The sequence below is a fragment of the Sphingobacterium sp. UBA2480 genome, from assembly GCF_002341965.1.
Taxonomy (GTDB): Bacteria; Bacteroidota; Bacteroidia; order Sphingobacteriales; family Sphingobacteriaceae; genus Sphingobacterium; species Sphingobacterium multivorum.
Genome location: NZ_DDPA01000001.1, coordinates 1 through 57,671, shown reverse-complemented (window position 1 = coordinate 57,671; position 57,671 = coordinate 1). Strand labels below are relative to the sequence as shown.

Here is a 57,671-nt window from a genome sequence, read left to right as displayed (position 1 = left end):
TAAGATTTCCACACGGCAAAGGCTGCCACCACAAGACACAGTATCGCAAAGACAATTGCGTATAGCCTGATCTGTTTGAAGCTGTTTTCTATATTTCTTAGCGTTCTGAATTCCATAATCAATTGCTTTTTTGTCCACCACTTTTATTATCAAGTAATTCTCCGCCAATATTCCCCACGACCGCTCCAGCCGCTGCTGCCCCGACATTTCCTGTACGCATTGCCGCTTGACTAACGTTGCGGGTAAAATTGCCTGCTCCGCCGGCCTGAATGATCCAGCTGGTAACGGTAGGAACAGTGAAGTATCCTACAATTCCGATAATCATAAAAATCAGGTAAACGCTATTCTCAGGATCAGGGACAAATGAAGGATCACTTAATAGCTCTATGTCCCGTTGCACACTCATGGCATTGATTTTTGCCAGCATAGCGCTAAATAGATCAGCGACTGGAAGCCACAGATAAACACTGATATATCTGCTGAGCCACTGGGTAAGCGTACTCTGAAATCCGTCCCATACAGATATGGCAAATGCAATCGGTCCTAGTATCGAAAGAACTATTAAAAAAAAAGTCCGTATAGTATCCACGACCAGTGCCGCAGCCTGAAAAAGAAGTTCGAGGATTTCCCTTAGTTCTTTTTTAATTTCCTGTTTGATATTGTAGACTGCTTGATCACGGTACATACTGACCATCGTTGCTATATCATCAAATGACCAGCCCAGATCATCGAGCTTTTTGTCAAACTCCTCATCGGAGACCAGATATGCGGTAGCCGGGTTTCTCAGCATTGCTTCCTTTTCAAGAATATCTTTCTGCTGCTGCAGGGTATTGAGATCCAGAACCTGCCCTTCCAGCATGGAATGAGTTCCTTTAACGATCGGACTCAGCACACCATTGATAGTACCTAATACAATTGTCGGAAAGAACATAATACATAGGCCGATCGCAAAAGGTCTTAGTAAAGGAAAGACATCAATAGGCTCTGCCCGGCTTAAAGCTTGCCATACTTTTAAAGCCACATAAAATAATGCTCCCAATCCGGCAACCCCTTTTGCTACTACGGCCATCGTTTCAGACAAGGGCATCATCTCATCGTAGAGACCCCGTAAAATCTCATGTAAGTTGTTAAATTCCATAAGGCTAAGAATTAATTACCAATATTTTTGATTAGCGGTTCCATAAAGATCCATGACACGCTTGGTATCATTCTGCTTTCTAGCACGAAGAATACTGACAGAAATATTTTTATTGGTATAATATCTTACAAGGCTGTGATATTCTTTAACTTCTTTATATACGCGGTCAATAATCTCCATACGCTCCTTGTCATTCAGTGAAAGACTGCTTGAACTCACAATTTGCTTAAGTTCTTTCAGCAGTTCCGTACTCTCGTTTAGAAGCGCGGAATAACCATTTCCTATCGCAACCAGCTCGGCGGCAGAAAAATTCTTATCATTAAGCATTTTTCCGAAATTGTTAACGTATAGGTTGCTTACATCCCCGACCAGTAGCACAGTCTGCTGAACTTTTCTTGCATCTTTAACCAGGTTATTGACAGCTTTAAGCTTGTCGTAATACTCCTTGCCCTGTTCATACACTTTCTTGACTTCATTGAAGTTTTTGACCACATTGCTTACTGTACTTGATGTCTGTACTATTTCATTGGCTGAGTTCAAAATCCCTGAAGCCAGATTGGTTGGATCAGTAACTACCCATTGCGCATTTGCCTTTTGTGTGATGACAAGTGATAATGTCATCAGCACGGTCATTAATAAATTTTTCATTCTTTAAAATTTTAGGATTATTTAATTTTTTGAATTGTCGGTGGGCGAAAGCCCTTTGATTTTACGAAGCGAAATCTTTTTGATGGCTGCCTCCACGTCCCCGCCCATTTCATGGGCTAGATCCATCACTTCCATTTTCTCCGATTCCTCTGTAGTATATGTCAAGTATTCCTGCTGGCTGACTTCTGTGGCGTAAACTGCGGAGTGTGTTCCTCCCAGACCAATCCATACCTCTTTATATTTTCTTGAAGGATCATTATCCTGATTTATTGAAAGTATCTGTGATTTCTCCCGTTCAGTCAGTCCGAGCATTTTTTGGATGTCGTCAAATTTGTTGGCGTATTTCCGCTGGTCGAGTAAAATCTTGCAGTCACTATTATTGATGATAGTTTCCTTTACAATCGGAGATTGTATAATATCGTCCACCTCTTGGGTGACTACAATTGCTTCACCGAAAAACTTTCTTACCGTCTTAAAAAGATACTTTATGTACTCTGCCATTCCTTCTTTCGCTATGGCCTTCCACGCCTCTTCTATCAAAATCATCTTACGGATACCTTTTAACCGGCGCATCTTATTGATAAATACCTCCATGATGATAATCGTTACCACCGGAAACAGGATTTTGTGGTCCTTTATCGCATCAATTTCAAATACGATAAATCGTTTGTTCAGAAGATCAAGCTCCTTATTGGAATTAAGTAAATAGTCATATTCTCCGCCTTTATAATATGGTTCCAGCACATTTAAAAAGTTAGCCAGATCAAAATCTTTTTCCCTCACCTCCTTCGCTTGTAGCACCTTTTTATAATCAATTTTGACGTATTCATAGAATCCATTGAAGCAAGGGGTTTCGCTATTATTTTTGATCCGTTCGATATATCCGGAAACAGCGTTCGACAAGGCTACTTCTTCACTCCGTCTTGGAGCTTCATCATCTCGCTTCCATAATGTCATGATCAAAGTCTTTATGCTTTCTCGCTTTTCAATATCAAACACATTATCATCCGTGAAGAAGGGATTGAATGAAATCGGGTTGTCTTCCGTGTATGTGAAATAGACACCGTCTTTGTCTTTTGTCTTACCTTTTATCAGTTCGCATAATCCCTGGTATGAATTACCAGTATCTACCAATAGTACATGAGTACCTTGCTCATAATACTGTCTCACCATATGATTGGTGAAGAATGATTTTCCACTTCCATTTTTTGGGTGGGCTGGCGGGCTATTCAGTTAAGAATAACCCGCCAACCCCCAGATGGGCCTAGAATGAAACGGTTTCTATTCGTGATAATCCCCTTTTTCATCGGCAAATCACTGAGGTCTACGTGTACCGGTTTCCCTGTCAGCCTATCTGCAAGCTTAATCCCAAATGGCGACAGCGAATCCTGATAATTTGTCTCTTGGGTAAAAAAACATAATGCTGGTTCGATGAAGGTATAAAAGGATTCTTCGGCGGGGAAATCACCCGCATTGCCAGGAATACCCGCCCAAAATAAAGTAGCAGCATCGACCGTATTATGGCGGGGCTTGCATTCCATCAGCGCAAGCGCACTTCCGACATCATTTTTCAGGTTTCGAAGTTCCTCGCGGTCCTCACTCCATGCAAATACATTATAATGTGCCCTGATCGATGGTGAACCGTGAGAATGTGCTTCATTAAGATAACGTTCGATCCATTCCTTGTTTATCTGGTTTGCCCGGCTATAGCGAGCCAGTGAGTGCATATTCCTGGCTGACTTCTCAAATTTCTTCAGGTTTTCTGAACTGTTATCAATAAACAGATACTGATTGTAGATATGGTCACAGCTGAGCATCAGTCCAACAGGGCTTGCAAAGGACAGCATGCAGTCACTTCGATCTGTGGAAAGCCTGTCATAACGGCTACAGTCAGAAACGGTTCCGGGAAGATCATCCGTATTTGATAAGGTGTGGAGGACCATTTTTTTGCTACCGATCCTAAGTTCTTCCGCTCCTAATGCTATATCCTGCAAAACAGGATTATTCTCGCGGGACAGCGTAAAATACTGTTCCAGAATTCCTGTCTGACCATCAGTCCCCAAAATTTCGCCTTCACCGATCTGATCCATTGTTATATGACCACTGTCATTAATAATCCGCTGGAATTGGCTGACCGATTCCAGAAAACGTCGCATTCCTTCTTTATCCCGTATTTCCTTAGGCACAAGATTACCCTTGCACAAACTACTGAAATTGCTCTGCGACTGCATCCGCGACTTTGTCGTTTTTGTCAGAAAAACGTAGCAGTAGTGGTTTAAGAAGGGACGTTCATTAAAGTGGAGCTGGAAGGAACGTGACAAAAAACTGTGTTCATTTTTTTCTAGGTCCGGTTGATATTGCTCTTTCAGGTACCAGTCCTGCTTGTGCAGGATACTATAATCTGGTAAAGTTTTGATCGCTTTACACCACGAAGAATGAATAGATTCATACACATCCGTGCCTACCGTGAAAATTTCAGGTAGCCGTACCCGGAAACAAACCGTAAGATCTCCTTCTTTCGATATGATGCAATTGTTCTCAATTGCAAGAAGGGGAAAACGGCTTTCTAAAGTTGTGGTCTTAGAAATATTTCTCATGATATCGTTTAAGAATTAGCGTTAAAATTTTGATTATTCTCACCTCTAGCTGTTGGAGAATTTAGGTAAGACTGCACAGGTTTACGGGTGATGATATACTGTGGGTGCTTTCTTTTCGCACCATGCTTCATCAGTCCATGTTCACCGTACCGGTTGTTCAGGCTGAAAGTTTTCCAAACGATCACCGATGCAGATATGCAGCCCACCGAAAGGCAGAGATACATATTTACGTTGGCCATGTACAGCACCATTACGAGGATCAGCACCAATAATAATCCTCCGGCAAATCCGAAGAGATATTGCGCTTTCAACCCCTTAAATTCAACTGTACAGCCGATTCCCTTATTGATGTTAAAGGTTTTCATGTTCTTAAGATTTAAAATTTAGGGTTCCTTGCACAATCGCTAGGTCATAGTTGGCGGTAAGTACTTCAATCTTTTTCTTTGCCACTTTTCCCGAATGTTTATCGACCAGCACCTCTTTCTGCATTTGTACAGTGTGCCAGTCAAAATCCCGGCTGAATCTGTTAAGGATATCACTCGGATAACTGCTCAAAAGAAATTTTCCCTTTGCATGTGATAGGCACAAAAGCAGAGATTCAAAATCATCTTTACTGTACCCATCGTAATGACCGCAGTCGCTATTAAAATAAGGCGGATCACAATAGTGAAATGCCTTTTCGTGATCTCGCGAATTGATAATTCTAATGGCATCCGTATTTTCGATCTGGACATTCTGCAGACGTATTGCATATTGCTCGGAAAATGAAGTGCGCTTATTGCTCATTCTTCTGGAAGAGGTCTGATCACGAACATCATATCCCCACGAATCACCGATCTTTGCACTAAAAGACTGATTACATAACACCCATACTGCCCAGGCACGTTGTAACCTATCAAAGAGATGAGGATTGTTATAGATCACCAGAGCATCGCTATGAAGCGATCTGCTGTGAAGTGTAATCCGTATCATTTTTTCCAGCTCTACAAACTGATTTTGGACAATCTCATAGAAGTTGATCAACTCACGGTTGCAATCGTTGATCACCTCAACCTCAGACTTGGGTTTCGACCAGAATATTGCGCCGCCACCAACAAATGGTTCCACATAAGTGTAATGTGGTGGTATTAGAGGAATAATGATCCTTGCCAGCTGCTGCTTTCCGCCATAGTATGTCAGTGGCGTAACCATCTTACTTTTTGCCATAATTGAAAAGATTTAATAGCATCAGCCTAAAGGAAAAATGATCGTAAGATAGTTGCTGCGACGATCAAGAATATACATGCCCCAAACCAGCTGGCCGCTGTCTTTGAGGTATCAGGATCCCCCGAACTGAATTTGTTGTACACCTTCACTCCACCGATGAGCCCGACCACTGCACCGATCGCATAGATCAGTTTGGTCGCGGGATCAAAGTAACTTGTGACCATCTGTGTCGCCTCTTGAATGCCCGCTGCACCATTTCCCTGTGCAAATACCTCATTGCTGGCAAGTGAAATCAACAGCAACCCAAGCAAAATTTTTTGTTTTGATTTTTTCATGTTTCATTACATTTTAAGTTTGTAATACCCGTTTCTACGGGCTTGGAAACAAAGGTGTTCGAGATTAGATCAGATTTGGGGGCAGGTGGTATTAGACGTACTAAGTTTGCCGTTGATGTCCTAATCGGACTTAGGAAAACAAAAAAAAACCGCCAGACTGGAAAAGTCTGGCGGTCGTACTACTATGTGCTACAATTTCCGTCCCTTCTTATTTTCTTTATTTTCATTTCTTTTTTTTACTGCATCCTTGATGGGCTGTTTGAGTTTATTTTCGGAAATAATTTGATCGATTCCTGACTTATTCCATGGGATCACGTCGGCCTTAAAGTCAAGCCGAAGACCCGTTTCTTTTAAGCCTTCTATTTCCCCCCACCCCCATTTTCGATTCCACCCTACCGGATCAAGGGTCTTCACAAATGGTATTTCAACAAATAATAGGTCTTTTGGATATTCTACAACTTTATCCCATTCGATCTTCCCTATTTCATGTGTTCGTGGGTTATACGGAAATGCATATGTATTTTTTTCGTCAACATACCAGTCCTCCAGCTCATCAAAACTTATCCCCATCGTCGAAAAATCATCCTTGGGCCGTAAAAGATCTATCCGGGCATCTGCATAAAAGATATGGCCACCAATTTCAATTGTTGGAAGTTCTCCATTTTTAATTCGTCTTGTTAATGCCTTCTGATCGACCATAAGCTCAAAATCGCTCAGTAAGAGGATTTCCTCAACAGCTTTATTATATTTCTCAGCCATCTGCTTAGGGGCCAGTGTAACAAATTGCGGAGGAATTATGGTTAAATCCTGTCTGCTTGTCTTGTCGAAATGATCAAAGCGGTATCCTGCTTCCCCCAGATCTATAATATCCTCCAATGTGTAGCGGTTTTCTGGATTAGCCCTTTCTCGAAATTCGAATTTCTCCACATCAACGATAAACTCAATTCCGTAATCTGGATCTGTATAGATCGGTAGTTCTTTTCCCATAACTCAGCATTTTATTATTTTTTATTAATGTAATTGCTGAGCTAAAGTCTGCCGTAACACAAAATATTTAGTTAATTATAGAAGACTGAGGTACTATTTTTCCGTGGTTTTCCTATCAAATATCAAAAATATCTACATTCAAAATTTTGGCTGCTTCCCTTTCTGGGGATTCTCAATTGTTGATTTTTCATTTTTCGGGAATTTTTTCGCCTCTATTTTACCTTGCGAATGGTACAGTTCAAGATATTGATTTATCGAAAGAGCATTACTCAATACTGAGCTATTGGATATAATATTAGGATTATCCGCAAGAATATCAATATACTTCATTGCTTCATTTATACCTTGCTCAATATTGTTAATAGACTGTTTAGAAGAAGGGATGATTACCTGCGCATTTTCGGGCTTGTTGTTTTTTTCAAAGATTACAGTCAGGTTTTTATCAAGATGGCGACTTTCATTACTACTTGCAATAATATAATTCCGGTATTCTTTTAGCGTAAAATCAGGATCATTTTCTGAGATCAGGATCAAGGTCTTCAGTTCTGGATTTTTAACAGTAAAATCACTGTTTAGCAAAGCGTTTCCATTGATCTGCTGTTGTGACGGTTCGGCAATATGAAACATTTTAAGATCCTGATAATATAGTTCAAGATCTGTAAGGAAATGAAAATTATTGATAACTGCAATTGGATCTAAGTTTGTAAGGTCCGGAATTTTATATTCTATTAAATTTTCGACCGTTTGATCTCGAAGCAGATCGACGATACGGCCGTCATTCATATTGCAGTCTAAGTAATAGCAACTTTCATCATCAATAAAATAATCATACCGATACTCCGCTAGGTTTATTCTATCTATAGCACCATTTACTGGTCGAAGTGAATTAGCTATAGCATCTATTTCATAAACTATACCCGCAATATCAATTTTTACGCGTTCACCAGATATCCTTCGTCTGAGGACATCCTGATCCACGATGATGTCAAAATCAGTTTTATTTTTAATGTCATCCACGCTACAGCCGTATTTCCGCATCATACCTTCCGGATCAATCTCAGCAATTCGTGGAACGCTTACTTTTACTGTTGAGTGAGCAAATTCTTCCTTACTTCTTTCGGATTCGTTAAATATATCATCTGCGGGTCCCAAACGTCTTTCCGTAGGAGTATTTTTATTGATTTTACTGTAAAAAAATTCGTAATGCGTAAGATGGTCAAGCATTTCGTTGAAAAACAGGAGATTATTTGGATCATTTTTTTCAATTAAAACTAAATTATCAATATTAAATTGAAATATAGTATCACATATTTCCATTTCAGGTAGGTTCACTTCCATAATTTCAATAATATATATCAATATCTCTTTACATCCCCCTACCCTTTTTCCGGGATTTAATTAGGGACTGCGCATCTTTATTTTCCATCCTTTTCAAAGCGACCTCAGATAAGATCTGGCCCACAACTTCTTTTATTGGCATCGGAACAGAAACTGACCTATCTTGCTCAATATCTTTTTTATTCGTCACTTCTGATAACCAATCAATATAATTTCTGGCATCTTCGATATTAACAGGTTCCATTTTCCTGTAGCCTATACTTTTTGAATCATCAAGTCCGATGTAAAATCCATAGTCGGGAAAATCAAGCTTATCATAAACAATGATAATATTGTCAATTGATTTTTGTGAAACATTATTTTTATGACTGGCTATTATCTGACCTTTGTATTCTTCAATTATATAATCAGGATCATCCTTTGCTATCATTGTTGCTTTATTTATTGTTACTAATTAGTGCCTTTCAAATTCAGCATCAAATAAAGTCCCCGATATCGAAATTGTCCAGTGCAGTATTCTGGTCCTCTTTCGGAATAAAAATATGTTTTTCCGATAACGACTTGTCCAAAAGTCTGGCAATCTTCTGAGAAGCTCCATCAATAGACAGTTGCATCATAGCAAGAAATTCTGTTCCCTCAATTTTTTGGATGATGTTCCTAGTTTCCTCTTCTTGCGCTGCATCCAGACTGTCCTTCTGCAACAGGTTCCCAACTTTTGTCAGTTCATTTAAGGAAACTGCCTGTCCAAACCGATCATCATCCGGTGGAATATCATCGGAATCGTTAGAGTCTTCTATATTAAACTTAGAGGCACTTTCTTCTTCCTGGTCATTTTCGATTGAATCGTTGTTACCCTCATCCACCTTATTTACTAACATTTGCTCAATCAGCTTTTTCCTGTTGGCAAGCCAGACGGGTGCTTTTTCCTTTTCAGGAATTGCTACCCTACCGATGACATGCGGTTCAGCTTCCTGCTCAACCTTTCGATATATTTTCCGCTGAGGTTTCATAAACCTAACCTTGTCAAGCAACAATAGTATAATCACGACAATTAGGCAAAACAATATTAAAATCTGCATTAAACCCTCCATGATCTTAGAAAAGGGGTTTTGATTTGTCGTTAAATTCCTTCACCAGGATTTCCGCAAATAGCGCGAAATGATGCCTCAATATGTTATCAAGCAACGCATATAAAGGTATTTTATCCTCACCTATTACATTCGCAATTCTCGATAATCTGGTGTGATGCTCACCGCTAACATAGATGCTCTTATCTCCACGCTTATCCATGAAGCTATCTGATAGGAATAGTGATTCATATTTCACATTTTCATACGCTATCTGCTGATGGAGCTTTACGGTAACTTCAAACTGATTTTTTTGCTTTTTCATCTTATAAAATGGGTTTAAATTTTTTATTGAAATACTCAGTAATCTCATCTCCATATTCTCGGAAATGATTTTCCAATATATTGTCTATATATGAATACAGCGTTACTTTATCCTCCCTGGTCAACTGCACTATTCGCAATAGCCGCTCATGATATTCTGATCGGATATAGACAACCTTGCCACTTCTGCCACTGGGAAAGCGGTTTACAAGAAATAACTCTTCGTAATCCATCTTTTTGCCAGCTCTTGTCCTGGATTTCTCAACTTTAGCCGGTGAATCTGTATTTTTGTCCATACCCTTATCCGAATTTGTCGCAGGCAAAGGTTCATCACCAGACATGATGTTCATCAAGTACTCCTCATCTATGATGGGTTTCTCAAACTCTTTACGATCTTTCTTTATTGCCATCCTACATATGAATTACCTTTAGAAACTCTATAACGAATTGGTCCACACGTGTGGCTTTTAAAATTTGCACATCAGCAGGTAGCAGGGTCGATTTAAACACATAATTACCTGTATCATCAATTTCTTTACGAAAGCGTTTACTGTCCATGATCCGCGTCTGCATAATACGTAGCGACAGCTCCTCTATTACGCTTTGGTATAATTCGTAAAGACCTGTCTTTTCCCTGCCATCAACCTGATTCCAGAATAAGTATAAAGATTGTTCAATGGCATTTATATTCTTTGCTGGGAGTTTTAGAAAGACCTCACTGAATGCGAGTGTGCTCTCCACAACAAGCCGGTCAGCAGTAATAGGTGAAAAAATAAAATTCATTCCTTTTAAAGCACCGATGACTCCGTGTGTATTGACGGTGCCCGGGAGATCAAAAAAAATAATATCCGGCTTAACAGAACTTGTCTCACAATATTCAAAGGCTTTTTCAAGTGCATTTTCCGCCTTACATTTTATGATCGGATATGCTTTCTTATTGATCGTATGGAATTGTTTAACCGCCAGTTTTTTATGAAAATCGCTTTCCATAATGGTACGCTTATCTCTTTCACGTATACCGATAAGGCTATGTTGCGGAAAATCGCAATCCAGTACTAGAATATTATATCCGAGACGGTAATGCAGAGCGCTGGCGAGAAGAATTGTCATCGTCGATTTACCGACTCCGCCTTTCTGTGCATAAATGCTTACCTTTAATGTTTCCTTCTTTTTTTCCATATTATATTATTTTATAGCTTCTTAATTTTAAATCTGTATCACAGTGCAATTAACTAAGTTTACGGATGCACCGTAAGATATTTGTATGGTCAGCTTTACTTGTTTACGAAAAGCATTACATAAAGCCTTATATCTTATTTGTAAATCATATGTACTTCTTAAAATTTAGCAACCTGGTAAATAGACCTACAATATTTATCACTTCATACTTTACCCCTTATATGCTTTTACGCTTTTATAGTTTTATGCTTTTACATTTTTAAAACCTAACCCTTTTATATTTTTACAATTAATTGCTTTGCAAAAGGGTAAATTAGCCATAGTCCTTACCCAAATGCTCTATGCAAAAGAACACAAGTGTTTGGGCTGTAAAGCACAAGCTTTACAACCGTTCCTCTTTTTACCTATTGATTCCGAATGTTATTCGGAATTTTTACTTTATAGTATTCTTTCTCATGTCTCTTCCCAAGAAGAGAGCAAGTTGTGTTTTGAGTGCCTCAAAACTCGTTTTGTGCCCCAAAACTACTTGCTCTGCCGAGGGCTGGGCAATCCTCCGAAGTCGGATTTACCTTTAAAATGTTTTAGCTGATTTCTATGAATTTTTAGGAAAATAAAGGCTTTCAGTAGCTAGCCAATAAAACAATACTTGACTTTATAGTAAGTTCTGAAAAAAAAGGATATGACAACAAATGGTAAAGGAGGTCGAAAACCTAAACTTGAAAGAGCGACTCATAGATACGTTTTTAGACTTACGGATAACGAAAATGTAAAATTTCTTAGCCTATTTGAGCAGTCGGGACTTGACAATAGAGCGAAGTTTATCGTATCCGTACTTTTTGAAAGAAGGATAAATTCAATTATTGTAGATCAAGGGGCTATCGATTATTGCACTAAATTATCGCAATTTTTTGCACAGTTCCGTGCAATTGGAGTCAATTACAATCAGATCGTAAAGATCCTGCACACTAATTTTAGCGATAAAAAAACCGTTCATTATCTCGGAAGGCTTGAACAGCAGACCAGAGATCTGGCCGGGATCTGCCGCGAAGTTTTACTGCTCAGCAAAAAGTTTGAAGCTGAATATCTCATTAAAAAAGAAAAACCATGATTGCAAAAATAGGTCGTGGCTCAAATATATATGGTGCTTTAAATTATAACCTCTCCAAGGTTCATCAAAATGCTGGTACAATTTTACACCTCAACAATATGTTCGAAACTCCCAGTGGCGAATATACGACTCCACAGCTACTATCTTCATTCATGGCCAATTTAGCTGCAAATAAAAAAACAGAAAAGACAGCAATCCATATCTCGCTAAATCCTGATCCAATTGATATCATATCAGATGAAAATTATGTCAGAATTGCAAAGGAATATATGCGAAAAATGGGCTATGGTGATCAACCTTATGTTGTATTTAGGCATAATGATATCGACCGCAGCCACATCCATATTGTTTCAACAACAGTGGACAGAAATGGAATCAAAATATCCGACGTTTTTGAAAAGAAAAGATCAATGGAAATCTGTCGCAATATTGAAAAAAAGTATAATTTAGCACGTGCCGACGAAAAGAAAAGTTTTACTGAAAGTCTTACTTTCCAACCAGTAGATCATACTAAAGGTAATATTAAAAGCCAACTTGCGGCTGTTGTAAGATACCTGCCTAACTACTATTATTTTCAAAGCCTTGGCACTTATAATGCATTGCTATCGCTATTTAATATCGTCGTCGAATCCACGAAAAAGGAATATAGTGGTGCAGTTAAGGAAGGTTTAATATATTTCGCATTGGATAAAAATGGGGAAAAGGTGACCAATCCCTTCAAAGCGTCCCTTTTCGGGAAACAAGCGGGGCTCATAGCACTTCAAACACATTTTATAAAAAGTAAAGAACTTGCTGCAGAAACTAAAGAAAAAAGCAAAAATATCATTGCGCAAGCCATTAATATAGCCCGAAGTGAAAAGGACTTTAAAGAGTATTTAATAGACCACGGAATCAATGTAGTGATCCGAAGAAATGATCAAGGCAGATTATATGGAATTAGCTTTATAGATCATAATTCGCGCAACGTATTCAATGGCTCTCATCTTGGCAAGGGATTTTCGGCAAATTCATTCAATGCGCTGTTTTCAAGTAGCCAAAGTCCTAAGGTAGCAGAATATATAGAAGATTCACAAAAAAAAGACACTTCAACGCAATCAAGATCAGCAAACCATTCGCTCCATCCACTATTCGACTTTATGATAAATAACGGATCTGTATTTAGTGATTGGGGACTACTTGATCAGCTTCTACTTCATGGGATGACAGAAGATCCAGAAGAATATCTATTTGAGTTTAACATGAAAAAAAAGAGAAAGCGCAAAAGATAAGGAGTAGCATCAAAAATAATCCTTAAAATATGTTGAACGACCTTGGGGATCCTACTCTATAAAAGAGTCAAAGCAGTATATTTCTACTATGCTAAAAAAAAGGAAGTCCAAAATTCGGACTTCCTTAATATCTCTATGAAATACTTTTCCTATAAAAAGGAATAGCAAGCAATTGAAAACATATTACACAAAGAACAAACCTTCGGCTTGGAAGCCATTTGGTCGTACAGTCGGCAATTTTTCTAATTCAGCTTTTTCGCCCCTTCTTACATAGTCCCTAATGATGGAATCACCACCTGAACCTTGAATATATTTACCTGTTGCTCTTTCAACCCATCCATGAACTACTACGCCAACAAATTTTTTGTATTCTGTTTTATTTGCAAGCGGGCTGGTATCTCGAAAGTTTTCTCGAGCATTACCTGTAAGATTAGCTTGAGGATGCCTAGAGTGATCATATTTCCACCAAACTGCTAACGATATTTCTCCAAAACTTATCTCCCTCCATATCACGACGCTTTGAAATCCGAACAAATCAACAAAAATGTACCCTTCATCTTCCTTCTTATTTTTGTCAAACTGCAAAAGATCTTTATTTTGTTTGAGAAGTTCATTTAATCCTGCTATCAATAGATTCCGATAGGGATTCTTTGGCTTTAAGGTTAACTCCTTTATCTCAGTCATCGCATAAACCAAAGAAGGTACATCAGATTTATTTAATAAATTCTGAAAATGTTTCCAGCTATGAAATCCGTTTTGTTTTGAGGCAAGTTCCAAAGCCTCATGATGAGAAATATTCTGATTTTTTTTAATAGATTTTGCGATACGCTTAATATAATCAGCAGTATGCCCATTAACTTTTTTTTCCATGTTTTAACAATATATCTTGCATAGAAATGATGTCACCTGTCAGCCAAAACCCCTTACAAGAAATTTGTTAAAGTGGTATATAAAGTTAGATACAGTGCTAAAATAGCTTCGCTATGACAAGTGGCAAGCTTCTGTAAAGCTCCAAACAAATATAGCAAAATATTTTGGTATTATTTTTCCTTTCAGAGCTATTACGAAGAACTGACATCAGAGCCTATACCTAAGAGCAACCTGACGCCAGATATCTTCGGCTAAATCCTGATCTTCACCATGTTCAAAATTCCATTTGCCGTTTTCCTTTCTTAGTCTCTGCACCAGTCCATCCAAGAGTATCTGAAATTCTGTCATATTCTTAGTCAAATCTTTCTTCAATAATACGACCTGAAAATCACAATTTTTAAAGGTGATTCTGAATACCTGTTTATTAAATTGTTCTTCAAATTGTCCTATAGTATCAAACATAATCCACTTCCGTAATTCAGCCTAATTATAGGAATTTTATCGCAGATAAAAAATTTAATGGGCAGCCTAAATCTTACAAAATTTCAAAGGGATTGGAAGATTTAGGCAAATGTATACCATCTACTGCATTAGCAGAAAAATTGTTCGTCAGGACTAATATCTATGGTGAAACTTTTCACATATGCAAGAAGACGATCTAAGAGGCCTCGCAAAAATTATGGCTTTCATGCGAGCTGTAAGCATTCTCCTAGTTTTGATGAATTTCTACTGGTTCTGTTACTCCTTTTTCTTTGAACAGGGATGGACGCTGGAAATTGTCGAGCGAATCCTCAAAAATTTCCAGAGAACCTCTGGTTTATTTACTAATTCAACATATAGCAAATTATTTGCCCTAATCTTATTGGCACTGAGCTGTTTGGGAACTAAGGGCGTCAAAAACGAAAAAATTAAGTGGAAAAATATCAATACATGTCTATTTGCTGGATCAATACTATACTTACTCAATTTCCCCCTTCTTGAAATATCAGGCATTCTATATATGCTTTCTACATCTGCAGGCTTTATCCTGCTTATGGTTGCTGGATTATGGATGAGTAGGCTGCTTAAAAACAAATTGATGGATGATCCTTTCAATAATGAAAACGAAAGCTTCATGCAGGAGACAAAGCTTTTAGAAAACGAGTTTTCCGTTAACCTGCCGACAAAATTTTATTATCGTGGAAAATGGAATGACGGATGGATATCGGTGGTCAACGTCTTTCGCGCATCTATCGTACTAGGTACTCCTGGAAGTGGTAAGAGCTACGCAATCGTAAATAATTACATAAAGCAGCACATTGAAAAAGGTTTTGCCATGTACATTTACGATTTCAAGTTTGATGACCTTTCTCAAATAGCGTACAACCATCTCCTGAAGCACAGTGACAAGTACGACGTAAAACCCAAATTCTATGTGATCAACTTTGATAATCCACGCAAAAGCCATCGCTGCAATCCCTTAAATCCTAAATTCATGACCGACATTTCTGATGCGTACGAAGCATCTTATACCATCATGCTAAACCTCAATAAAACGTGGATTCAGAAACAAGGGGATTTTTTTGTCGAGTCACCAATCATCCTGCTAGCTGCGATCATCTGGTTTTTGAAGATCTATGATAATGGTAAATACTGTACTTTTCCGCATGCAATTGAACTACTTAATAAAAAATATGCTGATATTTTTACAATACTGACAAGTTATTCTGAGCTTGAAAACTACCTTAGTCCCTTTCTTGATGCTTGGGAAGGCGGAGCACAAGATCAACTACAAGGCCAAATTGCCTCCGCTAAAATCCCGCTATCAAGAATGATCTCTCCGCAGCTCTACTGGGTTATGTCCGGGGATGATTTTTCATTGGACATAAATAATCCGAAGGAACCCAAAATCCTATGTGTAGGAAACAATCCCGATAGGCAAAACATTTATTCCGCAGCATTGGGTTTATACAATTCCCGAATTGTGAAAATGATCAATAAGAAAGGAAAACTTAAAAGTTCCGTTATTATTGACGAGCTTCCCACAATTTATTTCCGTGGATTAGATAATCTGATTGCAACAGCCCGAAGCAATAAAGTGGCTGTCTGTCTTGGTTTTCAGGATTTCTCTCAATTGATCCGGGATTATGGTGATAAGGAAGCAAAAGTAATACTCAATACGGTCGGAAATATATTCTCAGGTCAGGTCGTGGGTGAAACCGCCAAAACACTTTCAGAAAGGTTTGGAAAGATTGTCCAAAAACGTCAATCGATATCTATCAACAGAAATGATACCAGTACATCTATATCAACACAATTAGACAGTCTGATTCCAGCATCTAAAATATCTACTCTTTCCCAGGGAATGTTTGTGGGAGCAGTTGCTGACAATTTTGGTGAGAAAATAGAGCAAAAAATATTTCATGCCCAAATCGTAGTAGATACGGAAAAGGTGGCCTTAGAAAGTAAAAACTATAAGCCTATTCCAGAGATCCGTTCTTTTATTTCAGAAACTGGCGAGGACAGAATGGACAAAGAAATTGATCAAAATTATCGCCAGGTCAAACTTGATGTTTCAAAAATTATTGCAACTGAACTTTCGAGAATTGAGAACGACCCGGAATTAGCCCACCTTGTTAGAAAAACTTAGCATTTTGTTTTGTAAACATTTAACAATTTCAAACCAATAAATGTGCTTCCCGTAGTTTTAAACTACGACATAATAAAAACTTATTTATTGAATCATTTTTATCCTTCGAAAAAGAATTTTCAGTATATTTCTGTCAATAAAAAGCCTTTGTTAATGCCTTACAAGTATTCGGATGAGCAGCGAATAGAATGGTTAAGAAGCCTACATCCAAAATTTGATCAACAGAATTGGCACGACGACGTCGTAGCCCATTTCAGCCATATCAAAAACTTTCATTTTTTCAGATCTGCAGGAACGTTTACGGAAAAAATAGATCCCCGTCAGATTTGTGGGATTGATTATTCCTATGGTTACAACTGTATTATGCACAAACCGAAAGATTGGCGATATTATTGGTTACAATTTTTCACTGATTTGCGCAGGTTAGATCGTGTCATTGACAATTTTCCAACCAAAGAAAAGGTTATTGACCATATCCACAACGCAAAAGAAGCTAAAACTGTAGTTCAATATGGCGATCGTTACTTTACTATAGGTGGTCAACATCGCTTATGCCTTGCAAAATTTTTGGAGGTCGCTGAAATTGAGGTAGATGTAATAAAATATGTTTTTGATCGAGTTCATTTCGTTAGTGAAATGCGTTTTCAAAGAACTATTCCTTTTTTGCAGGAATTAGGCTTACTACCACTTGATTATTATACAGATATTAATTACGATTTTTTTATCATAGAATTCGCAGGCCAGTACGTGTCCATAAAAAAAAGGTATGCAAATTATATATTGAAAAGATATACGACCTTAAAAAAGATACCATTGAAAGGATTTATAAATTATATAAAAGCTATGGACGCGAATTATTATGACAAGACGAGGATTGATGAAGATGTTAAGCTTTATGTCTTGGATGCCTACTTGTTGAAGCATATTAAAGCACGTAAAAAATTGTTGCATCTAAATCCAAAAAACTAACTAACTGATATTGTTATTATGCTTCAAAAAACACATAAAATTAGTTTCCATTTTTATGATACCGGTGGCGGTGACGCCATTCACATAAGATTTTTAGGAGAAGATTCGAACTGGCACAATATACTTATTGACGGTGGATACGCCCGTGAATATAAAAATGCTTTTGCTCCACTTATCAAAGAAATTTTAGCAGCTGATGAAGTCGTTGACCATTGGATAATCAGCCATATAGACAGAGATCACATCGGTGCAGTTTTGGGTTTCCTACAAGATAGAACCATAAAAGATAAGCCCAATGCTGTTAAGAGATTTATATTTAACAGTACCACCGAACCTATCCAAATACCCAGTGAGAAAATTTCAGTCCGTGATGGCATTACTTTAAGAGAATATATCAAAAAGAGCTACATTCAAAGCGAACCATCTATAAATACAAAAACAAAATCTATTCAGGTTCAGGGACTGCAGTTGACGATACTTTCGCCTACGCCTGAAAAACAAAAAAAAGCGGAAGATTTATGGACCGAGGAAGAGCGGACAATGAAAGTTGGCAGAAAAGCTTCACAGTCAGATCATGCGAAAACTATCGCTGAATTGAAAGATATTCCGTTTCATCAAGATAAAGATGAAGTCAACGGCAGTTCGATTGCTATTCTTGCTGAATTTGGCGACATTAAAGCCTTACTTCTAGCAGACAGCCACCCATCAGATATTGAAGATAGTCTTTCTGTCTTACGGTATAGTTCAACAAATCCCATTCCTCTCTCCTTTATGCAGTTATCTCATCACGGAAGCAAAGCAAATACGAGCATTGGATTACTAGAAATGGTCAACACAGAGAATTTTGTTGTAACTGGTAATGGAATCCACAATCGACATCCAGACAAGGAAGCATTGGTAAGACTGCTGGAACATGGAAAGAAAAATGAAATAAAAATTAAAATTCATTATTCCTGTGACACAAAGGAATTGAGGGATCTATTTAAAATTGATGCAGAGGTCGAATCGTGCTACGAATTTGAAACCACCTATAAAGAGATTGGTCCCGAAAACGAACTATTTTTATTTGAAGAAATCACTGACGATATATGAATCTAAATTTACCCCAGCTTTCCACCATCAGAATTCAATGCAATGAAGACATTGGGACCGCAGTTATATACTTTCCAGATGCTGATACTGATTATGTATATATTTTAACCGCTAAACATTGCTTAGTTGGGGAAGATTTTGACAAAACATATTCTAAAGAAGGCATACTACTGGATCAAATTTTCAATAATGAGTCTTTGACCTATCATTCATATGTTCTTTCAGATACTGCAGTCGTGATAACCTCTGTAAGTAATGAAGAAGATTTGGCCCTAATTATTGTACCTGCGAATGATATAGTAGCGCTAACCGGAAAGAGGTTTTTCAGTCAGGTTATTGATGCGGGCGATACTATCGAGGAATATAAAGTTAGGGGATTCGCAAATTTTAATGATCAAAAAGATGACCAGCCATTTTCGCTTAAATTTCTTGAAAATAAAAAGAATAATCCGAATATTTTTACATTGCATCATGAAGGATCACTAGATACTTTTTATCAACAGGCCATGTCAAATGTAGCTGGTCTTTCAGGATCAGGAGCATATGCCGATCTGTTCGGAAATCTTTATTTTGTAGGAATAATTCATACTTACGTAGATGGAAATACATTTATAGCAACGAAGGTTTTAGCTTATAATAACCTCATTGATCCTAACAAATTCAAACTCATAGAAGAATTGAAACCCGAAACTAATCCTGAAATATTGGATAGTTATGGGAAAATGGATAAAAATAGAGAAATAATTAATTTGAGAACTAGGGAGACAGTTGGTTCATTCACTGTTCATCGTGACACATCCCTTTTGAATCGTGCTATTAAAGAAAATAATCTTGTCGTTATCCATGGAAAGCCCGGTGTAGGAAAATCAGCTCTGGCGAAAGCCGTCGTGAAAGAATTAAAATCCGAAGGTGATTATACTGTCGTTACGCTTACTCCAGAAAATCTCTATTGTAATACCTTAGATGAAGCGATGAAGAGTGCCGGATATAATGCGACAATCCAACAAATTGTCGGTAGTCCTTTATCCGCACGAAATGTTTTGATTTGGATTGAAAGTTTTGAAAAACTAATAGAATCCGAATTTTCCGGGGCATTTAATGAATTGCTCCAAATTATGAAATCAAATTCGCGCATTATTCTTTTAATAACAGTTAGGGAATATTTATTACAGAGGTTTCGCATTCATTTTTATTTTGAGCTTCCAAAAAATAATACATATTTAGAAGTCAATGATTTTACTGATGGAGAGATACAACTAGTTCAGGATGCCATCCCCCAACTAAAAACATTACTTGAAAACCCAAAAATCAAACATTTACTTCATAACCCCTATTATCTTGACAAGGCGGTTCGTATTATTCCTTTCTTAGAAAGTGAGCAACAATTAGATGAAATAAAATTTAAGAAGTTGATGTGGCAGCACATAGTAGAGAATGGAAATATAGGCAGAGGAGCTGTTTTTTACGAAATTTGTGTAAAAAGATCACGAGAAATGCGCCTCTTTACCGACTTTTCAGGGAGCGAAGACACGATTTCTCAACTTTTGAGGGACAATATTTTACAACAGAACGATATCGGAATAAATCCTGAATATAGTCCCTCACACGATATTTTAGAAGATTGGGCGCTGATAAGATTTATTTCAGAGCAAAAAAAGCTGATGCCAGACAGTAGAACTTTCTTAGAATCCATGGAAAATAACCCTGCAATGAAAAGAGCATTTCGGTTGTGGATGGAAGAATTCTACCTTACTGAGCCGGTCCGATCGGTAAGTTTCGTTCATGAACTTTTGCAAGATAGCTTATTGTCGCAATCATGGAAAGACGAACTTTTAGTTGTATCACTCCGTTCCAAGAATGCTGCAATACTTTTAGATGCACTAAAAGATAATCTTCTTAACAACGAAGGGAGATTCCTTAAACACATAATGTTTTTACTCCAGATCGGATGTAAACGAATCGACCCAGCCAAGCAAAGTTTAGATCAGTTATTGCCAACAGGTTCCGGATGGGACTATATTATTGACTTTATTTGGGATAATTATGCTACAATTTCATCGTTCAAAATCGATAGCCAATACATAGCGCTTATTGAAGCTTGGGCGAAACAACTACCTGACTTCAATCCTCAAATAATCCCACCATGCTCCAAAAGTGTTGCCAACTTTTTGGAAGACTTCGTTCATCGAGTTCAGAAAGCATTTATTGGAGCAGTAAAATATGATTCAATGAGCTCGGTATTAGAGCCCTATGTAAAAATAATCTTTCAACTGACATCTTCGGCCCCTTCGTTAGTTGAAAACTTAATACAGGCTGCTAAAAACCCACATGTTGGAAATGATCGATGGAATAATATCCAATTTTTAAATCAAATTCGAAAATATTTTACGGAAGGCGTCATGGCTGACCAAATATGCCGTTTTTTCCCAGATGATGTATTGGAGATTGCGATGGATGATTGGTTAAATAAAGAAGAAGATAGAAGACCACCTTATACTCCTATCCATTTTCGTAGGTCTGATGCAAGGGATTTCGGTTTGAGCCGACGATTCAATACCGAACATGGTTTTCCAAGTGCCTATCACACATTTTTTTATTGGATGTTTCTATATCATCCGGAGAAAGCATTAGATTTCATTATCACTTTTTTGAATGCTGCGTTTGAAAAAAATCAGAGCGCTTTAAAATCGCAAGGTGAGGATATTGAAGAAATTGCAGTAGGCTTCCACGACGGCACTTCAAAGACTTATTATGGGAACTATGACTATTGGTGTATGTATCGGAGTAAAAGAGCTGAAAACCGGTACATCGCCTCCTTGTTAATGGCGCTTGAAGCTGGACTTTTAGACTTAATTGGAAAAGCCACAGATCAACAACTTAGAGGATACCTCCAAAGAATTATCAAAGAATCTAACAATGTTGCTTTTTTGAGTATTGCTATAAGTGTAATTCAAGCGCATCCCGAACTTCTCGATGAAAATTCAGTTTGTCTTTTAGGCGTACCGATTTTTTTCTGGTGGGAATCAAGCAGATGGTTGTCAGAATTACATACAAATGAAGTATTCAATGATGATGAATACGAGAAGGATGAAAGAATCAAGTCCAATTCAAAAGTTCACCGGCGAAAATACTATCAGGGCCTCGTAGGTTTTGTTTTTGATTATATGTTTATCTATCGGACGCAAAATGATCTATTATATAAGGAAATTGATAAAATGTGGGAACAGGCTCCAGCTGAGGAATTTCAATGGAGAAAGTTTCTATTTGATATGGATGCCCGTAAATACCAGTATATACCCGTTGAATATAACGGTAAAAAAATGCTCCAGATTCAACCAGGCTATGATGAGGAAGTTCGAAAAAATGTAACAGAAACTAATGATCTTAGTCAAGCGCCGACTGTTACTGTTCTTTGGGCGAAAGATGCTTATGATAACAATTCTAGTAATGATCACAATTACGAAAAGTGGCGAGAAGGATATGATTATATTCAACAATCAAAGGGTCACTTTGATTTTATGACTTCAAAAACATTAATGGCATCACTTGGTCTACGTGATTTTTTTAATGAAATGGACGACGAGCAATTATTATGGTGCCGGCACACTATCCTGGACTTTGCAGAAAAAAAACTGGGTGGCCAAGAATCTATAGACATGTATTTAGATGTTTTTGGTAAGCAAGCGGCTCTTACAGGTCTTTCATTTAATATAAATCATAAAACAGACGAGGCCACTAAATTGAAAATAAAAGAATTAATTTTTCGATTGCTTATAAGTGGATTGGACGAACAGGAACGAATTGCGCTTCAAGTTGGAATAGCACATCACCTCGTAAAAGATGATCCTGATTTTGTATTAAATTGCTGGTATGGCCTGTTAGCTTTCATAGAATACAAAAAAGAACTTAATTCTATTGAACAACGCCGCAGGGACGCTATGTGGATGTATGGTGAGGAAGCAGAAAATGAGAGTAAAGATATCGTAAAAGAGGAGGAATTTGTGGATCATTTAACCACAGTGGTTCTTGATGGCAGTATTGAAAAACCTGCAAAACTATCATTCACTCTTGATATGCCCACTCACTGGCTTCTTGATGATGCTCTACGCATCATACCTTGGACTACGACAGTTGCGGAACAACATAACATGGTACAAGAAGTTCTTAAACTTCACGTGGAATTTTTAGGTGACAAGAAATCTTGGAGCAAGTCTGATTTTTTTGACAGTAGACATGCATTCACGTTCTTTTATCCAAGATTTTTACTTTCACAATCCGTTGAAATTTCAAAGCCTCTTTTTAAGAAATTATTGGATCTTACCATAACTGAAGATAAAAAGCTAAACACCATTGATGTAACAGATTATTTATATCGGCTTGTCAAAGAATTTATCCGGTCTGTTGCAAATGGCTTACCTAAAGATAATTTTTGGGCACTATGGGATGTTTTACGAGAGTGGACACTAGAGAATGAAACGACTGTTTACATACCGCTGTTTTTTATGGATCTTGATTGGACTGCGGAATCGGAAAATTGGCTTGTGCTTGAAGGAAAAAGCCTTTATTATAAGGAGATTATTACTAAATATGGATTTAACAAAATAAACGAGTGCATCAAATTTTTGAGTGGTGTAGCCTTTCACCAGTTTATGCCGGAATCTTTAAGTTGGGTGGCCTTGATGCTTAAAAGCCAAAATGCTTACGAAGTGAATAGAAAGCTATTGGAAAACTTCGCTGAAAAAGCTTTTTATAAATATGGAAACGACATAAAAACTAACAAAGAATTGCTGGCTGATTATCTATTTATCCTCGATTTCCTAATTGCTATTATTTCCCCAAAAGCATACATGTTGAAAGATGAATTAATACAGTACAAATAAAATATGAAAATAGAAATCATTGTAAAAAATATCAAAGACGCCATAAATGTTTTACTTGAAAAAGAAACTGGTAATCTAGCAAGAGGTCTTAATGAACTTAACATTTCTACTCATCTGGCCTTTTATTTAAAGCCTTTTTTTCCTCAGTTCGACGTTGATCCCGAATATAATGGGGACATAGATAAGCCAAATGATAGGAAGGCGCTGGATATAGCTAAAAATCGCATGATGGAAATAGGTTTTAAACCAAATGATAATGATAATTACAAAATTAGCCCTGACATCATTATTCATAGAAGGCAGACAAACGACCATAACTTAGTTGTAATCGAAGTAAAAAAGGACAGCCATACAAAAAAACATAAAGAATTTGACCTCATTAAACTTGAACACCTAACCATTGATTTTCTTGGCAATCATTACAATTACAAATTAGGCGTAGCAATAATTTTTGGAACTAAAAAAAATACGGGCAAATACGAAATTCGTTTTTTCCAAAACGGCAGGGAATTACAGGAAGAAAACTTAGTCTAGTACTTATAGTCTATGTATTTTAGAAGTTGCATCGCTGAATAGTCTATTCTCATAATGTATTCGTCTTCTCCGCCATAGTCTCTCAGAAATCTTTCAGAGAAACCGTATCCGCCATTAGCCTTTGCTTTTTTTAATACATCGCTAAGGGGGTAAAAGGTATTTCTGTATTTCCCTTTATTAATTTCCAATGATGGCAGACAATCTTTTGTATCGCATATAATCCAATAGCCTTTTCGCTCACCGAATCTTACAGCCGAATATGCCGTATTTGTAAAGCTCGCAATGTATTCTGCTTTAGATTTACGGGGAATGCTTCTGATCAATATAGGTTTGGTCTTAGGAATGAAATTTCTTAATACAATATCCCATACATCATAATATGCCTTAAACTTTTCACTACGATCAGTAGTGATCCATTTATAGATAAAAGTTGTTGTATCAGCTGAAGGTTCAGAATCTTTCTCAAAAATATCGATTAGGTTTTGAGCTATTTCTTGCTTTTTGGCTGTTGTTAGGCGATAATAATCTTTCATGATCACTTTACTTTTTTTTTAAACAGAAAATTAATTGTTGTGTTTAATGTAACGCTTTAAAGCGCTCTGATATGCTAGAGAATCAATAATTCTGTCATTCTGGAGATTTTCTGTATACATCTTTACAAGATCTTCGGCGGCATTATCATATTTTTTACCAGTAAGACTTCCAAGAAAAACAAAAAGAAAATTCTGGCCAAAATATGAATAATCTGAAGATGGATATATTCCCCCTAAGCCTTGTTGTTTTTTATTATTTGATTCTAATGCGGGGATTAAATTCGCAAAATATTTATCAAAGAGTGTTTGTAATTGTTTTTCATTTTCAATTGAAAAAGCAGGATATAGATCTTCAAAAAGCTGATATCTAATATTAATAAACTCTCTTCTGAATAGTGGATTCTCATCTTTTACAATATCAAGCCTGGCATCAGTAATCGTTTTCCAATCAGAATATCTATCAAGCCGAACTTTATCAATATTTGCCCTTTCCGCAGCCCTAAGCCTTTCAATACCATAATAAGCGACAATGAGTGTTATTGTTGCGGCAAATAATCCGTTATACTTAGCGAATTGATTAATGTAAAAATTAATACCATCTGGTGAAAATTCGAAATGATTTCGGATGAGCATTTTTTGTATTGAAAAAAAGGCGATACTGGATAGCACAAACATACACACGGCAACAATTATAATTATAACCCTAAATATGGATCCTATGTTTAAAATCGATTTTACTCTATGAAATAAACGTTGATTGATACTTTTCATAATAATGGCCTCTAGTACTTTATACTAATTCCAATATAAGAAAAAATAGCCAATGCATGCGGTGTTGCCTTACTTATCGGAATTGAATTGATCTAAATAATAAATTACCACGATAATTTTGTTAATAGGCTATTAAATTGCGGAACAGCCTACAAAGACTATTCTATTCATTTTCAGTACATAAAAATTGTAAAAGTGTTGCCGAAAGAAACTTACAACAAAAGTGTTGGCTCTCCTCCTATAATTTAAAGGCACAGGAATTATTGAGTTTTATTTCAGCTTCTGCTTTAATATGTTTACCGCTATCACTATCATCTTTTACCTCCAATGATGACTGTATTTTTCTTTCAACAGCGGCGAGTTCAGTTTTCAAAGCTGCAAGCACTTTTTCTTTGTTCCAACTGCCATTCACGATATCACTCAGTACGATTTGGTCAGCTGTCAGTTGATTTACCTTCTTATTCTCTTCTTCAATAAGTCCAGGAAGTTTTTGAAGGGCACTGAGAAAATTTAAGCTTGCCCGCTCAGCGTCGCTCGCCATAATACCATTATTATGCGTATACTTAATATTTCCTTCACCGCAAACAAAGAACCTGTTATCTCTTTGAATAGGGCTAGATTCATCTTTCTGTGTCATTTCCGTTTTTACAAGCAGTCTAAAGCCATACAAAGAGCCTATCTCTTCGTAATCACCGCCGGTCCTTGAAGCCGCTGCAAGTTTGGCCAGCTTTGCACCAATTTCTTTAACATCTGGATCCCGGCGCAAGCCATCTAAGACGATCGGGTTCAAAACTTTTCCGTCTTGCGATTTTTGGACACGATTTCGATAGTTTTCCCAGTCTGCATTTAACCTTGCTAACCGGGACTTTCTCCCTTCAAGTTCTTCTTGCAGACTTTCCAATTTTGAACTGGAACTCCACTTTGATCGTAAGAAAGCATGTTTCTCACTTTCAAGAACAGAAATTTTCTTTTCGACTTTCGCTTTTTCCAATAGATCGGTATTACCTGATAATAAAGCCACATACTCTGAAAAATTCATACCCGAAACTTCATCCATTCCACCTTCATCAAGTATCCGTACTGCGATGGTATTACTCTTTAACTGTCCGATAAAACGCTGCTTATTTGCTAGTGTATTAAATTTGTACGCATCCAATGATTTTTCTACAGCATAAATAAAAACATCGACCTTATTGTCAGCAAAAAATTTAGCAATCTCATTGCCTTTTCGAACAGCGCGACCGTCCCGCTGCTCCAGATCCGAAGGCCGCCATGGAATATCCAGATGATGCACAGCTACTGCCCTCTTTTGGGCATTTACCCCCGTTCCGAGCATTTCTGTCGATCCAAAGAGGACCCTAATTTTCCCTTCATTGGTCGCTTTGATGAGTTCTTTACGCTGATCCTCCGTTTTTGCTTCCTGAATAAAGCGGATCTCCTCTGCCGGTATCCCATGATCTTCGACAAGTTTTCGCTTAATCTCGCTGTATATGTTCCACTCGCCCGGTTTAAAAGTGCCGAGGTCTGAAAAAACAAATTGAGTGCCTTTTTGCGCATTGAAATTTTTATAATATTTTGCAATATTTGCTGCACAAACAGAAGCTTTGTTTCCCGGATCGTCTGTATATCGCGAAGATATAAGCCGCATATCAAGGGACATTTTCCTTGCAAAATCTGTCGCGATCAACATCTTGGCTTTCTGCTCTGTCGGCGTTAGCGGAGCTCTACCAAGTAACTCAGCATTGCCACTCTTCGCAAACTCCATCAACTTTTTAATGAAAATTTCCTGATCCGGGGTAGGCGGTATATTGTAGAGGATCTCATTTTTTATCGGCCTATCAATTCCGATATCAGCCGCAGTACGGTAATCGGTGATTTCAGTGTAAAATTGGGACAGTTCAGGCACTTTTATAAAATGTCTGAACCGCTCCTTCTGAACGATATTATTGGCAACAGAGAATTCATAATCTATCGATTTACGGGCATAAATAGCAGCCCATGCATCAAAGCAATTAATCCCCTGTCTTTCCAGTGCTTTTGGTCTTAAAAATTTAAAAAGGCAGTATAACTCTGTAAGTGAATTTGAAATAGTGGTTCCAGAAAGAAAAGTTGCACCAAGATCTTTCGCATTCCTTTCCTGAATTGTACGGATGGCAAAAAGTAGGTTGAGAGCCTTTTGGCTGCCTTGTACATTGCCCAATCCAGCTACGCGCTCATGACGGGTATTGAACATGAGATTTTTGAATTTATGGCTCTCATCAACAAAAATATGATCAATACCCATCATTTTAAAGTCGACGACATCATCCTTTCGGTTTTCGATATCATGCTCCAGTGTCTTAAGCTTCACAGCTAAGTTTTTCTTCCGGATTTCTACACCTTTCATCATTGCGCCAGATACATCTTTCCCCTGACTGCGCAGTGCGTCAAGATTTTGCTCCACAGACATCAGTTCCGCTTGAAGTATCTCTTTCTGCAATTCTGTTGATTGGGGGATCATTCCAAACTGGTCATGTGTGAGGATAATGCAATCCCAATCATTGTTCTTGATATCGCCAAAAATCTTAAGTCTTTTCTGGGGTGTGAAGTCCTTTTTACCGGGGTATAATATCTTTGCGAAAGGATAAGCTTTTCGATAGGTTTCTGCAATTTCGTGAACATTGGCCTTTAGCGCTATGATCATTGGCTTGTGAACTAGCCCCAACCTTTTCATTTCCTGCGCTCCTGCACACATAATAAGTGTCTTGCCTCCCCCAACTTCATGATCACAGATACCGCCATTATTACTTTTAAGCATGTAAATAGCATCTTTCTGACTTTGATACAGATCCTCTATTCCTACTGCCCTGCGGTCAAGCCCTGGAAATGTTTGATGGCTACCATCATAATACGGTCTGACATGACAATTAAAAAGCTCGTTATATCTTCCGGTAAGTTCCCTTTTAAAATTATCGTCCTGCTGATAAAGCCAATCCGTAAATTCATGGCGGATCTCATCAATTTTGCCATTGGCCATCTGGATAGCATCCATATCCTTAACCTTGATGGCAGTCCCATCCGCTAAGTACTCAGTTTTGGTGATATCCGGAGTGGTATTAACAAGAGCATGCCGCAGCAGGTTCAAACCATCAAATGTCCGGTTCTCAGATTTAATAGCGTATTTTTCTGAGATCCTAATATTGCTGGATTTTGCATTTACAGAAAAATCATCACTGCTCTCTGAATAGTAAATCCGTACATCGGTATCAAAGAGATGGCTTGCGAAACGGTTATAAATTTCTGTGCCGATCCACCGCTCCCCAAGGTTAAAATCTAGCTCCTCAAATTTAATCGGTTCAGGAATGACTTTTTCAAGCGCTTCCAGACTCTGCCGGGCCTCCATGTCTTCCGGATGTGTAGCAAGGTAATTATTCAGTTGTGTCGCTTTTAAAACAACATTTCCAGCAAGAAATTTCTGAGATACTTCCAATTCACCAGATAACGGATTGAAGAAAATTTGGCCCTGCAGATCTTTCCGTAATTCGTTTTCGGAAAGGCCACTCACCTGAATCATAAAAGCAAGATCTACGGAGCCCGTTTGATTAAGTGAAGCCGACAGAGCCTCTGAAGCGCTGCTAACAGCAACTTCTGCCGTGGAGAAACTAACTGGATGTGTAAAAATATCTGCCTTATGGATGACACCACCAACCACCCGCTCAAGAAAAGGAACTTCATTTCCGGAAGAGTCCATTTTAATGAATCTAATATTTTCGGCTGTATTTAAATTTCCATACCGTCCAGTAAACTCATCATACGTCCTATTTAAAAGCTGTCGCCCCTCTTTATTCTCCGCTCTACTTTTAGCTTCAATTTCATATAACGAATGGTAGCTATCCCTTAGGTTGATATAGCTCTGGATTCGCTCCTGATCCTTTTTGGATAATTCAAGTGGATGAAAAATATAGGTCCCATCACGACGGTTAAATTTTAGTTTCCCGACACTACTACCCGAAACAACTATCGTATCTTCACGGTAAAATGCCTTCACTTCACCGTCAAAGGCTCTGACCTCATTTTTTAACACCGAATCATCAGGTAGTTCATGGAATAACGATGCTAACGCTATAGTTTTTCTTCTATTTGCTGATACAGTTTTTTTTAGCAAACTTTCTTGCTGATCAGATCTACTAGCCCGTCGATGTTTATCATGACTTGTATTGACTTCATCTGCATCAAAAAAGGAAAGCTGCTGAAAATTTGTGACCTTACTTTGGCTTGTGCTTCTCCTACCTTTTTTTGCCTTTTTAACCAATAAGTCATCAATAACCTGATCGGAAAAAAGGCTTAGTTGGGTCACTGTTACAGAATTACTAGCATCAGGTTTTACGCTTTTTGGAGTATTTAGAATTCGTTCTGATGTCAATTTATTACCACCCTCTTTCATGCTGTGTTCATCATAAAGCTCGCGGTTGAAATACTGCCGGAAAGCCTCTGAAAGTCTTAGATGAACATCTTTTGAAATCCCAACAATTCCACCATCATGCACATGCAACATTGTCGGCTTACCGTATTGATCAGTATCCAGAAAAGAACGCGTAGCGATAAGGTGGTTTGGATTATAAAATAAGAGGTTGCTGTTTTCTGTAGTCTCTATAAAATCTCTTGCAAGCATAGATAAGGAATGGGGCTGTGTATTTTTTTGCAGAACAATGAGGTCTGTGCCCACAGATGTGCCACTTTCTTCAAATAAATTATTTGGTAACCGTAGCGCAGCCACCAGACTGTGCTCCCGCATCAATGCTTCACGGATCGGATAGTTGGAAGGACTGTTCAGAACCCCTTGCGAAGTTATAAATGCTAGCAGCCCTCCTTCGCGAAGTTTATCCGAAGCTTTTAAAAAGAAATAATTATGGACGCTCTGCGCGGCAAATTTCCGGGCCTTATCTGTACCCCTTGAATAAGTTAGATCAAATATTGAAGTGGTTCCGAACGGAATATTACCAATAACAAGATCATATCCTGTATCTCCTTCGCCAATATTCTCAAAGCTGTCTATTCTGATATCAGCATCGGAACCATACAGATTTTTCAGGATTTTCCCTGTTATTAAGTCCTGTTCATAAGCACAAATATTTACATGATCCAGTTCTCTAAAGGGTTCAATAAAAGCTCCTACACCGGCCGATGGCTCAAGCATGCTACCAATATCTATTCCCGTTTCCAGTATTGCCTTTGCTATGCTGCCGGTAATCTCTTTCGGTGTGTAAAATGCATCTAGGATAGAACCCTTAATTTTTGCCACATAGTCGGCATACTTACTTTGATCTTCTGTATTTTCTCTGATGAGCGTAAATAATTCCTGCGTCATCGCAAAATAAGGCCGATCAGAAACCTTCCAGCCATTGATGTCATCCGGTAATGAGACGGGATTTAAGATAAATTTCAAGCCTCCAAATCCCGCAAAATTACGTAGCAGCAGTTTTTCGTGCTCAGTTGCTTCCCGCCCCTCCTTTTCAATACTGAAACTTGTTCTGATGGCATCAATGTTCTGCCGTAAATGGCGTTTCTTATCGAATACCATTTTGCTCAATCCAAATAGCAATAAAACCTGTTAGCTCCGTATACAGCAGATCGTAATCAGTTGTATAGGCGAAATCATCAGTCAATTCATAATGCTCAAAGCATTCCTGGCATTTTGGAAGGATCTTCAGTGCAAAATCGCGATAATCGAGTTCATCAAAAACATCAGAAAATTCGTAGGACAGAACCTCAAACAGAGAATCAAATTTAGAAAAGTGCAATCCCTCATAAAGAATAACGTCGGCGATCTCATTACATTCATCAATAGGATTGCCTGCCCTAAATGCGCCATCGTATGCGTTTGCTGCCCACCTGGCGCGCTGCTCAATAAAATTTATATCACCAGATCTTTCTGGAAAACTTGAATTAATGTGATCCTGCAGCTTTAATTTGTAATAGGAATAGTCCTGGTTATGCTTTTTCATATCGCTATAATTTTTATAAGTTTTATAGCGGTAAACCTAGCTTGGCTGAGCTGCACTGTTGGCATTGTGTCCTATCCGTTCCTATTCTTGCATCGATATTCCTAAAACCTTATAAAAAAAGAAACCCGGAACCATTTAAGGCTCCAGGCTTCACTAACCAAATCATATCATGAACTATTTGTATTTATGTTTCTTTTTTTCTTCAAATTCAAAAGTGGTCGAACCAGATCCGTCCAGTAAGATATAAGCACTAAATGGTTTCTTATTTCTATCCACCATTTTTTTTATTAAAGGTGTCCGCCGTTTTGTTAAAAGCGCTTCAATTTCTTTGTATTGCAACTGGACGCCGCATATGTTCCGGAATAATTTCCAGCCACACTTCTGATCTGTACATCTGATTATTTTTTCTCCGAGAATTAATGAGGAACTGCATTTTGGGCAGTTGAGATGTACGGTATTCGCTGATTTTCTTTTAATATTCAGCAGCTCATCGGTAACCTGCTGTACCATTAGCTCTACCTCAGCATGAAAAATCCCGGCATCCAGTTCTCCATTTTCGATTTTCTCAAATGCAATTTCCCACTGCGCAGTCATTGCCGCATCAGCAATTTTCTTATCGGCTACAATTTCGTAAACAAGCATTCCCTTATCTGTAGGGATAATTGCCTTGCTTTCTCTTCGGACGTACCCGCGGTCAATTAAGGTTTCAATCACGGCAGCCCTGGTTGCCGGCGTTCCAATACCTAAGCCTTTGAGCATCTTGCGCTCCTGTTCATTTTCTACCGTAGCGCCAATATTTTCCATCTTATGAAGCAAATCAGCTTCCGTGTATAGCGTTGGAGGTTTGGTCTTCTTTGGAAGTACCTCTAAACTATCTATTTTAACCTGGATTCCTACTTGCAGATCTGGAAAATCAGTGACCAGATCATCACCTTCCTCATCAAAATCACCGTTAACAACTTTCCATCCTGCAGAAACAATTTTGACAACCTTCAAATTGAAATCATAATGGAGAATACCAAACTTCACATCTATGATTTCTTTATGGCATCTAGGCGAAACAGCTTCAAGCACGCGCCTGGCGATGATATCATAGAGAGCATCCTCATCAGCATTCAATCGGGTCGGAATATTTTCCGTAATCAATATGCCATGATGGTCTGTGACTTTAACATCATTTACAATATGTCTGTTGTAGCGTTCCCACTTGATATTGGCAACAGAATCTTTGCAGGAAGATCGTGAACCTAAGGCTAGAATCAGTGCAGGTATTTCGGGCCAGACATCTTCGGGAATATATTTGGATCCCGTTCGGGGATAGGTTATAAATTTCTTTTCGTAAAGCTGCTGGGCAATTTCCAGGGTCCGGTGAGCAGAATAACCGAGCTTTTTATTCGCCTCTTTCTGCAGTCCTGTCAGATCAAATAGAAGTGGCGCTTGACTTGTACCAGCTTTCTTTTCGACCTGTTTTACTTCTGCCACTCCGACACGTTCCAGGGTCCTCCTTACTGACTCAACTTTTTCTTTATCTTCAAACTTATCTGTCGAAAGACTCTTAATACGAGTACCTTCTTTTATAGAAGAAAGTTCAAGCTGAAAATAGTTTTTAACCTCAAATGATTCCCACGCTAGAAAACGCTGACAAATTAGTGCAAGAGTGGGCGTCTGTACCCTTCCAAGAGAAAAAAGTCCATCACCTAAGGCAACGGTCAGCGCCTGCGTAGCATTGATTCCAACAAGCCAGTCGCATTCAGACCGCTGCTTACCGGCCAGAAAAAGGCCATTGAAATCACTTCCCGGCAAGAGATTTTTGAATCCATCGATGATGGCCTTTTCGGTAAGGCTGTTAATCCATAGTCGCTCAAAGGGCTTTGTGCAGCCCAGATATTGATAGATAAACCGGAAGATAACTTCGCCCTCACGCCCTGCATCAGTCGCCACGATTATACTTTCGCACCGCTTAAATACAGACTCAACTACTGCAAGCTGCCGTTTTGATCCCTCATCGTCAATAAGGCCTTTACCCGACTTTATTTTTCTTCCTATTAATTTAAATCTTGATGGAATAATGGGAAGGGATTCCCCACTGAATCCCTTAATCCCATAATCTTCCGGCATAGCAAGACCTACCAGATGTCCCAATGCCCAAGTCACCAGAAAACCTCCGCCTTCACAATACCCGTCTTTTTTATCTGTTGCACCTACAATACGTGCAAGCTCATAAGCTACTGAGGGCTTTTCCGCAATAATTGCTTTCATCAGGATCAATTCATTTTTTGTTTTCTGGTATTTTCCTTCTTCACAGTAGCGTTCTGAACCGCATTTTTATTCGTAGAAGTCTCCTCTTTTTCTTGCCCCTGCCCCTGTTTCTCTGTCTGTTTTTGAGATTTCTCCTGATTGGGATGATCAAAATCGAACTCTAATCTTCCGCTCTCTTTATTTTGCCAGACATAGCCTGAATAAAGTTTGGTGCCTTCTTTATTGACAATATCTTTCACATGAATCACTTCACCATCCTGCAAAAGCTTCTTTTCCTTTTCATCCAAAACTTTACCTCTAAATTCATCAGGAATGCCCTCAACCTGCGCTTGTTGTTGGCTCTCCCCCTGTCCGACAAAAACAAGTTTTTTCGCGTCGGCGTTGTATTGTAGATGTTGATTGAAGACTTCTCCCGTCTTCGAGTTTACCATACCTTCCACAAGGACCTGTTTACCCTCCAGCAGTTCAGCTTTCTGCTCCGGACTGAGTTTCACACCACCAAATTTTTCACTGATCTTAATCAGATCTACTGGAAAGGACACAACCTCATTGGTTAATTTGTCAATACTTATGAGAGCCTTCACCTTCGAACCGTCGGAATAATTTGTAAGTTCCGCAACGCGCCCCATGTTCCCTGTTTTCTTTAAATTATCCCGATCTTCAGCTGTAAAAGAATGGCCATAAAACTGATTTTTAAGATCTGGTTCCACTCGGACTCCATGAGCCATCACGACAACCTTGTCCTGTACTTTACGTAGTGAGAGACGTGCATCTCCTTTCATCACAACACCATCAAAATTCCCTTCAATTCGGTAAATTCCATCAGATTTATATCCTTTCAGCAGTTTCTCAAGTTGTCCGTTTTTTTCAAGCAGTTCACGATTTAAATTCAGTTTTTCAAGTGATGTCCAGTCGATCTCCTGAGCATTGTACTTTTGAGGTCTACTCTCTGTTGTAGGTGCTGTGCCCTCCGATGTTTGATTTGTTTCCATATTTTTATTATTTAACTTATTGTCATATTTGATTTCAAGTGCATCAAGAAGCTTATTGCCCTCGGGAGTGGGATGGTCAATGGCTTTCTGTAGCTTCTTAGCAACTTCATCCAGATTAATTTCAGGTGACCTGAAAAACCGGAAGGATAAGGGATCATTGAGCCGGCGCCAGAAGTTTGAAAAGAAATTGCTTATAGCGTCCCCCTTATCCACACGCATAAAATCCAGAAGATTTGACTTCTTAGGTGTAGAACTTTGCAGATTCCCTTCCTCATCCATACCCTTTACCGCCTCGATACGGTTCTTCTTTTTATCAAGTACTAAAAGAATATCGGAAAGAGCTTCAAGTACTTGCTGCGGCTGGTTTTCTTTAGAAATAGTTTGTTCGTTCATAATAGAAAGTCTTTAAGTGCTTGAAATTATTGGAAGGATTCTACGAAGGAATTCCGCTATCTTTTGCTTTCCTACATAGGCGTAAACTTTCCGCCATGGTAACTGTCACGGATAAACTGGTGGACGTCAGAACTCTTGTAGAAAACTTTTCCGCTTATTGTAAAGTATTTGATCTTACCAATGGTACGATAGCGTTGCAGACAACGGTAGGTTATCTTTAACATTTGCAGAACGTCCTGGTTGTCCAATAATTCTTCGCCGTCGATGCTGAGCCTTTTTTTCTCTCTATTTTCGATATCACCGGCAAGGACGTCGAATCTTTTCATGATTCGTTCCATCCAATTCAAAAATTCAACTCTGTCAATATTCATAGCCTTTTGCTTTTTGGTTTACAGAGCCAAAATTGGCCTTGTTTTTCCGGCAAAATCTAACAGGGCGCATACCCATATGCTAGTCAGATCTAATTTTTTTTGCAGCTTTCTTTGTGTAATTGTTGCCTGGGAGAGTGGCTAAGAAACATCTACATGGGTACGATATGACTAGGTATGGGTAAAAAAAAGAAGGATAACCCGTTGGATTACCCTTCTTATATATTGATTCTCTTCCAATCTATAAATCATTGTCCATATATTGTTCAAGATTGTATTTTAGCGAATGTAGAAAGCGGGCTCTTTGGCCTGCTCTAAATTTCATCTGGTAAAACGCATGATGAATGTCACCGAGACTTACCTCGAATATATCCTCAAAGAGCTGGCTGATTTTCCGAATTCCAACACGGCCATTTGAAACACTTCTGGAAATGTGAAGGGCATAAATAAGCTCAATAAGAGCATTCTTTGAATCAGTCCACGAAAATTCGGCATCTTCACTGATATCATAATCATCGTTATTTGTAGGTTCAACTCTGCCAAACTTTCCCGAAAGGTAAGAATGATAAAGATCGTAAGCCTTGATCTGCGCGACCTTATAATCGTAGTAAGTCGAAAAATCCCTGTCAACCTCAAAGAAGAAGCTATCTACTCCATCAAAGTAGTTTATATTTCCTAGTCTATAATAGAACTCATCTTTGTCTGACCTGCCGGTACGATAATAACTGTAGAAATCTGAAGAAGCTATATTTTTTTTATATTCCTTGTTGAGTAACTTAAGCTGCTCCGTATAGTAAGCACCGGTCAATTCCGTATTTAAAGGGCTGTATGCTTCAATTTTTACTACCTTATTGTAAAACATCAGCCTGCCCAGAATTTCGGGCTTTACTCTTTTAAAGAAAGTAATTTCGTCCAAAATACTTTCAAAGCCTTTCTGATTGATTTGTGCTTTTAATTCGGTTAGAGTTTTATCAAGAAATGAAACCATGTGAAAAGCTTCATCAATTGCACTTTTTGTGCTCCTTGATATATTTATCTCTTCTTTTTCAATAGTTAATAAAATGTTTTTATATGCCTGTTTCATATGATTGTTTTTTAAAGTGATTATGCCCCACACTTTAAAATATATCCCGCTGTGTTGAGATAAAACAAAAATAAATATACACTATAATTTATTTCTTAATCATTGATTATAAGGGGTTTTAATTATTCGTAGTAACTCAATTATTATCCGCTCGTATCTAATAAAGATTTGAGTACATAACAGAAGTAGCTTAATTTGGCAGATAAGTTTTAGGTATTACAATAAAAAATAATAATACTATAAAGAAATACATATAACGTATTTGCATTAATTCTAGAAATACAGTGTACTTTTTCTAACAGATCTTTTTCATAGGTCAAAAATTGCAGTGTGGTTTTCATAATAACAAATTAAATACTATTTCCCACCATTTTTTTTGATAAAAAGCAAAAAAAATCAGCTTTAATTGAAATTTTAATCGTAAATTACGTTTATCATTAATAACCACCAATCCAACTTCTACAAAGTGTAAATGAAAAATATGGTAAGTACATTGGAAGAAAATTCAGCAAAAGAAACTCTCTTAAAGTTTCTTGATAGTATTCATTCCATGTCGCCAGAACTCCGAGACGCTTTATTCTTAAATACATATTTGCAAAAAGTAAACAAGAAGCATATTCTACTTAATATTGATGAAATACAGAAGTCACTTTTCTTTGTTGTCAAAGGTATAGTACGTTCCTACTACCTTGACAGTTTTGGAAAGGATATGACATCCTGGCTACTCTTTGAAGGGGATCTAGCAATTTCTGTATATAGCTTTTTCAGTCAAAAACGATCTTTTGAAGTTTTGGAAGCTATAGAAGAAACAAGTTTTCTTGTACTTAGCCATGAGAAGCTCATGCAGCTCTATCAGCAGTTTCCTGAATTCAATTATATCGGAAGAATTCTTACTGAGACCTATTATATAAAAGCCGAGGAGAAGGCCAATGAATTACGTGTTTTTAGCGCAACGGAACGCTATCAGCATTTAATAAGAAAATACCCGAATATCGTTGCACGCGTCCCTTTAGGTATGATTTCTTCGTACCTCGGAATAACGCAGTCTACATTAAGCAGAATCCGTTCAAAAACGGTACTTTAAAGTATTTAGCACATTAATTTTGTTCACTAAATTTTTGTTTAGGACACTACAGGAAAAGATAGGTCAGGGTTAACTATCACAGGCCGATCTAGTTTATGACTTTTGTAGTATAGCAATTATTTATAAAAACGGAACGGATATTATTTCTTATCCTCCAAATATTTATTCTAACGAATTCACTTAAAACTATTTACCAAATTAGTAACATAAAAGTTGGACAGCTAACTTGTGAGATGCTAACAATACAGTATACCTGTTCACTTATCCAAACCAAAATCATAAACTAAAATTAAAAGAAGATGAAAAAAAGACGTAAACGACCACCACCTAAGTTGCTCAATCCCCGTAGAGGAGAAAATTCGAAACAGTTAATGCCCCACAAATCTGTTAATCTCAGCTACACCCGAACCTAATAAGCAATTTGCAAACATTTAAAAATCTATGGATAAACAATTGAAATATGATCCACAGTTTTTGGAGATAAAACAAAATATAGAGTTGGTCCTTTGCCAACTCTATAAATTCTTTATATACTACCACGAATTACAAACATGCCATACAAGAGGTACACAAGATTTTTCAAATTCAAAAAACAAAATTTATAATTTCGAAAGCTAAATATTTAGAAATGGCACATGATAATTCTCCACTAAAAAGCCAGATTCCTAATCAAGGTTGGAAACAATTTCTTATAGCAAGGGATGAAATGCTTTCCGCATATGATAAAGCAAAGGAGCTTCCAATAAACGGCAGGTAAAGCCAGGTCATGGTAACGTAGCAGAATCAGCATTCCGCAATTGAAATCTTCTTCCTGTTACTGATTTTTTTAATGTAGATATGATGAAGAACCTAAATTCTCTTAGTTTCCAGAATCATGGCAGTAAATTAAAAATAACTGAAAATGTGGCCTTACATTGATTTCGAAAGTTCAGTTCGAGTATACGTAGATATCGACACTCAACTTAAATTCTTTAAAGGTCAAGTTTTAAAGAAATATGCTTTTTTTGAAATCTGCCGTATGATTTGATCACGAATAACTTTTGCTTTTATATAGTGGAGAGTGTACATACTTCTCCTTCAGAGCAGAATATCTTTAAATTGATCAACATTATATCTTTGCAATTATCTTAATAATCTTAAGCCGCTCAAAATAACCAATACTGTACTACCCTCATGCCCGACAACTCCTTCAGGCAAGGTTATTTTGCCCTCCCCTATAAAGTTAAGGATAATCAGCGTTACAGCTACGGTTATGGCAAAAACAATATTCTGTTTGATGACGCGGTTTGCTCTTTGTCCCAAATTAATGGCAAATGGAATATTTTCAATGTTGTCCGCCATTAATATCACATCAGCGGTTTCCATGGCAACATCAGTTCCACCAATTCCCATTGCTATACCCACAGAGGCTGAGGCCAGCGCCGGAGCATCATTTACGCCGTCACCCACCATTGCTACTTTACCATATTTCAACTGCAGTTTTTTAACAATATCGACTTTTTGTTCGGGAAGCAATGCCGCATAAACCTCTTCAATCCCAGCATGTTTGGCAATGGCTTGCCCTGTGATTTCCGTATCACCCGTTAATAGCGCCACCTTAATTCCCTTTGCCCGCAATTCTTCAATTACCTTTTTAGCTTGCGGCCTAATGGTATCTTCAACAGTGATAAGACCTAAAGCTTTTCCGTCCGCCTCTATAAAAATAACAGTCTTTCCCTGCTGCTCAAACGATGCCGCAGCTTCAAGATCTTTACTGTCTATCTGCACTGATGTTAGGATATCCTTCTTACCAATTTTATATGCTGTTCCCTCCATATTTGCTGAAACCCCTACACCATGGAGTGCCTGTAGGTCTTTCGGTTTTGACAAGGGTAGCTTCTGCTCTTGCGCTGCTTTAACAATTGCCCTCGCAATTGGATGCTCCGATAGGGTTTCAACCGATGCGGCAATCTGAAGCAATCTTTCTTTATCCATCCCTGTAAAGGGCATAATATCAACCACCTTAGGTTTTCCAAAAGTCAACGTGCCCGTTTTATCAAATGCTACAGCTTCAATCCCGCCTATATTTTCCAGATGGACTCCACCCTTGAAGAGAATCCCTTTTCTTGCGGCGTTCGATATTCCTGAGAGAATAACAGGCATAATGGATGAAACCAGAGCACAAGGTGAAGCAACAACAAGAAAGATCATTGCACGATAGATGGTCGTATCCCATGACCAATGGAGGATATAGGGTGGCAGGGTCATAAGTAGTACCGCTGTGGCCACAATTACTTTGGCATAAATACCTTCAAAGCGCTCAAAAAACTGCTGGCTTGGTGGCTGTTCTTCTTTTGCTTCCTGAACCAGGTGTATAATTTTAGATAACACTGTTTCCTCCGAAGGTCTGGACACCTTGATTTCCAGGGCTCCCTGACCATTGATGGTTCCGGAAAATACCTCATCGCCCTGCTTTTTATCAACCGGTATTCCTTCCCCTGTTATTGAAGCCTCGTTTATAGCGGAAAATCCATTGACAATAGTCCCATCAGCAGAAATCCGTTCTCCAGGTCTGACGATGATCAGATCACCTTTTTTAAGTACCTCCACCTTGACTTTTTTTTCAACGCCGTCCTCCAATAATACGGCTTCTTCAGGACGAAGTTTCATAATCGATTTTATATCTCTGTTGGTTTTTTCCATCGTATAATCTTCCAGCGTGCCACTTAAGGAAAAAATAAATATCAGAATAGCGCCATCCATCCAATAACCTATGGCTGCCGCTCCAATGGCAGCTATTACCATCAGGAGATCGACATCCAGATCTTTTTCCTTGAATAAAGTTGTCAGTCCCTCGACAGCTTTCTGATAGCCTCCTATAATAAATGCAAGAACGAAAAGAATAATTTCTGCGCCATGCATACCTGCCTTCCCGGCCCACCAAGCAAGCAAGATGAAAAGCAGGCATAAAGCCGTAACAACTGCCCCATTATGTTTTTCCCATATGGCTCTTCCCGTAACCTTTGGACCTTCGTTTTTAATTGCTAGCTCTGTCATTGTACATCGTTTTAGTTGATATACTACAAAGGTATCTGGTACAGCTCGGATAAAACAGGTAAAAAACCGATATTTTTCAGTAGCTTTACCTTATGAAATCATACCAGCTTTTCACGGATAAACAGATCGCAATCAAAGAATTACCATTTAATGATTCAGGGCTTCATAAGCACAATTTTTTTGAGTTAATCTACGTAATGAAAGGTTCTGGAATTCACAACATCAACCATAACAGATTCCATTTCTCCGAAGGTGATGTTTTTCTCCTCACACCGGAGGATGCGCACACATTTGAGGTTGATACACCTGCAAGATTCTGCATTATTGATTTTACAAAAAATTTCTTTTCAAAAAGCAGGGGCATCGGTGAATCAAAAGCCGAAGTAACTGATCTGTACAAACAGCTGGAATACATCTTTCACAACCACCATAATATCACCGGGAATATAATTCCAAGGCAGGATAAAACCATCGTAAGAGCTTTGATCAATCAATTGGTAAAAGAAAAGAAGAAAAAACAGTTTTTCGACGAAGCAATCATACAGGATATTATTTTCCTGCTGCTTCACTTAATTGCCCGCAATATCCAGCAGAATATTACCCTGTTTATCAAAAAAGAAAATCCGAAAAGTAAGATTCACGAAATTACCGCATTTATCCAGCAGCATATTTATGAAAATGAATTGGTTAAAGTCAATAATATAGCTTCCCACTTTGGAAAATCACCAGACCATCTCACTAGATATTTTAAGGCAGAAACAGGCAGTACCGTTAAAGATTATATTATCAAGTATAAATTGACCCTGGTCAAAACCAGATTGAAATTCAGTGACCTGACAATCTCTGAAATTGCGGATGAACTGAATTTTACGGATGAAAGCCACCTTAACAAAATTTTTAAAGCTGCCTTTGGAATGACAGCCAAGCAATTCAAGAATCAGTCTTAGCTAGAACAGCATGACAACAGGTCAGCTCCATAGTTGCTGTAATAAAGATATATTGAACGCCCTTATCAAGAAAGACAACAGCGGTGCAAAATTTGCACCGCTGTCGTAGGATTAATCTCCCAGCGTTCACTGAAACCAAAGTTCTCCGAAAATTAATAGGACAATGTCAATCCAACACCCCAGCCCATATCACTGTCGTAATGGGTCGAAAATGCTGTATTCCTTGTCATGATATATTTTAATCCGAGCATATACTCTTTGTCTGTGTTGACAGAGAAAGCCCCCCTTAGTCTTTGTGTCAGCGGGATGTCTTCTCTTCTTAGTTGTAACCGGACTATACCATCGGTAAATACCTCTGCCTGAAAATCTATTAACATTGGTAGTGTATATAAAACACCGGCACTTAAAGTCGCACGTTTATTCTTGGTATTTTTCTGCCCAAACATATTCTTTTCGATTTCATGACTTCCAAACTGACGGTATCTCCAATCGAAGCCAATAAAAGGCATAAGCCATTGCATTTTGCCAATATACCTTCCCAAATGGGTTTCAGTCTCATAACCATGCATGTTATTGTACCCTAACCGCCACTCTGTTCCAAGGCTCCATCTTGTATTCTGTAGCATTAATTGCCCGTCATTTCCATTGGATGCAAAATCATTTTCGGCCATCAGGTGTATTTCATCACTTTCTCTCTGAAGTTTTTTATAGGCTTTCGCTTTATTGGGAAGTTCAGGGTTTTGATAGTCCCCCACTGCAAAGACCCGGTTCATACCTGCCATCATATGATACAGAATGTGGCAATGAAAGAACCAGTCCCCTTCTGTATTTGCGGCAAACTCAATGGTATCTTTCTCCATTGGCATAATATCCAGTACATTCTTGAGGGGTGATTGCACACCACTGCTGTTCAAAACCCGAAAATCAAATCCATGCAGGTGCATGGGATGGCGCATCATAGAATTATTGATCAACGTAATCCTTAAAATCTCCCCTTTTTTTACGTGAATCTTATCAACTTCGGAAAGCACTTTATTATCCATGCTCCAGACATATCGGTTCATGTTCCCGGTAAGTGTGAAAGTGAGTTCTTTCACGGGCTGATCTTTAGGTAATTCGGTATTATAAGGAGATTTTAACATATCATAATTTAAGGTTACAATATCTGAACTGCCCATATCATGGCCTGAATGGTCCATACTTCCCGAATCCATATCCATTTTTTGGCCAGTTTTTGACTCCTTCTCCTTGCTGCCCGTGATTTCAGGGTACATCACTGAATTCATGTCCATTTTTTGAAGGGTCATATTCATTCCCATATCCTTCATATCACCGTTCATTTTCATCATGTCGTTCATCATCTTCATCCCCTCAAAATATTTGAGCTTAGGCATCGGTGACATTGTTTGTTTAATTCCCTCCCCTATAAAAATTGATGTTGATTTAGTTCGGTCTTCAGGCGTAATCAATAATTCATAGGAAGTATTCTTCTGTGGTATGGTAACCACGATGTCATAGGTTTCCGAAACTCCAAAGATCAGCCTGTCAACTTCAACCGGCTCGACATCATTCCCGTCATTTGCTACTACAGTAACCTTTCCACCGGCATAGTTTAACCAAAAATAAGAAGAGGCTCCGCCATTGGCGATACGCAACCTTACCTTATCCCCGGCCTTGAATTGAGAAAGCTGCTGTTCACTTGTTCCATTGATCAAAAATTTATCATAGTACACATCACTTACATCCATTGCAAGCATGCGTTTCCATTCGTTCGTAATCTTCGTTTTAAAATGCCCTTCCTTGATTGCTTCCAGATAACTCTGGGTTGTACCTTTTTTTATGGCAAACCAGTCATTGGCATTATGAAGCATACGATGAACATTATTGGGATTAAGATTTGTCCATTCGCTTAAGATCAATGGCACCGTTGGAAGATCGTCGATTCCTTTTCTAAAGGTGGGATCATCATCCCTTTTTTTCATGATGAACGAGCCATACATACCGATCTGCTCCTGGAGTCCGGAATGGGAATGATACCAATGGGTTCCATTCTGAATAATAGGAAATCTATAGGTATAGGTCGAATGTGGTTTTATCGGTTTCTGTGTGAGCCATGGAACCCCATCTTCCTTATTGGGCAGCATCACACCATGCCAGTGGAGCGATGTTTCTTCATCCATGAGATTATGGACGACGATTTCAGCGGTATCCCCTTCGGTAAAGGTTAATGTAGGCATAGGAATCTGTCCGTTCACTGCGATAGCTCTTCGGGGCTTACCACCATAATTGACGATGGTATCCTTTACAAACAGATCGTATTTGACCACTTTTCCACCAACTAGTCTTTTTTCAGGAAGTAACGGTATATCCTTTTTCATAGGAACGGACATATCCATTTCATCGTGGTTAACAGCCTTATTTTCATTTACTACAAGCTTCATTCCGCACTTCGGGCAACTTCCGGGTTTATCAGAAGTAACCTCCGGATGCATTGGACAGGTGTAAACCTTTTTGTCCATACTTTCAGATGTTTTTTTCTGTTCTGACATTCCCTGCATTTCGCTATGGTTGTGCTCCGTACTTTCTTCCGGTACTTTTTCTTTAACCATAGGTTTACCCATCTTGTCGGCCTCTTTTTTTTCCGCCTTTTTTACCTTTATATTTTTCTTGACCAGATCCATTCCGCAAATCGGGCACTTGCCCGGTTTTGTTTTTTGAACCTGTTCATGCATTACGCAGGTGTAAATACTTTTCGTTTGCTGGGCATTTAGACCAGCACTGAACATCAGTATGAACACGATATATAATAAATGTTTCATTATTTACAGTATTATTTTTTTAAACTTGCATCTTTCAATTTTAATAAACTTGCATTTGCCGCGACCACAATTGTACTTACACTCATAAGGACGGCTCCCATTGCCGGGCTAAGGACAAAATTGGGATAGAGCAGTCCCGCAGCAAGCGGAATAGCAATAACATTATACCCGACCGCCCATAACAGGTTTTGGATCATTTTTCGGTAAGTACGCCTTCCAAATCCAATGAGTTTTACGACATCCCTGGGATCACTGTTAACAAGAATGATATCCGCAGTTTCAGCAGCGACGTCAGTTCCTGAACCCACTGCAATTCCGACATCTGCCTGCGCCAATGCCGGGGCATCATTAACGCCGTCCCCGGTCATCGCGACAATTTCACCTTTATTTTGATATTCCTTCACCTTTTCCTGTTTGTTATGGGGAAGTACATTTGCTAAATATCCGTCCATTTTTAACTTCCCGGCCACTGAGGATGCTATCTTTTCGTTATCTCCAGTCAGTAAGAAGGATTTTATGCCCATATTCCGCAATTCCGTAACAGCCTCCTCCGATCCTTCACGGATACTATCTGCCAATGTGATCATGCCGGCAAGTTCCCCGTCAATCAATACAAAATTTACGGTTTCGGCATTCTGGTCAATTTCATCGGGCATACCAGGAACCTCCAATTTATTTTCAATGAAATAGTTTGGTCCCGCCGCAATAACTTCCTTTCCGTTCACTGTCCCCTGAACACCTATACCTTGCATATACCGGAAGTTTTCAGACTTCCATAAAGGTAGTCCTCTTTCATGCAGGGTGGAGATTATTCCCTTGGCGATATGATGTTCTGAATTTTGTTGAACAGCAGATACATATTGGATAATTTCATTTTCAGAAAGACTGCCAAAGCTCAGCACACGCCTTACTGTATGTGATCCCTTTGTTAAAGTTCCGGTCTTGTCAAAAATGACCATTGTCAATTTTCTGGTCGTTTCAAAAGCTGTCCGGTTACGGATCAATAAACCATTTGTTGCCGAAAGGGTGGTGGAAATTGCCACTACCAATGGGATGGCCACTCCAAGTGCATGCGGACAGGCAGTTACCATGACGGTAACCATTCTTTCCAGTGCAAATGCAATATTACCCGCTGTACTGTACCAGTAAATGAAGGTTAACACCCCAACCAGAATCGAAATTACAGTGAGCCATTTGGCAACCTTGTCAGCCAGGTTCTGGGTATTTGATTTTGCAGCCTGAGCATCCTGTACCAGGTTGATTACCTTGTTTAAATAACTGTCTTTACCAATACCGACAGCTTTTATCCTCAACACCCCGTCACCATTGATCGATCCCGCAATCGCTTTTGAGCCCTTTTCTTTTTTTACCGGAACGCTTTCTCCGGTCAGCATACTTTCATTCACATACGAAAAGCCTTCGATTACCTCTCCATCAGCGGGAACTTTCTCTCCGGGCTTTACCACAACAACATCATTTTGGACAAGCTCATCCAATTTGACTTGAACAGCCAGTCCTTCTCTTTCTACCGTTACATCACTTGGAAGCAAGGCAACAAGAGACTGAAGTGCTTTTGAGGCTGCCATCTGGGAGCGCATTTCTAGCCAATGGCCTAAGAGCATAATATCGATCAGGGTAGCAAGTTCCCAAAAGAAATCCATTCCTTTAAGGCCAAAGACAACTGCAACAGAATAAATAAAGGCAACTGTGATTGCTAATGCAACAAGTGTCATCATGCCAATTGCTTTAGCCCTGATTTCACCGACCATTCCACGCAGGAACGGAAGACCTCCATAGATGTACAAAAAGGCTCCAAGGGCTAGAAGGACATAGCTATCTCCTTTGAATGCAAGGGTAAATCCCAGCCATTGCTGAATCATGTGAGAAAGCAGAAGTATAGGCACCGTTACGATAAGGCTTATCCAGAAGCGCTTGAGAAAATCTCCGGTATGATGGCCCTGGTGCTTATCAAAAGATCCTTCCTGAGCATCATGGTGGGCATGTTCTTCTTTATGATGATGAACCGTATGCGCTGCCGATTGCCCCATGGGGACAAGTGTCATGCCACACAAAGGGCATTTTCCAGGTTCGTCTTTAATAATTTGCGGATGCATTGGACATGTGTACTTTTGCATTGGAAATAGTTTTAGAGGTTAAAATTGGACGAATTGCTTCACCTGCTGGGAGAGGTTATTTTTTCTCCAGCTGATTTATTTTAGCTTTCATAAACGCAATTTCCTTTTTTTGCGCCACGATAATATCCTCGGCCAGCTTTTTAACCTCGGGATCTTCCAGACTGCTTTTTTCAACCATTAGTACAGCACCAGCGTGGTGTGGAATCATGGATTTTAAAAACTGGACATCTCCTACCGCTGCTTGCTGTCTGATGCATAGAAAAGATAATAAAGTTAGTACTGCGGCCAGACCACCTATGATCATATTCAGCTTGCTGTTGGCATACATTTTCCGCATCATCAAAATTTCAATAATGATCATTGGCGCAGCCATTAAACCGGCCATATAAAACTGATTGATATTGAAAACAACATTTTCTGCGGTATCAACCATTGCATACATCAGAAAAAACATCAGGATATAGGATACAATGGCCATCCATAATAATTTCATGTAATTTCCCTTACTGTGCCCGGCATGTTCATGGTTGCCGTTATGTTCATTTGACATATTCATTTCCGAGGAATGCGTACCGGAGTTGTGATGTGATGTTTTCATAATATTAAGGATTTAATTTAGTGTTAAAATAATCTATTAAAATCTGTCTTTCCTGTTGGTTTAGATCAGCATTTCGATGAATTGCTGTATATGATTTTAAAGGCATCTTTCCCTCCTGGATCTGATGAATGATCTGATTGATTTTGGAGCTGGTTTTCCGGGGTCCATAACCAGCCAATTCATCGAAATTCAGTTTTTCTTTTCCTTCTTTTACATGATTGGCCATGAGCCAGCCAAAAGGCTGTACTTCACTATACCAGGGATATCTTGTTGTATTACTGTGACAGTCGTAGCAAGAAACCTGAAGCAATGCGCTCACATTAGGTGCAGGTCTGAATGATTTTTCAAACATTGTGCCACCGGGCACGGCCGAAATATTTTTTTCTGGCCTGTAAAACTGCACCAGGACAAATAATAACAGAAATACACTTGCTATATTTAATAGACGTTTATGTTTAGTTTTAGCGCTCATTTTTGGTTTCTATTAATTCCGATAATTAACCTGCATTCAAGTATACTCTATCTGGCCCGTACCGAAAAAATATCTTCACTGTATTTTCGTTATTTCATGCAACTTACTGTATATTACCTCTCCAAAATAAATCAGCTTTCATTATGGAACAAAACTTTGGCCTATTCAGTTTTCCCTAAATACCATTTGATTCTCAAATGCGTATCTCCCGGCATTCATTTTGGAAGCTCACCCATTAAACAGCAAATTCCGGGCAAAATAGGTTGGCTGCTTGTAAGCAGCCTATTAATACCTATTTATACAAGTTTATTATAATTTGAATTTTGCAATCTTATTTTAATTCTTCCTCCACTTTACCACAGGTAGACATAGCTTTTCCCAAATAAGGGTTCTTAAATTCTTTTGTGCTGCTAAGCCAAATTGCCCCTTTATTACTATTGTACATAGGACATTTCACCTTATATAAAGTCTTCTGTACAGCAAGAGATTTCTTTATATCATAAAAATCTTTGCTCAAAATTGCAAAGTGTTCTCTTTGATGTTCAATATTTCCGACGTTGTCAGCGATATGCTCCGAGTTTTCTTTAATATCGGCGGCTATATCCTCATAAGTGGTTTTCTGCTCCGCTTTAAATGTGCCGGTCTCAATTTTCGGCAATTCTTCAAGAATACCTTTTGCGGCAGCGGCAGCTTCTTTATCATTATCATTGGCCAAAGCCGATGCCATATGATCATAATGAGAGTATAGGCCTGAAAAATCGGCCTGTTTCACCTCCGTGGATTTTTCTGGAACCTGTGCAGAGTCAGTTTTGGCAACAGAAGCCTGTTCTGTGTTTTCTGTTTTCTTTTCCGCATTACCGTTACAAGATGCCAATGTTAAGGCTGATAGGGCTGCTAAGCCCAAAAATAAATGTTTCATTGTTTTAATTTTTGTTAATATTAATGTTTAGAATTATTTATATAATCAGAGTAGGTCGTTTTATTTTCAAAATAAGACACTTCACCATTATCCCCTGTGATTGCGATAACAGCCTTCGCTTTATCGACTAACTTTTTTGAAACCGGGTCCACAGCCGACCGGACGGAAGCATCCGTTGGAATCCTTTCCTTACACATCTGGCAGCATCCGTAATATGTTTTACCATCATATTGAACATCAAACTGCTTTTTGCCCATAAATTCGTTATTGACCATACATACCTGATCGTTAGGAACGATGGAACCCTTTTGAAAAGAATTAACCACCGGCTCCTCCATTTTCATCTCTCCCGATGATTGCTTTGCCTTTTCTCTACAGCCGTTTAATATTAATGCTGCCGATATAGCTCCAATGACAAAAATATTTCTCATTTTATTTAATCGTTTCAGTTGTACTTCCACATGTTGACATTTTCTTACCATAGTAAGGATTTCTAACAGCAGATTCTCTGCTTAGCCAGTCCGCCCCTTTTCCATCATTGAACATCGGACAGTGCTGGTAATATACAGGCGCGTGCTGTTTGGAAGCCTTGGCAAGATCATATAGGGGTTTCGACAGCTGCATGAAGGCCTGTCGCTGTTTCGAAATATCCTTCGTTTTAGAAATTCCCTCAGCATTTGACTGCATAGAGCCCATCAGCTTCATCCATACATTATGCTCGGTACTGGATAATTTTCCCATTTGTACAGCTTTTATGGCATTGATAAGATCCGATGCTTTAGTTGCCGCCAGTGGCGAATTATCGTTAGCTAATGCATCTTTTACGGAAAAATAATTATCGAAAACAGCATCCAGCTCGGATTTTTTCTGTGTTGCCTGCTCAGCATCCGAAGTCATTCCATCATGGTTGTGTTTACCGTGATCCATTTGCATGTCCATTTTTGAGCTTGCCGGCATTTCATCGCTTTTCAATTCCCGCTTATATTTGCAGCATTCCGGCAGTTTGGAATAAGCCTCGTCCGGCGCTAAAAACTTTTCGTTATCGAAGCCGGCCAATGCTATTTTTTTTAAGACTTCATCTGCCGTGATCTTTTCGCTGTTATAGGTAAGGGTAGCCAATTTGCTGTCTTTGTTCCATTCTACCTTTGCTCCCCTTTTGTCATTCCCGGCATTTTCGATCATTTCTTTGCACATTGCACAGTTTCCAAAAACTTTAACGGTCTCTGTTTTAGCAACAGCAGTCTGCGCAAAACCAGCTATACTTGACAGTAATACGCTCAATACTGTCAATATTTTTGATATTGATTTCATTTTATTTGGTTTTAAAAAATTTTACGAATAATAAAGCTATCGAAAACGAGATCTGTTTCCGATAAAGCATACTTGTGGCTATACAGCCATTATATTAAGCTATTTTTGGCGGCTGCCAAATGCTATCAAACCCTGAAGAGTAATAGGGCTGCTTATAGATTGAATACAAATTCTTATTCTCAAAATTGTAAACATTTTGGGAATACTTAAAAATACTATTGATAAAAAATGTTGTCGGAGAATTTTGGCAGGATGCTTTTCCACAGTTACCACGACATCCACTGTTTCCATGGTGCTTATGATGACAACAATTTTTCTTACAGGAACTTTCGTTTTTATGCCTATTGCAGGAAAATTTTTCTATTTTGCTTCCTTTGGCAGAAGACGTACATGCAGAAATACTTCCCGGTGTAAATGTGAAAACCAGCAAGCAGATCGTTATGAATATGTTCAACATTCTGCACATAATAAGGTGAACTGAATTTATGAGTTCTATTGGTCACAAAGTTAAACTTTTTTTAACTACAAACAGATAATAATTATAATTTTATTTCTTAGAAATTATCGTTACTAAATCCAGTTGTGCGCTGGAAAAATTACTTAAAATTAATAATGTCTTCAGTGGCCTTGGATTAAGGTATCTCAGCATGTAGCTATAGAACTATTTTTTTGATTGAGCATTTATCGCTAATAATATTGAATAATAGAACTTCTTTTTATAACTTTGCCACAGTGAAAAGAGCGATATCAATATTTTTTCTTTTAGTTTTCCTATCTACCAGTAGCATAGGAAACCAGCTCTTTAAATTACCTAACCTGATCGAACATTTTGCTTTGCATCAGCACGATCATGATCATAACGCATCTTCATTTTTAGATTTTTTAAAGGAACATTATTCCAATACAAGTTCGCACAATACACAGGCTAAGCATCATCATGACAATTTACCTTTTAAAACCATTGATGCACATGCTTCGCAAATAATCATGTTGAATTTTCAGTCGGAAGTTTTCACTTTCCTGAAAGCGAATTTGGAAATAAAACATAAAGAAACCATATATTCCAATATTTCCCTGCGATCAGCATATCTTAATGGAGTCTGGCAGCCTCCGAAAGCTTGTTAACCATTACATTTTAAAGGAAAAATCCTTCAATTATTGGCGTCCGGTAATTATCGGCGTGTATCTACAATGCTTAACATTTAAAATATGCTTAATAAAGTCATTGAGTTTTCTATCAAGAATAAACTCATAATCGGGCTGTTTATGATAGCCTTGATCGGCTACGGAACCTATGAAGTCACTAAACTTCCGATCGATGCCGTTCCCGATATTACAGATAATCAGGTGCAGGTCATCACTGCTGCCCCTTCCCTTGGAGCACCGGATGTTGAGAGACTGATAACTTTTCCCATCGAGCAGGTGAACAATAATATTCCGGGGTTAAAATCCCTGCGAAGCTTTTCAAGATTTGGTCTTTCGGTAGTAACAATTGTCTTTGACGATGAAACAGATATCTATTGGGCCAGACAACAGGTTGCCGAAAGATTGCAGCAAGTGCAATCCCAGATTCCCAAAGGATTTGGTATTCCTACCCTTGGTCCGGTAACAACAGGACTCGGTGAAATTTACCAATATACTGTCAGGCCCAAGAAAGGATATGAATCACGGTATAATGCGATGGAACTTCGTACGATCCAGGACTGGATTGTTAGAAGGCAACTCATCGGTGTTAAAGGAGTTGCCGAAGTGAGCAGCTTCGGGGGATTACTCAAACAATATGAAATTGCTGTTGATCCCGCAAAATTGAAGGCCAACAATATTTCTATAAATGATGTATTTACGGCTCTTGAAAGCAATAATGAGAATACCGGAGGAGCTTATATTGAAAAGGGACCTACTGCCCTATTCATCAGAAGCGAAGGCCTGGTGGGCTCCATGGATGATATTGGCAATATCGTCGTCAGGAATCTTCCTAATGGGATTCCTTTATTAATAAATGATATCGGTGAGATCAAACTGGGAAATGCAACAAGATACGGCGCCATGACCTACAATGGCGAGCAGCAGGTCTCAGGAGCAGTGGTCATGATGTTAAAAGGCGCCAACAGTAATGAAGTCATCAAAAACATCAAAGAGAAAATCGCACAGATCCAAAAGACCTTGCCGGAAGGAGTTGAAATTGATGCTTTCCTGGATAGGACAAAAATGGTTGACAATTCCATTTCAACCGTCACAAAAAACCTTATTGAAGGAGCGCTTATCGTTGTATTTGTTCTGGTTTTCTTTTTGGGCAGCATCCGTGCCGGTCTTATAGTGGCATCGGTTATCCCCCTGTCCATGCTGTTTGCCGTTATTCTAATGAATACCTTTGGCGTGAGCGGAAACCTGATGAGTCTGGGTGCCCTGGACTTTGGGCTTATCGTTGACGGGGCAATAATTATCGTTGAGGCCGTCATGCATAGAATAAGACATACTAAAGCTTACGCTGGTACAAATGAACTCACCCAGGAGCAAATGGACAAAGAGGTACTCACGACATCTTCAAGAATGAGAAATGCCGCAGTATTTGGCGAGATCATTATTCTGATAGTCTATCTTCCGATCTTTGCATTGAAAGGTATTGAAGGAAAAATGTTTACACCAATGGCCCAGACCGTGGCTTTCGCCCTGGCCGGTGCATTCATTTTATCGCTGACATATGTTCCAATGATGACTGCGTTATTTCTGGAAAAAAAGGTCAATGTTAAACAGAATATCTCAGACAGAATCATGGCAAGGGTGGAACGATCGTTTAATAGCACATTAAAAAAGGCATTGTCCATTCCTAAAGCAATTCTACTTTCCGTTCTCGGAATTTTTATTCTCTCCATATTTGTTCTTTCTCGGATGGGTGGCGTCTTTATACCATCACTTCCTGAAGGGGATTTTGCCGTAGAGACCCGTGTACTTCCCGGAAGCAACCTCAACACTTCCATAGATGCCGTTTCAAAGGGATCAAAAATAATCTTATCGAAATTTCCGGAAGTTGAAAAAGTCGTGGGCAAAACAGGCAGTAGTGAGGTACCCACAGATCCGATGCCAATAGATGCAACGGACATGATGATTATTCTAAAAGACAGAAAAGAATGGACATCTGCGGACTCTTATGAGGAACTCGAAGAAAAGATGTCCAAAGAACTGGAAGCGGTACCTGGAGTAACTTTTAGCTTTCAATATCCGGTAGCCATGCGTTTTAATGAGCTGATTTCCGGAGCAAGACAAGATGTTGTCTGTAAAATCTTTGGAGAGGATCTCGATACACTTGCGAGTTACGCTGAAAAATTAGGTAAGACTGCCGGTAAAGTGAGTGGTAGCAGTGGCATTTACGTAGAAGCCGTAACGGGAATGCCGCAGATCGTAATCAAATATAATAGAGCTACCATAGCACAATACGGTCTAAATATCAGAGTCGTTAACAACATCGTAAACTCTGCTTTCGCAGGTGCAATCAGTGGGACAGTCTACGAAGGCGAAAAACGTTTTGATCTGGTTGTAAGGCTCTCGGGTGATAAAAAACAAAATCTTGAAGACGTTCAGAACCTGTTGATCGCCACACCAAATGACCAGCAGATCCCTTTGAGTTCCATAGCAGCGGTCAATATTATCGATGGTCCCAACCAGATCCAGAGAGAAAATTCGCAAAGAAGAATTATCGTCGGTTTTAATGTAAGAGGTAGAGATGTACAGAGCATGGTAAAGGAATTACAGGAGCGTGTCAGTAAGGAGATCAAGCTTCCTCCGGGATACTATATTACCTATGGCGGAGCTTTTGAAAATCTACAGGAGGCTAAATCAAGATTATATATCGCCGTTCCGGTAGCCTTATTGCTAATTTTGCTGCTGCTCTATTTCGCCTTTAATTCCGTAAAACAAGCGTTGTTGATCTATACAGCGATTCCCCTGTCGGCAATGGGTGGAATTATAGCACTATCCTTAAGAGGGATGCCTTTCAGCATATCCGCAGGAATCGGCTTCATTGCATTATTTGGGGTAGCGGTTCTAAATGGTATCGTACTGATCTCAGAATTCAACAGACTAAAAAAAGAAGGACAAACTGATCTGCGGACAATTGTACTGGAGGGAACAAAAATTCGATTAAGACCAGTGCTTATGACAGCATTTGTTGCTTCCTTGGGATTTTTACCCATGGCGCTAAGTACCGGTGAGGGAGCGGAAGTACAGAAGCCCCTGGCGACGGTCGTCATAGGTGGACTTATGGTCGCCACTTTCTTAACACTATTTGTTTTACCAATTCTTTATATCATAATCGAAAAAGGAATGTTTAAATTTAGAAAAACGGGCTACAAAACACTATTTCTGGCTTTTTTAACTTTGGGTGGACTAAGTGTGAATGCTCAGTCGATAATCACATTGAAAGAAGCAACTGATATTGCGCTGGAAAATAACCTTTCATTAAAAAGCGAAAAGCTGAAGTCTGAATACAGTAAAGCGATGGTAAATTCCGGGGTAATGATCCCCGCAACAAATATCAGTGCTGAATTCGGGCAGATCAATAGTGTTTACACAGATGTTCGGGCAGGCATCTCTCAGACAGTGGATTTTCCAAAGGTCTACACAGCAAATAAAAATTTATTGACTGAACAGTATAAAGGCAGTGTCCTTAATACTGGAGTGAAAGAAGCCCAATTACGAAAGCTTGTAGCGATTTCCTATTACAATCTGTTATACCTCCTACAAAAGAAAACACTCCTGAAGCATAACGATGATATTTTCGCTGAATTCAAGGCTAAAGCCGACGAACGATTCAAAGTGGGAGAAAGTAATATCCTTGAAAAAACTACAGCTGAAAATCAGCGTGGACAGATTCTGATTCAGCTTAATCAGCTGGAAAAAGATCTTAAGATCGCCCAGCTTCAATTTCAATTGTTGCTCAATACCGAAATCGAATATCAGCCAGATGAAAAGGACAGAACATTGATCGAGGAAAACATGCTCAATAATGCCTCCATTGAAAACCATCCCTTCCTCCAATACATCAAACAGAGAAAGGAAATCTCAGCTGCTGAAACCGAGGTGGAAAAAAGTAAATTATTGCCCGCTCTTACCATTGGCTACAACATTATGGGCATGAAAGGAAATGGGGCCGATAATAAAGAGTACAATGCCATTCCCAGGTTCCAGTCGGTTACAGTTGGTCTTGGAATACCCATATTTACAGGGAGCCAACGAGCTAAAATTAAGGCTTCAGAAATAAATCAGAATGCAGCCGATGCTGAATATCAAAACAGTTTAAAGAACTTTGAAATTGGCTATAATTCTGCTGTTGTTGAATTTCAAAAATATGAAGAAGCGGTCAATTACTTTCGGACAACTGGCTTAAAACATGTTGAGATCATAAATGCAACTGCAAAAAAACAATTTTTGGGAGGGGATATAGATTATCTTCAATGGGTTATTCTTACCAATCAGGCCATTGAGATTCAGAACCAGTATATTGAAGCACTTAAAAATCGAAATAACAGCCTGATCGAAATCAATTCTTACAATCCAAAATTTTACACCAATGGAAAATAAGAATAAAAGAATAGTACAAACTACAGTTACAGCTTTAGCGGCCCAGTTCATCCTTACATATAATTTCAAAATAAAATCCGTTATGAAAAAAATAACGCTTATCATTAGTGCTCTATTCCTATTAGCTTGTAATGGAAAAAAAGAAAAAGAAAAAAAAGTAGATCCACCGCTTAGCTTAAAAAACAATGAGGTTTCCCTTACGGATGCGCAATATAAAAATGCGGGTATTGAAATCGGAAACCTCGATAATAAGGAAATTTCATCCGTATTGAAAGTAAATGGTAAGATCGACGTACCTCCCCAAAATAAGGTCTCGGTCAGTGTACCTATGGGTGGTTATCTCAAATTTACAAAATTGCTTCCGGGAATGCAGGTATCAAAGGGGCAGGTTATTGCTGTGATTGAAGATCCGCAATATATACAGATCCAGCAGGATTATCTGATCGCAAAAGCCCAATATACCTACAATAGCAGCGAATATAGCAGACAGAAGGAGTTAAATTCAACAAAGGCGACAAGTGATAAAGTATATGAGCAAACAAAATCAAATTACCAAACACAGAATATTCTGGTTAAATCATTGGAGCAAAAACTGCGATTGATAGGAATAAACCCTGCAAGTTTAACGGCTAACAACATATCAAAAACAATCAATATACATTCCCCGATAAATGGTTTTGTTTCTGCTGTAAACGTAAATATAGGCAAATATGTAAATCCGACTGAGGTTTTATTTGAACTTGTGAATCCGACAGATATCCATCTTTCACTTGCGGTTTACGAGAAGAGCATAGATAAGCTTTCCATCGGACAGACAGTTTATGCCTATACGAATACCAACCCTGATAAAAAGTATAAAACAAAAATCGTTCTGATCAGTAAAAATATTTCCCCAGAAAATACAGTTGAGGTACATTGTCATTTTGAAAATTATGATAAAGAACTAATTCCCGGAATGTATATGAATGCGGATATTGAAACAAAATTGAATAAATCAGCTGCACTGCCAAATGATGCTATCGTCCAATTTGAGAATAAACAGTATATTTTTGAAGTTAAAGGAAAAAACCTATTTCAAATGGTTGAAGTCAAAACGGGAAGCTCCGAAAACGGGTACACCGAAATATTGCAGAAAAACTCTTCAACAAATCAGATTGTTACAAAAGGCGCATACAACCTTCTTATGACAATGAAAAATACAGAGGATTAAATTAGTAGGATGATGAGAAAGAGTTGGCCTTTGGCCAACTCTTAAATTATATTGAAATACTACAGTCAATAAAACGGACGTAAAATCCAACTGAGATCATTTAATTAAGCGGGTAACTAAATATTCAGATTAAGTATTGATAAAATTCGATCAATATCAATAATAAATTGATTCGATGATACCTCTGGCAAGTGTACTTGGTAGGATTTAGATAAGTTATCAACATTTTGAAAAGTTTAGGTATAATTATACTATTTCTCGAATTTCAAGCTTCCGTCAACTGCTGTCAATCCATTTGTAAGAAACATTAGGAAAAACTAGGTAACTAAAACGCTTCATAACTTCCAGAATCAATTTATTGTAGACCTTGGCATCTAAATTCTATACTATATGGATATTATAACACAACAAGATTTACAGGTATTCAGAGAACAACTGATAAGTGATTTTGATCTACTTTTAGAAAGAAAGTCTAACTCGGCATCATCAAGCCAATTCGAATGGATAAGAAGTAAAGCCATTCGAAAAATGATGGACATTTCTCCAGCAACATTACAGAACTTAAGAGTATCTGGAAAAATTAGGTTCAAAAAAGTAATGGGCTCATATTATTACAATAAACTTGACCTCCTAAACCTCTTTAATGATGAAAAATGATGCATCTAAAAAGGGATTAGAATATCTTGATAATATATGTGGAGATGCTCGTCTAACGGTTTGGCACATCAGTTTGCTACTTGCTATTGTAAGGCTGGCTTTTCGGCAAAATGAAAGAATGATTATAAGAATAAGCAGAAGTAAACTCATGCAGATGTCACACATTGAGACAGCTCCCACTTATCATAAATATTTTAAACAATTACAGGAATTTGGCTATATTAAGTATATTCCTTCATACCACCCAGGATACAAAAGTACAATTGAACTCCTTGACCCATTTTTTCGACGATCAAAATAAAAAGCGAGACTGTAACGTAAACTGTGTCAGGGGAATAATTCAATAAGATTAT

Annotated in this window: 44 protein-coding genes and 1 pseudogene (1 of these 45 running past the window's edge); 13 read left to right on the top strand and 32 right to left on the bottom strand. The window is 38.4% G+C overall.

Annotated elements, in window-relative coordinates:
• The 14 genes and pseudogenes from traK to B3600_RS00160 all read right to left on the bottom strand — a co-directional run.
• A protein-coding gene (gene traK / locus B3600_RS00225) for a conjugative transposon protein TraK (protein ID WP_286751676.1) crosses the window boundary here: on the bottom strand, positions 1-116 show its beginning. Its footprint begins 508 nt before the window's first position; 116 of the gene's 624 nt are visible here — the first part of the coding sequence; the start codon lies at positions 114-116; its stop codon lies off the left edge, out of view.
• A gap of 2 nt (positions 117-118) precedes the next feature.
• On the bottom strand, positions 119-1,138 hold the full coding sequence (traJ, locus tag B3600_RS00220) for a conjugative transposon protein TraJ (protein WP_286751675.1): 1,020 nt from the start codon (positions 1,136-1,138) through the stop codon (positions 119-121).
• Positions 1,139-1,153: 15 nt separating this feature from the next.
• A complete protein-coding gene (locus B3600_RS00215) occupies positions 1,154-1,786 on the bottom strand; it encodes a DUF4141 domain-containing protein (protein WP_376749769.1) in 633 nt (210 codons plus the stop codon).
• A 21-nt stretch (positions 1,787-1,807) separates the two neighbouring features.
• Positions 1,808-4,383 (bottom strand): annotated as a pseudogene (locus B3600_RS00210) (TraG family conjugative transposon ATPase).
• Positions 4,384-4,391: 8 nt separating this feature from the next.
• The gene (locus B3600_RS00205; protein WP_286751674.1) at positions 4,392-4,748 is read right to left on the bottom strand and encodes a DUF4133 domain-containing protein; all 357 of its coding nucleotides are present in this window, start codon (positions 4,746-4,748) and stop codon (positions 4,392-4,394) included.
• A gap of 4 nt (positions 4,749-4,752) precedes the next feature.
• Positions 4,753-5,589 carry a DNA adenine methylase gene (locus B3600_RS00200; RefSeq protein ID WP_286751673.1) on the bottom strand — a complete coding sequence of 279 codons (837 nt, stop codon included), beginning with the start codon at positions 5,587-5,589 and terminating at the stop codon, positions 4,753-4,755.
• 26 nt (positions 5,590-5,615) lie between these two features.
• Entirely contained in the window at positions 5,616-5,924 is a 309-nt protein-coding gene (locus B3600_RS00195) for a DUF4134 domain-containing protein (protein WP_241282555.1), read from the bottom strand.
• Between the two features lie 189 nt (positions 5,925-6,113).
• Positions 6,114-6,911, bottom strand: a complete 798-nt coding sequence (locus B3600_RS00190; protein ID WP_286751672.1) for a hypothetical protein — start codon at positions 6,909-6,911, stop codon at positions 6,114-6,116.
• Between the two features lie 138 nt (positions 6,912-7,049).
• A complete protein-coding gene (locus B3600_RS00185; protein ID WP_286751671.1) occupies positions 7,050-8,249 on the bottom strand; it encodes a hypothetical protein in 1,200 nt (399 codons plus the stop codon).
• Between the two features lie 28 nt (positions 8,250-8,277).
• Positions 8,278-8,679: a hypothetical protein gene (locus B3600_RS00180; protein WP_286751670.1), complete on the bottom strand. Its 402-nt coding sequence runs from the start codon at positions 8,677-8,679 to the stop codon at positions 8,278-8,280.
• Positions 8,680-8,725: 46 nt separating this feature from the next.
• Positions 8,726-9,259, bottom strand: a complete 534-nt coding sequence (locus tag B3600_RS00175; protein WP_286751669.1) for a hypothetical protein — start codon at positions 9,257-9,259, stop codon at positions 8,726-8,728.
• Between the two features lie 85 nt (positions 9,260-9,344).
• The gene (locus B3600_RS00170) at positions 9,345-9,641 is read right to left on the bottom strand and encodes a DUF3408 domain-containing protein (RefSeq protein WP_286751668.1); all 297 of its coding nucleotides are present in this window, start codon (positions 9,639-9,641) and stop codon (positions 9,345-9,347) included.
• A gap of 1 nt (position 9,642) precedes the next feature.
• Positions 9,643-10,050, bottom strand: a complete 408-nt coding sequence (locus B3600_RS00165; protein WP_286751667.1) for a DUF3408 domain-containing protein — start codon at positions 10,048-10,050, stop codon at positions 9,643-9,645.
• Between the two features lies 1 nt (position 10,051).
• Entirely contained in the window at positions 10,052-10,819 is a 768-nt protein-coding gene (locus tag B3600_RS00160) for a ParA family protein (protein ID WP_286751666.1), read from the bottom strand.
• 679 nt (positions 10,820-11,498) lie between these two features.
• Between B3600_RS00160 and mobA the strand changes: the two genes are divergently transcribed.
• Both mobA and mobB read left to right on the top strand, forming a co-directional pair.
• Positions 11,499-11,927: a conjugal transfer protein MobA gene (gene mobA / locus B3600_RS00155; RefSeq protein WP_286751665.1), complete on the top strand. Its 429-nt coding sequence runs from the start codon at positions 11,499-11,501 to the stop codon at positions 11,925-11,927.
• Positions 11,924-13,195, top strand: coding sequence for a conjugal transfer protein MobB (gene mobB, locus B3600_RS00150; protein ID WP_286751664.1), 1,272 nt, complete (start codon positions 11,924-11,926; stop codon positions 13,193-13,195). The genes mobA and mobB overlap by 4 nt, the downstream gene beginning before the upstream one ends.
• Positions 13,196-13,378: 183 nt before the next feature.
• Here the strand turns inward: mobB and B3600_RS00145 are convergent, their stop codons facing one another.
• Positions 13,379-14,065, bottom strand: coding sequence for a hypothetical protein (locus B3600_RS00145; RefSeq protein ID WP_286751663.1), 687 nt, complete (start codon positions 14,063-14,065; stop codon positions 13,379-13,381).
• A gap of 207 nt (positions 14,066-14,272) precedes the next feature.
• Positions 14,273-14,527: a hypothetical protein gene (locus tag B3600_RS00140; protein WP_286751662.1), complete on the bottom strand. Its 255-nt coding sequence runs from the start codon at positions 14,525-14,527 to the stop codon at positions 14,273-14,275.
• 181 nt (positions 14,528-14,708) lie between these two features.
• Here B3600_RS00140 and mobC point away from each other — a divergent pair, with 181 nt between their 5' ends.
• The 5 genes from mobC (at position 14,709) to B3600_RS00115 (ending at position 24,169) form a co-directional block, all read left to right on the top strand.
• Positions 14,709-16,694, top strand: coding sequence for a conjugal transfer protein MobC (mobC, locus tag B3600_RS00135; RefSeq protein WP_286751661.1), 1,986 nt, complete (start codon positions 14,709-14,711; stop codon positions 16,692-16,694).
• Positions 16,695-16,847: 153 nt separating this feature from the next.
• Positions 16,848-17,663: a hypothetical protein gene (locus B3600_RS00130; RefSeq protein WP_286751660.1), complete on the top strand. Its 816-nt coding sequence runs from the start codon at positions 16,848-16,850 to the stop codon at positions 17,661-17,663.
• Positions 17,664-17,681: 18 nt separating this feature from the next.
• Positions 17,682-18,755, top strand: a complete 1,074-nt coding sequence (locus tag B3600_RS00125; RefSeq protein ID WP_286751659.1) for a ComEC/Rec2 family competence protein — start codon at positions 17,682-17,684, stop codon at positions 18,753-18,755.
• Positions 18,752-23,635 (top strand): ATP-binding protein, encoded by a 4,884-nt coding sequence (locus B3600_RS00120; RefSeq protein ID WP_286751658.1) that lies wholly within the window; start codon positions 18,752-18,754, stop codon positions 23,633-23,635. Before B3600_RS00125 ends, B3600_RS00120 begins: the two co-directional genes overlap by 4 nt.
• 3 nt (positions 23,636-23,638) lie before the next feature.
• A complete protein-coding gene (locus B3600_RS00115) occupies positions 23,639-24,169 on the top strand; it encodes a hypothetical protein (protein ID WP_286751657.1) in 531 nt (176 codons plus the stop codon).
• Here the strand turns inward: B3600_RS00115 and B3600_RS00110 are convergent.
• The 8 genes from B3600_RS00110 to B3600_RS00075 form a co-directional block, all read right to left on the bottom strand.
• Entirely contained in the window at positions 24,166-24,702 is a 537-nt protein-coding gene (locus B3600_RS00110; RefSeq protein WP_286751656.1) for a hypothetical protein, read from the bottom strand. The two genes, B3600_RS00115 and B3600_RS00110, sit on opposite strands and share 4 nt — an antisense overlap.
• Positions 24,703-24,732: 30 nt before the next feature.
• Positions 24,733-25,473 (bottom strand): hypothetical protein, encoded by a 741-nt coding sequence (locus tag B3600_RS00105; protein WP_286751655.1) that lies wholly within the window; start codon positions 25,471-25,473, stop codon positions 24,733-24,735.
• A gap of 238 nt (positions 25,474-25,711) precedes the next feature.
• Positions 25,712-31,033 (bottom strand): N-6 DNA methylase, encoded by a 5,322-nt coding sequence (locus tag B3600_RS00100; RefSeq protein WP_286751654.1) that lies wholly within the window; start codon positions 31,031-31,033, stop codon positions 25,712-25,714.
• Complete coding sequence (locus B3600_RS00095) at positions 31,020-31,457, bottom strand: DUF1896 domain-containing protein (protein WP_286751653.1); 438 nt, start codon at positions 31,455-31,457, stop codon at positions 31,020-31,022. Before B3600_RS00095 ends, B3600_RS00100 begins: the two co-directional genes overlap by 14 nt.
• 174 nt (positions 31,458-31,631) lie before the next feature.
• On the bottom strand, positions 31,632-33,716 hold the full coding sequence (locus B3600_RS00090) for a type IA DNA topoisomerase (protein WP_286751652.1): 2,085 nt from the start codon (positions 33,714-33,716) through the stop codon (positions 31,632-31,634).
• Between the two features lie 5 nt (positions 33,717-33,721).
• Positions 33,722-35,101 carry a DUF4099 domain-containing protein gene (locus B3600_RS00085; RefSeq protein ID WP_286751651.1) on the bottom strand — a complete coding sequence of 460 codons (1,380 nt, stop codon included), beginning with the start codon at positions 35,099-35,101 and terminating at the stop codon, positions 33,722-33,724.
• A 71-nt stretch (positions 35,102-35,172) separates the two neighbouring features.
• On the bottom strand, positions 35,173-35,472 hold the full coding sequence (locus B3600_RS00080) for a helix-turn-helix domain-containing protein (protein ID WP_061084772.1): 300 nt from the start codon (positions 35,470-35,472) through the stop codon (positions 35,173-35,175).
• A gap of 238 nt (positions 35,473-35,710) precedes the next feature.
• Positions 35,711-36,553: an RteC domain-containing protein gene (locus B3600_RS00075; protein ID WP_286751650.1), complete on the bottom strand. Its 843-nt coding sequence runs from the start codon at positions 36,551-36,553 to the stop codon at positions 35,711-35,713.
• 472 nt (positions 36,554-37,025) lie between these two features.
• Here B3600_RS00075 and B3600_RS00070 point away from each other — a divergent pair, with 472 nt between their 5' ends.
• A complete protein-coding gene (locus B3600_RS00070) occupies positions 37,026-37,637 on the top strand; it encodes a Crp/Fnr family transcriptional regulator (RefSeq protein WP_061085605.1) in 612 nt (203 codons plus the stop codon).
• A 1,122-nt stretch (positions 37,638-38,759) separates the two neighbouring features.
• Here the strand turns inward: B3600_RS00070 and B3600_RS00065 are convergent.
• A complete protein-coding gene (locus tag B3600_RS00065) occupies positions 38,760-40,673 on the bottom strand; it encodes a heavy metal translocating P-type ATPase (RefSeq protein WP_286751649.1) in 1,914 nt (637 codons plus the stop codon).
• A 92-nt stretch (positions 40,674-40,765) separates the two neighbouring features.
• Between B3600_RS00065 and B3600_RS00060 the strand changes: the two genes are divergently transcribed.
• Complete coding sequence (locus B3600_RS00060) at positions 40,766-41,620, top strand: AraC family transcriptional regulator (protein WP_286751648.1); 855 nt, start codon at positions 40,766-40,768, stop codon at positions 41,618-41,620.
• A gap of 152 nt (positions 41,621-41,772) precedes the next feature.
• On the opposite strand, the gene B3600_RS00055 is transcribed toward B3600_RS00060, so the two are convergent.
• From B3600_RS00055 to B3600_RS00025, 7 genes are all read right to left on the bottom strand, one after another.
• The gene (locus B3600_RS00055; protein ID WP_286751647.1) at positions 41,773-44,439 is read right to left on the bottom strand and encodes a multicopper oxidase domain-containing protein; all 2,667 of its coding nucleotides are present in this window, start codon (positions 44,437-44,439) and stop codon (positions 41,773-41,775) included.
• A gap of 11 nt (positions 44,440-44,450) precedes the next feature.
• Positions 44,451-46,574 carry a heavy metal translocating P-type ATPase gene (locus tag B3600_RS00050; protein ID WP_286751646.1) on the bottom strand — a complete coding sequence of 708 codons (2,124 nt, stop codon included), beginning with the start codon at positions 46,572-46,574 and terminating at the stop codon, positions 44,451-44,453.
• 55 nt (positions 46,575-46,629) lie between these two features.
• The gene (locus B3600_RS00045) at positions 46,630-47,172 is read right to left on the bottom strand and encodes a DUF305 domain-containing protein (protein WP_286751645.1); all 543 of its coding nucleotides are present in this window, start codon (positions 47,170-47,172) and stop codon (positions 46,630-46,632) included.
• A 4-nt stretch (positions 47,173-47,176) separates the two neighbouring features.
• Positions 47,177-47,644, bottom strand: coding sequence for a heme-binding domain-containing protein (locus B3600_RS00040; protein WP_286751644.1), 468 nt, complete (start codon positions 47,642-47,644; stop codon positions 47,177-47,179).
• A gap of 331 nt (positions 47,645-47,975) precedes the next feature.
• Positions 47,976-48,563 carry a DUF3347 domain-containing protein gene (locus tag B3600_RS00035; protein ID WP_286751643.1) on the bottom strand — a complete coding sequence of 196 codons (588 nt, stop codon included), beginning with the start codon at positions 48,561-48,563 and terminating at the stop codon, positions 47,976-47,978.
• A gap of 20 nt (positions 48,564-48,583) precedes the next feature.
• Positions 48,584-48,994 carry a hypothetical protein gene (locus B3600_RS00030; RefSeq protein WP_286751642.1) on the bottom strand — a complete coding sequence of 137 codons (411 nt, stop codon included), beginning with the start codon at positions 48,992-48,994 and terminating at the stop codon, positions 48,584-48,586.
• Position 48,995: 1 nt separating this feature from the next.
• Positions 48,996-49,874 carry a DUF3347 domain-containing protein gene (locus tag B3600_RS00025; protein ID WP_286751641.1) on the bottom strand — a complete coding sequence of 293 codons (879 nt, stop codon included), beginning with the start codon at positions 49,872-49,874 and terminating at the stop codon, positions 48,996-48,998.
• 1,209 nt (positions 49,875-51,083) lie between these two features.
• Between B3600_RS00025 and B3600_RS00020 the strand changes: the two genes are divergently transcribed.
• From B3600_RS00020 to B3600_RS00005, 4 genes are all read left to right on the top strand, one after another.
• Positions 51,084-55,451 (top strand): CusA/CzcA family heavy metal efflux RND transporter, encoded by a 4,368-nt coding sequence (locus tag B3600_RS00020; RefSeq protein ID WP_286751640.1) that lies wholly within the window; start codon positions 51,084-51,086, stop codon positions 55,449-55,451.
• An 82-nt stretch (positions 55,452-55,533) separates the two neighbouring features.
• Entirely contained in the window at positions 55,534-56,661 is a 1,128-nt protein-coding gene (locus B3600_RS00015; protein ID WP_286751639.1) for an efflux RND transporter periplasmic adaptor subunit, read from the top strand.
• A 390-nt stretch (positions 56,662-57,051) separates the two neighbouring features.
• Positions 57,052-57,318: a DNA-binding protein gene (locus B3600_RS00010; RefSeq protein ID WP_286751638.1), complete on the top strand. Its 267-nt coding sequence runs from the start codon at positions 57,052-57,054 to the stop codon at positions 57,316-57,318.
• Entirely contained in the window at positions 57,305-57,619 is a 315-nt protein-coding gene (locus B3600_RS00005; protein ID WP_286751637.1) for a hypothetical protein, read from the top strand. The genes B3600_RS00010 and B3600_RS00005 overlap by 14 nt, the downstream gene beginning before the upstream one ends.
• The last annotated feature ends 52 nt before the right edge of the window (positions 57,620-57,671 follow it).

What these genes read in the sequence shown, in the direction of transcription:
- B3600_RS00015 (WP_286751639.1), top strand. Translation starts at nt 55,534, where the DNA reads ATGAAAAAAATAACGCTTATCATTAGTGCTCTATTCCTATTAGCTTGT.
- mobC (WP_286751661.1), top strand. Translation starts at nt 14,709, where the DNA reads ATGCAAGAAGACGATCTAAGAGGCCTCGCAAAAATTATGGCTTTCATG.
- B3600_RS00065 (WP_286751649.1), bottom strand. Translation starts at nt 40,673, where the DNA reads ATGACAGAGCTAGCAATTAAAAACGAAGGTCCAAAGGTTACGGGAAGA.
- B3600_RS00200 (WP_286751673.1), bottom strand. Translation starts at nt 5,589, where the DNA reads ATGGCAAAAAGTAAGATGGTTACGCCACTGACATACTATGGCGGAAAG.
- B3600_RS00055 (WP_286751647.1), bottom strand. Translation starts at nt 44,439, where the DNA reads ATGAAACATTTATTATATATCGTGTTCATACTGATGTTCAGTGCTGGT.
- B3600_RS00185 (WP_286751671.1), bottom strand. Translation starts at nt 8,249, where the DNA reads ATGGAAGTGAACCTACCTGAAATGGAAATATGTGATACTATATTTCAA.
- mobB (WP_286751664.1), top strand. Translation starts at nt 11,924, where the DNA reads ATGATTGCAAAAATAGGTCGTGGCTCAAATATATATGGTGCTTTAAAT.
- B3600_RS00090 (WP_286751652.1), bottom strand. Translation starts at nt 33,716, where the DNA reads ATGAAAGCAATTATTGCGGAAAAGCCCTCAGTAGCTTATGAGCTTGCA.
- B3600_RS00095 (WP_286751653.1), bottom strand. Translation starts at nt 31,457, where the DNA reads ATGAAAAAGCATAACCAGGACTATTCCTATTACAAATTAAAGCTGCAG.
- B3600_RS00050 (WP_286751646.1), bottom strand. Translation starts at nt 46,574, where the DNA reads ATGCAAAAGTACACATGTCCAATGCATCCGCAAATTATTAAAGACGAA.
- B3600_RS00180 (WP_286751670.1), bottom strand. Translation starts at nt 8,679, where the DNA reads ATGATAGCAAAGGATGATCCTGATTATATAATTGAAGAATACAAAGGT.
- B3600_RS00130 (WP_286751660.1), top strand. Translation starts at nt 16,848, where the DNA reads ATGCCTTACAAGTATTCGGATGAGCAGCGAATAGAATGGTTAAGAAGC.
- B3600_RS00140 (WP_286751662.1), bottom strand. Translation starts at nt 14,527, where the DNA reads ATGTTTGATACTATAGGACAATTTGAAGAACAATTTAATAAACAGGTA.
- B3600_RS00170 (WP_286751668.1), bottom strand. Translation starts at nt 9,641, where the DNA reads ATGAAAAAGCAAAAAAATCAGTTTGAAGTTACCGTAAAGCTCCATCAG.
- mobA (WP_286751665.1), top strand. Translation starts at nt 11,499, where the DNA reads ATGACAACAAATGGTAAAGGAGGTCGAAAACCTAAACTTGAAAGAGCG.
- B3600_RS00035 (WP_286751643.1), bottom strand. Translation starts at nt 48,563, where the DNA reads ATGAAACATTTATTTTTGGGCTTAGCAGCCCTATCAGCCTTAACATTG.
- B3600_RS00020 (WP_286751640.1), top strand. Translation starts at nt 51,084, where the DNA reads ATGCTTAATAAAGTCATTGAGTTTTCTATCAAGAATAAACTCATAATC.
- B3600_RS00085 (WP_286751651.1), bottom strand. Translation starts at nt 35,101, where the DNA reads ATGAACGAACAAACTATTTCTAAAGAAAACCAGCCGCAGCAAGTACTT.
- B3600_RS00215 (WP_376749769.1), bottom strand. Translation starts at nt 1,786, where the DNA reads ATGAAAAATTTATTAATGACCGTGCTGATGACATTATCACTTGTCATC.
- B3600_RS00195 (WP_241282555.1), bottom strand. Translation starts at nt 5,924, where the DNA reads ATGAAAAAATCAAAACAAAAAATTTTGCTTGGGTTGCTGTTGATTTCA.
- B3600_RS00005 (WP_286751637.1), top strand. Translation starts at nt 57,305, where the DNA reads ATGATGAAAAATGATGCATCTAAAAAGGGATTAGAATATCTTGATAAT.
- B3600_RS00070 (WP_061085605.1), top strand. Translation starts at nt 37,026, where the DNA reads ATGAAAAATATGGTAAGTACATTGGAAGAAAATTCAGCAAAAGAAACT.
- B3600_RS00145 (WP_286751663.1), bottom strand. Translation starts at nt 14,065, where the DNA reads ATGGAAAAAAAAGTTAATGGGCATACTGCTGATTATATTAAGCGTATC.
- B3600_RS00205 (WP_286751674.1), bottom strand. Translation starts at nt 4,748, where the DNA reads ATGAAAACCTTTAACATCAATAAGGGAATCGGCTGTACAGTTGAATTT.
- B3600_RS00110 (WP_286751656.1), bottom strand. Translation starts at nt 24,702, where the DNA reads ATGAAAGATTATTATCGCCTAACAACAGCCAAAAAGCAAGAAATAGCT.
- B3600_RS00040 (WP_286751644.1), bottom strand. Translation starts at nt 47,644, where the DNA reads ATGAGCGCTAAAACTAAACATAAACGTCTATTAAATATAGCAAGTGTA.
- traJ (WP_286751675.1), bottom strand. Translation starts at nt 1,138, where the DNA reads ATGGAATTTAACAACTTACATGAGATTTTACGGGGTCTCTACGATGAG.
- B3600_RS00075 (WP_286751650.1), bottom strand. Translation starts at nt 36,553, where the DNA reads ATGAAACAGGCATATAAAAACATTTTATTAACTATTGAAAAAGAAGAG.
- B3600_RS00160 (WP_286751666.1), bottom strand. Translation starts at nt 10,819, where the DNA reads ATGGAAAAAAAGAAGGAAACATTAAAGGTAAGCATTTATGCACAGAAA.
- B3600_RS00115 (WP_286751657.1), top strand. Translation starts at nt 23,639, where the DNA reads ATGAAAATAGAAATCATTGTAAAAAATATCAAAGACGCCATAAATGTT.
- B3600_RS00100 (WP_286751654.1), bottom strand. Translation starts at nt 31,033, where the DNA reads ATGGTATTCGATAAGAAACGCCATTTACGGCAGAACATTGATGCCATC.
- B3600_RS00030 (WP_286751642.1), bottom strand. Translation starts at nt 48,994, where the DNA reads ATGAGAAATATTTTTGTCATTGGAGCTATATCGGCAGCATTAATATTA.
- B3600_RS00120 (WP_286751658.1), top strand. Translation starts at nt 18,752, where the DNA reads ATGAATCTAAATTTACCCCAGCTTTCCACCATCAGAATTCAATGCAAT.
- B3600_RS00190 (WP_286751672.1), bottom strand. Translation starts at nt 6,911, where the DNA reads ATGGGAAAAGAACTACCGATCTATACAGATCCAGATTACGGAATTGAG.
- B3600_RS00025 (WP_286751641.1), bottom strand. Translation starts at nt 49,874, where the DNA reads ATGAAATCAATATCAAAAATATTGACAGTATTGAGCGTATTACTGTCA.
- B3600_RS00165 (WP_286751667.1), bottom strand. Translation starts at nt 10,050, where the DNA reads ATGGCAATAAAGAAAGATCGTAAAGAGTTTGAGAAACCCATCATAGAT.
- B3600_RS00125 (WP_286751659.1), top strand. Translation starts at nt 17,682, where the DNA reads ATGCTTCAAAAAACACATAAAATTAGTTTCCATTTTTATGATACCGGT.
- B3600_RS00175 (WP_286751669.1), bottom strand. Translation starts at nt 9,259, where the DNA reads ATGAAACCTCAGCGGAAAATATATCGAAAGGTTGAGCAGGAAGCTGAA.
- B3600_RS00060 (WP_286751648.1), top strand. Translation starts at nt 40,766, where the DNA reads ATGAAATCATACCAGCTTTTCACGGATAAACAGATCGCAATCAAAGAA.
- B3600_RS00080 (WP_061084772.1), bottom strand. Translation starts at nt 35,472, where the DNA reads ATGAATATTGACAGAGTTGAATTTTTGAATTGGATGGAACGAATCATG.
- B3600_RS00045 (WP_286751645.1), bottom strand. Translation starts at nt 47,172, where the DNA reads ATGAAAACATCACATCACAACTCCGGTACGCATTCCTCGGAAATGAAT.
- B3600_RS00105 (WP_286751655.1), bottom strand. Translation starts at nt 25,473, where the DNA reads ATGAAAAGTATCAATCAACGTTTATTTCATAGAGTAAAATCGATTTTA.
- B3600_RS00010 (WP_286751638.1), top strand. Translation starts at nt 57,052, where the DNA reads ATGGATATTATAACACAACAAGATTTACAGGTATTCAGAGAACAACTG.